The sequence below is a fragment of the Microcoleus sp. CAWBG27 genome (assembly GCF_020883145.1).
In the GTDB taxonomy this organism is placed as follows: domain Bacteria; phylum Cyanobacteriota; class Cyanobacteriia; order Cyanobacteriales; family Microcoleaceae; genus Microcoleus.
The window spans coordinates 1-57,671 of the sequence record NZ_JAHREU010000022.1 but is presented as its reverse complement, the minus strand read 5'-3'; the positions used below and the strand labels follow the sequence as shown (position 1 = coordinate 57,671).

The following is a 57,671-nucleotide window of genomic DNA, read 5'->3' as shown; positions in this document are numbered from 1 at the left end:
TCTTGGGAAATTCGGTAGACTGTGGCGTTGTCTCCGGTGAAGATTAGGGTGCGCTGCGGAGAGTGTTCGGCTAGGATTTGAGCTAAGATTCGCAGTTTTCCTTCGGTACAAAGGGCGATTTCTTTGGCTTGGCGGTGGGCAATCATGGCGCGCCTTCCTAGGGGCGATCGCGCGCTGGCCATGATAAACTGTTTCCATCCTTCAAGGCTGGATATTTTGATGTTGGACTGTTTGAGGAAGTCGTTGCGAATGTTCATGGCTTCGCTGTAGCGATCGGTTTCTTCTTTTGACAGTTTGACCATGATTTGCACTATTTTATGATCGGCTAAGGCGTCGCCTGCTAAATCTTCGGGTTTTTTGCTATATACTGTCGGGCCAATCAGGAAATGTAAGTCGCTGTGGCGTCCGTCGGTGCGATCGGGTGTTGCTGTCAGTCCGAGTCGAAAAGGCGCGATCGCATATTCGGATATTACTCGATAAAAGTCCGTTGGTAAATGGTGGCATTCGTCAAACACCAGCAATCCGTATTTGTTTCCCAAGGTTTCGGCGTGAATGCTGGCGCTGTCGTAGGTTGCTACTAAAATTGGCGTTTTGTCCCGCGAACCTCCGCCCAACAATCCAATTTCGATGTCGGGAAAAGCTGCTTTCAAATTAGCGTACCACTGGTGCATTAAATCGAGAGTTGGTACTACGACTAATGTACTGCGGCCTGTGACTTGCATGGCTAATTGGGCCACATAAGTTTTGCCCGAAGCGGTGGGGAGGACGACTACTCCTTTGCTTCCTGCTTCTTGCCAAGCTGCTAGGGCTTCTTGTTGGTGCGGGTAAGGCTGCATTGCCACGCTGGATACGAGTTCGAGTAGTTCGTATCCGCGGGCGTCGTCGGTGAAGTTAGTGCAGTCGGCCTGAAGCGATTCTACCAGCGGGCGGTAGTGAATTGCTCGAATCCGAAATTTTTCCACGCGATCGTCCCACGTGGCAAAGTCCGCCCAGTCTCGGCCTCTGGGCGGTGGGTGCAGTAGGAGCGTTCCGCGATCGAATGTTAATGTAGGTATGCGTGGCATTTTTTGAGATAAGGGGGGAGTTATGCCTGTTAAATTATAGGCGATCGATAAAATCGATTGACAGCAGACTCTCTATAAGTTATGTTTTTAAGCAAATTTATAAAACCACAATCTACTTTATACCCTTCCAGGCGGTTTGTTGAGATTTTTACGCTTTTGTTTAGCAAATAAGTTTGCCAAAGTGTCAAAAGTTTCTAGCAGGGACTTTAGTCATTGTCGCTGACTGGGAAAGAAACGAGTGCAGTCCTGACTGCAAGCTGCTTGTGAAAGAAAGGAGTGAACTCCAGACTGGAAACCAATACGGTTCACTTAAAAAGCTAGTTGCCCGCGCGCGCATCAGTTAATTGAGAACTGTCACAGTCTTCACTATTGCAACGTGAGTTCGCAATGAGATTAGCCTTGACTGAACGGTATTGGGCTAAAAACGGATTTTTATAGATTTTCGTAATGCTTCGAGTTCACTTACCCTCTGAATCAGATGTTAGACTTTCTCAAATACAAAGAAAATTTCTTAGAATCGACTAAAGACTGGGATAACCAGAAATGGAGTAATTATAGTGACAATCCATTGGTGCTTGTTGCCCCAACGCTTGACAATTGTCATGTCAAAAATTGTCGCGTGCTTAAAAACCGCTTCAGAATGTTGGAATGTTTACCTAAAAATTCTGTGGTTGCTGAGGTTGGAACTCAATACGGTCACTTTGCCGAGGCAATACTCTCTATTACCAAGCCCAAGAAGCTGCATTTGATAGATTATAATTTTGATTTATTCAAAGCAGAACTGAGTAAAAATGAAAAAATACTATTACAACAAGGGATAGAAAACGGATCTGTCGAACTTCACGAAGGCGATTCTTCGACAATTTTAAGCAGCTTTCCTCACGAGTATTTTGACTGGATCTATATCGATGCCGACCACGCCTATGAAGGTGTATGCAAAGATATTCAGCAAGGTTATACTAAAGTGAAGCCCGACGGCATGATTGTTTTTAACGATTATACGAATTGGTCTGTATGCGAGATTATGCCTTACGGTGTGGCGAAAGCAGTCAATGAGTTTTGTATTGCGAATAACTGGGAAATAGTATTTCTGGCGCTTCATCCTCTAGGCTATCACGATATTGCGATTAAGAAAAATACTGGGGAAAAGGAGGTGCGAATTCAGTTGCAGGAGGTTAAGTCGGAATTGCAGAGTTCGCAAGCTCGGATGCAACAACTACAGTTAGAGTTGGAGCAGGCTAAAAGATCGATCGACTTTATGGAAAATGACAAATTTTGGAAATTGCGATCGCAATGGCTGAAAATCAAACAAATATTCTCCTAGCCCAGCCCGATTCCCAAATCTAAAATCTCCAATGGTATTGTCCCGCTAGGGCTGATTTTTGCGTTAAATTCGATCGACATAAGCCTGAAATTTGAGGTTATAGATGGAAATAGGCGTCCCCAAGGAAATCAAGGATTTGGAGTTTCGAGTCGGGCTCAGTCCCACAAGTGTCCGGGCTTGTTCGGACAAAGGCCACACAGTTTTCGTCGAAACGAATGCTGGGGCTGGGGCTGGTTTCGCCGATGAGGACTACATTGAAGCCGGGGCTAAAATTGTCTCAAAGCCCGCTGATGTCTGGAACCGGCAACTAATTGTTAAAGTTAAGGAACCATTACCTGCTGAGTATCCGCTGATTGAAAAAGAGCAGTTGCTATTTACATATTTGCACTTGGCAGCCGATCGCACATTAACCGAGCACTTAATCAACAGCGGAGTCCAGGCTATCGCCTACGAAACCGTCGAACTCCCCGACAGGAAATTGCCCCTGCTAACCCCGATGAGCATTATTGCAGGGCGTTTGGCCGTGCAGTTCGGTGCTCGGTTTCTGGAACGACAGCAAGGCGGCAGAGGCGTACTTTTGGGGGGCGTACCGGGGGTAAGACCGGGCAAAGTTGTAATTTTGGGCGGCGGAATCGTCGGCACAGAAGCAGCCCGCATTGCTGTCGGAATGGGTGCTAGGGTGCAGATTTTAGATGTAAATGTCGATCGGCTAGCTTACTTGGAAACTTTATTCGGTTCCAGAGTAGAATACCTCTACAGCAGTCCTTTGCAAATAGAAGCAGTTGTTCCCGATGCTGACTTATTAATCGGTGCAGTTTTAGTCTTAGGAAAAAGAGCTCCGGTGCTACTTTCGCGCAAATTTGTCGCCAAAATGCAGCCCGGTTCTGTAATTGTTGACGTAGCCGTCGATCAAGGTGGCTGTGTCGAAACTTTGCGAGTAACTTCTCACACAAATCCTACTTATGTAGAGGAAGGAGTTGTGCATTACGGCGTACCAAATATGCCCGGTGCCGTACCTTGGACTGCAACTCAAGCTTTGAATAACAGCACTTTGCCTTATGTTTTGCAGTTGGCAAATAACGGAATTAAAGCTTTGGAAATGAATCCGAGTTTGGCGAAGGGATTAAACGTGCAGAATCACCGACTGGTACATCCGGCAGTACGAGAAGTTTTCCCAGATTTGGCTGATTAAATTGCGCGTTTTTTTCAGTAAGTTTTCCCGCATCTAAATTGTATTTTGGCGCGGGCAGGATGCCCACCCCACAAGAAACTTAATGTGTTGTGGAACGGGCATCTTGCCCGTTTCCAAACAAAAAAGGTAATCGATATATCTGCTTTGCTGCTCCACCAACGACGGGAGAAGATGCACGATATTAAGCTGAAGTGATACCGACAAGATTTACCAGAAAAAGTTGGTTGAAAGCCGGAACCCCGGGAAAAATTAAAATCAGACGATTCATTACTGCAATTATCTTCCTTCTTTTGTCAACAGTCAACTGTTAACTGTCAATTAAGAGGGCAGGCACGGGGCACTGCCCCTACCACTGATTAAGTGTCAACTGTGAATTGTCAATGGTATATAGCGATCGCAAATGAATCGTAAATTTTTAACCCCACCCCAGCCCTCCCCTTGCTAAGGGGAGGGAGCAAGAAATTTACAAATGATTTGCGATCGCTATAACTTCACGGAAAACTTTGTGTGCGACTCCGGACGGCTGCTGTGATGGTTGCTCCGGAAAAGTTGGGGCTGCTGTCCGATTAATTTGTTGCAATTTCTTCACAATCCTATACGCAGATCGTCGTATTGTTCCCACAGTTTATTTAGAAGACTATGAGATTAAACGCTGCGCTCTAGCTTCACAACAACTACATAAAACTATTTCTGAGTGTGAATTAAATTTTATGTCTAAGTAGCGATGAAGCAATAGTTAGTCGATTTGAAGTTTTAGATTTTAGATTGACTCTCGCATTGAGCCTGGGAGCTTGAACTAGGGTCGAAATTTTCGATCTTGTATCGATTTTTGGCTGGTTATAAACAGGCGTATCAATCAATCAAATTCAAGATGGAGAAATCAAAATGTCACAGCAAGATCCGACTGCTATGGAAGTAACAGATGGTGAATTATCGTTAGGAGAAATGTCAGTAGATGACATAGCTGCCTCACAAGCAATAGAGGCGGGAACTGGCGACCCCACACAGCCTGTGGAGACGCCAATAGCTGACACTGTACCGGAGAACTCAGCCGTCCCTAACATACCGATTATCCCGTTCCCGATCGCCAAACGGCCGGTCAGCGGGCGCTATCGCGGCACTGTGGGCGGGTTTCAACTCGAAGTTCGGGTGGATGTCGATCGCACGCGGCCGATGAAACGCTTAAGTGGCGACTTCTACCAAATCAGCGGCCAAACGGTAACATATTTCGGATCGTTTATCGTTGAGGCGCCGACGGTAACAGTGACAGCCTCACAAGTCACCGTCAAGGGGCTGGGTAGTTTTACCTTTGCAGCGGGGGCTCCAGTAGTTCAGGTGACGATCGAACGACGGCTGATTTTTCAGCCGCAAGCACCCGCCACAGTACAATTTTTCACCACCGGCGGAGCGCCCGGAGCGACGTATACTTGCGCCTTCGAGTCGATCTATTTCCGCACCGCACGCATCGAGACCGATCGAGTTTCCGATATCAGCACACCCGTATTCAGCAGCTACAACACAGGTTCGCTACCCTCAGGAGGCGCAGCGCGCAACCTCAGCGTCGTCGGCGCCTATAAAGAAGCAGGAATTGAAATGATTCCAAGCGCAGCAAGCGATGTCATCAACATCTCCGAAGCCGGCGCCGATGCTCAGTGGAGCAACGCCGAACTGCACGCTTCCATGCAAAATCACTTCAGCTTGTGGCAAGATCAGCCGCAGTGGGCGATTTGGCAAGTAGCAGCGCAACTTCACGAAATGGGCGCCGGCTTGTACGGAATCATGTTCGACCAACAAGGGAAACAGCGGCAAGGCTGTGCTGTTTTCCACAATGGGATCGGCGGGGAAACAGCAGATCAACTGCGATTGCAAGTCTACACCTACGTTCACGAGCTCGGACACGGTTTCAACCTGCTGCACTCTTGGCAAAAACAGTACGCCTCGCCACCGGTGCCAAATCGGCCCAATTCACTGTCTTGGATGAATTACCCGTGGAACTATCCAGGTGGTGGCGCACCCGCATTCTGGAACAGCTTCGCATTCCAGTTTGACAATGAGGAAGTCATCCATATGCGGCACGGATTCCGCAACAACGTCATCATGGGCGGAAGCAACTTCGGCGTCGGATCGGCTCTGGGTCGCGAAATCATGGCCGATCCAGTGCGCGACGAGTCGGGGCTAAAGCTAACCATATCAACCCACCAAAAGAACTTTGGGCTCGGCGAACCTGTGGTGCTACAGTTGATGCTCAACACGACAGATGCCAGAGGGCGCCGCGCCCACACCTGGCTGCATCCCAACTTCAGCATGGTGAAGATTGTGATTCGCAAACCCAGCGGTGAAGTGGTGGCTTACGAACCGTTAATCGAGCACTTGGTAGGGCCTCGGGAGACCATCATCGGTCTCAATGATACGATCGCCGAAAGCGCCTATATCGGCTACGGCAAAGATGGGCTTTACTTTGAAGAACCCGGTAACTATCGCATCCGCGCCTGCTACGCTGCTTTGGACGGATCGCAGGTAATGTCAGATATCATCACAGTTCGCGTGCGCTATCCCGTCACGGCCGCCGAATCAGAACTGGCCGACCTTTTCATCGGCGACGAACAAGGTACATTGCTTTATCTGTTGGGTTCCGATCACGAATCCTTGCGGCGCGGTAACGATGCCTTTGATGAAATTCTGGCGAAGTATCCCGACAACGCGATGACCAACTACGTTCGTTTGGTGAAAGGTATCAACGCCAGCCGCAACTTCAAGACAATCACTGACAAGCAGGAAAACCGCGTGGTTGTGCGCCCTGCGAAATTAGATGAAAGCTCCAAGCTGCTGTCTGCCGTTGCAGATTCGGGTGTTCTCGACCCGGTTTCGGCAAAGATGACTTTGACAAATCTAGCTGAGGTTCAGACTAAAGCTGGCGATGATGAAGCGGTTAAACACACCTTAAGCAAACTCTCGGCAATTGCGATCGGAAAATGGTAATATGCCGTTCCCCAAGGTAAAAAGCTTGATGTTTCGCCGTCAACTGCTAATCGCCTTTGTAACTCTGTTAATGGGGTCGGCCTGCGCCACAAATAGCGGCCGACTCCATGCTTCGATTCCGCAACACAATAAGAGGTTTATCATGCCTTTAACTGTCAAACTTCGCGACGGTTTCAGCAATGACACCGTGACAATTAGAGTCAATGGAAAGGAAGTTTATCAGAAGTCAGGAGTCACTACAGACTTGACAATTTCTTTCGCCGATAGGGTGGAAGTTCCTGTCGAGGAATCCACAATTCAGTTAGAGGTAGCGGTGCAGGGAGGTCTGAGAAAGACCGAGGAAATCCGCGTGTCAGAGACTGCCTTTGTTGATGTGTGGATTGTTGGGGGTAAAATGGATTTTCGATCCTCAAAGCAAGAGTTACCGATGCTTTAGCAAGTCTCAAATATCCAGTTTTGCCAAACCCAAATACCGCACCCCTTCGGGAGTTACGTCAAACCGGCAAGGCAAAACTTCGACACCTTCACTGATGGCCTGTCTGAACAATTGTCCGTAAATGCGATCGGCACTATCCCCAGGCGCAAAATCCGTACAATCGCCGCGATTAATAAAATACAGCATTACAGCCCTCGATCCCTGCCGCACCACCTCGATCAATTCTCTTAAATGTTTCTGTCCCCTTTCAGTTACTGTATCGGGAAATAAAGCTAATGTATCTTTAACCCAAGTTGTATTTTTGACTTCCACAAAAATTGGTTTTTCCCCACCAGTCAGCCAAAAATCCACTCGACTTTTTTTATCTTTACCGTAAGCAACCTCCGGCTGAATTAAACTGTAATTTCCCAACTCAGGAAACAAGCGCAATTCCAAAGCTAATTTAACTACTCGATTTGGCAGCCCAGTATTAACTCCCACCCAAGTTGGGACTGTATCGAAAACTTTAATTAATTCCCAAGTATAAGCTAACTTGCGTTTGGGATTGTCGCTGGGAGATACTAGCACTGGATTTCCGGGAATTAAAACACCAGTCATCGGGCCGGTATTCGGACAGTGCGCGGTGATGATTTCTCCCGTATCTAGTTCGATTTCTGCGAAAAATCGTTTGTAGCGTTTGATTAAAGTGCCGGGTAATAAAGGCGGATATTTGTAAATTAAGTCAGTCATGGGGATGGGGGCATTGGGCATTGGGCATTGGGCATTGGTAAATAGAAATAATTGCTGTAGGGGCGGGTTTACCAACAATATGTGGCAATAATTGACAATCTCAAAAACCAGCCCCCACCCAACCGTAAATCACTTATTTATCTTCTCTTCTAAGCTCATTGATTTCATCATTCAAAGACTGCTGTTGTTTACCTTTTATCAACTGTTTCATCTGCGCTTTAAAAGCTTCCACCAATTCGGGACTGGCTTGTGTTTCTTTCCAAGAAGCGCGGGAATTTAAGCGATCGCACCAATCCTCCAATTTGGGGTATTCCTCCAAAGACAGGCCTAGCTCGGGCAGCCAAGGCACGGAAACACCAGCCACAACATCCGCGAGGGTAATCGTGTTGCTGCCAAAAAAAGGTCGATCGCCCAACAACTCCTCAAAAAAGCTCAGTACCGCCGCCACTTGCTGCCCAGATTTTTCCAGCTTCTCGGGTTCGGCTGCGCCGCCGAAAGTCTGGCGGACAAAGGGACTCAGCGCTGGTGTCAATTCGTTGACTGTGACCATTTGTACCATGCGTGCGATCGCCAAATCCCGAGCATTCTGTGGCAATAGTGCGATCGCCGGATACTTAGCTTCCAGATAATCAAGAATAGCCAGAGTTTCTATTACATGAAAATCTCCATCAGCCAAAACCGGGACGTGGTGAAAAGGGCTAATAGCTAAAAAATCAGGTTGAAACTGATCGCCGTTTAATTTCAGCGCCACCAATTCAAACTCAATCTCTTTTTCCAGCAAAGCAATCCAAACGCGGCGAGCATTAGTAGACAGCGGATTATAATAAAGTTTCAGCAAGGTCAAATCTCCTAAAGTCAAATCACTATAATTTTGGTACTTACTAGAGCCAATTAACGCCAAAAGATCGTAGCACGAAACCCAGATACATAGAAAAATTCTGAATTCATGTTACGATCGTCCAGATTTGCTATTAAACTTAGCAAAGCCTTTTAGCACTAGCGTTTGTAACCATTTGTGTCTGAAACCCAGAAGCCCTCTCGTTCCCTAGCAGGGATTGCCGGCATTGTCGCAGTCGCCACTCTGATTAGCAAAGTCTTCGGATTGGTGCGCCAAATTGCGATCGCAGCAGCCTTTGGAGTCGGTGTCGCCGTCGATGCCTACAACTACGCCTACGTCATCCCCGGTTTCCTATTTATTTTACTGGGAGGGATTAACGGGCCATTTCACAGCGCCATAGTCAGCGTTTTAGCCCGCCGCGACAAAAAAGAAGCAGCACCCTTAGTCGAGACAATCACCACCTTAGTTGGCGGCATATTGCTGTTGGTAACAATCGCTTTAATTATTTTTGCCGATCAGGCGATCGATTTAGTAGCACCCGGGTTAAATAGAACAGCAGAAGGTTTAGAAATCAAAGCAATAGCCGTCCAACAATTTCGGATTATGGCGCCGATGGCATTGCTTTCAGGCTTAATCGGCATTGGTTTCGGCACACTCAACGCCGCCGATATGTACTGGCTTCCTTCCATCAGCCCTTTATTTTCCAGCGTTGCACTTGTCGGCGGTTTAGGAATTCTCGCGCTACAACTCGGAGACAAAATAACTCAGCCAGAATACGCATTAATGGGCGGCTTAGTATTAGCTTGGGGAACTTTAGCAGGAGCAGTTTTGCAGTGGTTAGTGCAACTGACGGCGCAGTGGCGCGCGGGATTGGGAAAATTGCGTTTGCGGTTTAATTTTAAACGCCCCGGAGTGCAAGAAGTAGTTAAGGTGATGGTTCCTGCTACCCTATCCTCGGGAATGCTGCAAATTAACGTTTATACAGACCTATTTTTCGCATCCTACATCCCTCAAGCTGCATCTGCCATGGGCTACAGTGGCCTATTGGTTATGACTCCTTTAGGCATTATTTCTAATGTAATTTTAGTACCATTTTTGCCAATATTTTCTCGCCTTGCCGAACCCAAAGACTGGCCGGAATTAAAAGATAAAATTCGTCAAGCTTTAATTTTGACTGCGCTGACAATGATGCCCTTGAGCGCTTTAATGGTAACACTTGCCAGCCCGATCGTCCGCATTGTTTACGAACGCGGTGCTTTTAATCTGTCAGCCTCGCAGTTTGTCATACCGATATTAATGGCTTACGCTATTGGAATGTTTGTGTATTTGGGCCGCGACGTTTTGGTACGGGTATTTTACGCTTTGGGAGACGGGGAAACGCCTTTTCGCGTCAGTATTATCAATATCTTTTTAAATGGGCTGCTGGATTATTTGTTAGTAGGAGCTTTCGGCGCGCCCGGATTAGTTTTGGCGACGGTGGGAGTGAATATAGTTTCGATGATTATGTTTTTGTACTTGTTAGATAAAAAGCTGGGTGGCTTGCCTTGGGGCGAGTGGAGTTTACCTTTTTTAGGGTTAGCTTGTGGTAGTTCTCTAACTGCTTTCGTGTCCTTGGCTACTCTGCAAGCCTGTCAAAGAGTTTTGGGTACTGAAGGTTTGCTAATTCAAATAGTGCAGTTGAGTGTGGCGAGTTTGGCAGGATTGGGAGTTTTTGCCATTTTTGTTAATCAGATGAAGTTGCCGGAAGTTGAGATGTTTGTCGATCGCATTCGCGGCCGTTTTGTGAAGTAATATAGTTTCTGTTGGCATCTCAATCATGTTTTAATGTCTGCTGCCCCAGAGAATAATCTAAAAAGTCTCGACAGACAGACAAGACTTCCTGATTGGCGAGGTTGACTTGCTAGCAACCGAAAGCCTCGTGAATGTTGCCGTAGTCGTTAATGGTATACTCTATTTGCAGCATCAAGCGCGGTTTCTCAGTTGGCTGCGTTCCTCTGTGAAAGCAAAAAGGATTTTCTACAAACCCAAAACCAGCTTTGCCACAGACATTCACCACATTTTGAGCGCCGTAATATTCAACAATCTTTTCGTCATCGATGTCTGCACATCGCGTACTTATAAGTTGGTGCATCAACTTTTTGCCTTTGTGAGTTCCAGAAACATAAGTGTGCGGCCCGCTGAACATATCGACATCGGTAAGGTAGAAAAAAAACTTAATGAACCGATAGTCGTCTAAATCGTAGTGAAATACTTGGGCTGCCTTGCGTTGCTGGACGTGGTTTTCTGCTGGAACTGGGAAACTCCACGATATTTCGCTGCCCATGTGTACTGGTTCGGCACCCAGAAATTTAGCTGCAATAGCCAGTATGCCGGGGTCTTTTTCCAGTTCTTTCAGGGTTGAAGACTGGTTTCCGTTACTCATATAGCTGCAAACGCGGGCATTTTTGGGTAAGTCCGCACCTACTTTTTCTGTTCCTTTGTAGTGGTAGGGACGGTTGGCATCTCTGTTAATGTAGCCAACTGTAGAACTGGCAAATTTCAAAAGTTCTTGAACTGTATCTTCAGGTAGCTGAAGACCTTGATAACAACTATCGGTTTCGATCGTAGCAGCGATCGCATCTACATCCAACTTTCCCAGAACAGAAGCATTTTCTTGACTGATAACATGAGATTTAGCTGGACGCTTCAATAACATCGTTGCCCAGTCGCGTACAATCTCGAAACGAGCAAATTTACGCATCAAAAACAGTCGAGGGTCTTGAATCAGGCATTGATAGTTTTTGACGAAATAATTGGCAAGCTTGTACCCGAAGCTTTCCGATTTCTGAATCACGCTTGTTGTTGTGTTCATAGTTTGCGGTAGTTTTGTACAAAATTTGTTATTGTAGCTTGCACCTGTCATCTTTTTGTTTGTGATTGTAAGCTGTCTTTGTTTGCAAAAAAAAGAGATATAAAAGTTTTAGAGTTTGCCAATACTTTAGCAAACAAACTTTTAGGTCTCAAGACTTACGCATGAACCACAAAAAACATAGAGTTGAGATTGCGATGCACAGCAAAGAATGACAGATATGCGTTTTCTTGCGTAAGTCCTATATTTGTCACTTGCATTGTTCTAACCTGATTGTTTTAGGTTGTCAAGTAAAACAGATTTTTTAATTATTGTTGCTCTCGATCGAGTCCATGCTTGAATTCGACTGTCTTGAATGTATTTACGGCTGGTTATTTCGGGATATCTGCTCTTGAGACAATCTGAACTTATGTGTTGCTTTGTTTTAAGAAATGTCATCAGAGCGGTTTCAGTGTAGTGCCGTAAAGATATTCAGTGGAGACAAGTCAATGCCTTGTTTTTAAAGGATTTCAGGGATCGCAAACCTCTATAATTGCGCGAGCAAATTCTGGCAAACCGCATATCTTAAAAAAATGTAAAAATATCGGGTGGCATTCCCGACAAGCCTCCCCATAGCATTTTTGATTACAAAAATTACGCTGGATGTGACAATTAAATCTCTGGTGTCCGGGGCTATAAGGTGTATTTTTAAACTTCTCCTTCAAATTTAGATCCGCCTTGCATCCCCCTTAAAAAGAGGGACAAAAGAGGATCTTGCTTCCCTCTTTTTTAGCTATCAATTAAGTAAGTGAGTATGAAAATATACAAGTATTCAAATAGCGATCGAGACGAAGTGAAGTGAGGTCAAGCAATTGCTCCCTGACACTCATACACATTCTGCTACACCGCACCGATTTATTGGCGCCTACCTACTTAGTCCCATTTTGTTTAATATTTACGATCGCGCCACCGCCCCACCATTCCCTAATTCACCCTGATATAGCGGTTATCAGAAAGATGAGGTATGTAGTTGGGCTTAAGCCCTCTTAATTTAGTGGTTATATAAGCTGTCAGTCATACCTCATCTTTTTGAGAAAGGCTATAAATAATCAGAAAAATATAAATAATTGTAAATAAACGACCTCAATCACAGACAGTACGATCGCACTTTGCTAATTTCCTAGTATCTAAAAGCCTAGGGTGCCATCAGCTACGAGATAGAAATTGCAATTCGATCGCTCGAATCGATTTTTGCTGCTTAAAAAACACTCAATCTACCGGAAGCACAAACAGATGAACACCCTAACTCAACTTAATAAAAAAAATACCTTTGTGGGTTCCACTAGCGATCGACTAAGCTCGATCGTCATCCTTGACCCCACAGTACCAGAGAGCGATCGAATCCTCGCCGGCATCAAACCAGATACAGCCACCTACATCCTCGAAAATCAGGTAAATGCGATCGAGCAAATCACCACATTCCTCGCTCAGCATACAGGCATCGAATCGCTACACATCATCACCCACGGTAGCCCCGGCAAGATTTACTTAGGCACAACAGAACTCAACAGCAGCAACATCGAAAACTACAGCCAACAGTTGCAACAGTGGCGAAGGGCGCTGAGTGCCAACGCCAGCATCATCTTGTATGGCTGTAACGTAGCAGTCGGGAAATCCGGGCATCAATTCCTGACTCAACTGAACCAACTCACAGGCGCAAACATCGCCGCCAACTCCCAACCTACAGGTAATTGCGATCGAGGTGGCACCTGGGACATCCTGCAACTCATCCCCCGATCAGGCGAAAGGGCGAAATTGGCGATCGTAGAAACCACCCTCAAAACCTACAGCGGCGTACTAGGCTTCGCCCCCAAAGTTGACTTCCCTATTGGCACTCGCCCCGCTTCCGTCAGCATCGGTGACTTCAACGGCGACGGCAAACCAGACTTAGCAACGGCGAACGATTTCAGCAGCAGCGTCTCCCTCCTGCTCAACGCCACCGCCACCGGAGCCGCTACTCCCACTTTCGCCACCCAAGTTGACTTCCCAACGGGCAATGGCTCCCAATCCGTGAGCATCCGCGACATCAACGGCGACGGCAAACCTGACTTAACTGTGGCGAACAAAAACAACAACAACGCCTCCATCCTGCTCAACACTGCCCCCACTAACGCCACCATACCCACCTTCGCCACCAAAGTTGACTTCCCAACGGGCAATTCCCCCCAATCCGTCAGCATCGGCGACTTCAACGGCGACGGCAAACCAGACTTAGCAACGGCGAACTCGGGCAAAAGCGCCTCCATCCTGCTCAACACGACCCCCACTGGAACCGCCACCCCCACTTTCGCCCCCAAAGTTGACTTCACAATTAACTATCAACTCACATCCGTCAGCATTGGCGACATCAACGGCGATGGCAAACCTGACTTAGCTTTGGCGGCCCTCGATAATAGCATCGCCTACATCCTGCTCAACACCACCGCCACAGGAGCCACCACCCCCACTTTCGCCACCCAAGTTGGATTCCCAACTGCTGGTGGCGCAAAATCCGTCAGCATCGGCGACATCAACGGCGATGGCAAACCTGACTTAGCTTGGACGAACTCTATCAACAGCAACACCGTCTCCATCCTGCTCAACACCACCGCCACAGGAGCCGCCACTCCCACTTTCGCTCCCCAAGTTACGTTCGCAACTGGCACTAACCCCGAATCCGTCAGCATTGGCGACTTCAACAGCGATGGCAAACCTGACTTAGCTTTGGCGAACAGAGACAGCAACACCGCCTCCATCCTGCTCAACACCACCGCCACAGGAGCCACCACCCCCACTTTCGCCCCCAAAGTTGACTTCCCTACTGGCAGTTACCCCCAATCCGTCAGCATCGGCGACTTCAACGGCGACGGCAAGCCTGACTTAGCTTTCGCGAACTTCGGTGGCAACAACCTCTCCATCCTGCTCAACAACACCCCCAAAGTTACTGCTGTCACCGCTACCACCCCTGACGGCAGCTACGGCGTGGGTGCCACCATCGCCATCACCATTACCTTCGATGCCGCTGTCACCGTCACCGGCACACCCCGACTCCAACTAGAAACTGGTACAACCGACCAATTTGCCAATTACGCCTCTGGTAGTGGCACTACAGCCCTCACTTTCAACTATGTAGTGCAAGCAGGAGACACCTCTGCTGACTTAGAATATCTCGCCACCAACGCCCTCACCCTCAACGGTGGCACGATTAAAGAAACCGCTGCCACAGCCTGGGATGCCATCTTAACCCTCCCGGCCCTAGCCTCAGCTAACTCCCTCGGCGGCAGCAAAGCCATAGCTATTAATCAAGCCATAGTTGTTGATAACATTGCACCCACAGTTGCCTTAACATCAACTTCAGCAACCACAGTCAACGCACCATTTAGCGTCACCGCTACCTTTAGTGAAAATGTCACTGGGTTTGATAATACCGATCTCACCGTAGCCAATGCTATTGTCGGTAATTTTGTCACAGTTGATGCGAAAACCTACACCTTTGATGTGACTCCCAGTGCTAGTGGTAATGTCACAGTTGATGTCCTGGCGGCTAAAGCTACGGATACTGCGGGTAATAATAATACCGCTGCAATTCAACTAATTCGTACCGCTAATATTACGTTACCAATTCCAACTCCAATTCCGATTCCAACTCCAATTCCAACTCCAATTCCAACTCCAATTCCAACTCCGATTCCAACTCCAATTCCAACTCCAATTCCAACTCCGATTCCAATTTCGATCCCAACGCCACCTCCAATTCCAACTCCGATTCCAATTTCGATCCCAACGCCACCTCCAATTCCAACACCCACGCCACCTCCAATTCCAACTCCGATTCCAATTCCGATTCCAACTCCAACTCCGATTCCAATTCCAACTCCAATTCCAACACCAATTCCGATTCCAACGCCAATTCCAAATCCAACACCCACGCCACCTCTTGACAACCAACTGCCCATTGTCAATAAACCAATATGGGATCAAAGTCGCGCTACTGGATTTTCTAGCAATACCGCTTTTGTCTTTGCTGCTGACACATTTATCGCTGCAAATCCGGGCGAAACTATTACCTATACAGTCACCGCCCTAGATAATAATTCTGTCGCCGAGGGACAAGATTATATTTGGACGCAAGGCAAAAACGGAGGTCAGTACAAGCGGAAAACCGAAAATGCTTCCGTAACTACGATTCCGACAATATTTGACGGGCCGAATGCTGTGCTAAAATTTGACCCGACTACCCGCACTCTCAGTCAAGTAGCAGGAAATAATTTATTTTTACCACAATGGGTAGAAGTTAAAGCTACTAGCAGTAACGGTAAGAGTGTCAGTGAGTTATTGCATCTTCAAGGCTGGAACTCCACGGGTTTTGTGATTGACGACTATATTGCCGGTGCGAATGTCTTCTTTGATGCTAACAAAAATGGCATCGCCGATCCGAACGAACCCAAAGGGACAACTGACAGTCAAGGTGCATTTGGTTTTGATATTCCTTTCAGCACTTTTGACACGAATAATAACGGTAAACTCGATCCCAATGAAGGTAATTTAGTTGCTTTTGGCGGTACTGACATCGGTACGAATTTACCCCTAGAAACTCCGCTCAAAGCCACACCAGATGCAACAGTAATTAATTTACTGACTAGCATTTTAGCTGAATTAGCCGATCGCGGTTTAAGCGTCAACGAAGCCAATGCCAAAGTCACTAGCGCTTTCGGTATTCCTAGCGATATCGCGATTAATTATGTCGATCCGATCGCAGCTACCAAAGGGCAACAACCAGGTGCTAAAGCCGAATTAACCGCCATGCTGGCACTCCAAAACTCGATTACTCAAACGGCGGGATTGATAGAAGGTGCCAGCAATCTGAGTATGGGTGATGCTGTCAAGCAAATAGTTAGTGCGATCGCCGATCGCATCCTCACCGGAGAAACGTTAGATTTAACCAAACCCGAACAAGTGGCCGCTTTAATCGGCAAGGTGGGCGATCGGGTAAAGGCGATCGATCCTAATTTTAACGCCCAAGAGATATCAGTCGCGGCACCAGCACTAGCCCAGGTAATCGCAGCATCCAATCAACGGATCGTAAGTGCGATCGCCACTAATACCGATACCACAGAACTGCAAAAACAAATAGCAGCAGTCCAAAAAATTGCTTTAGGTGAAACAACTCAAGACTTTAAGGCATTTGGTGCCGGTCAAAAAACCCTCGATTCTCTAGTTGCAGAAAACACGGGTGCGGCGTTAGATGAACAAATTTTGACTGGTGGTAATACACCAACACCAACAACTCCAACACCGACAACTCCAACACCAACAACTCCAACACCGACGACACCAACACCGACAACTCCAACACCAACAACTCCGACAACTCCAACACCAACAACTCCAACACCAACAACTCCAACACCAACAACTCCAACACCAACAACTCCAACGCCTATACGAATAATAACAACTCCAACTCCAACGCCCGCCGCACTACCGACAGCGGAAGTACAAATAGCAATTTCTACGCCAAAACCATCAGTATCAAGTAATACGCGATCGGGCTTACCAGAAAACACCCAATTAGGTGATGTGTACCTGCTAACAGATAGCAACGATACCAGCATCCCAGCAGAAGCATTAGGTTTAACCGTATTTGCTCTTTCTGGTAACGACTCCTTAACAGGCTTGCGATCGGCAGATACCTATTTTGGCAATCAAGGAGAAGATACACTGCTAGGTGAAGGTGGTGACGATCGACTATTTGGCGGTAAAGGTTCCGACTCGATCGATGGCGGTATTGGTAACGATTTTGTTAGCGGGAATAATGACAACGATATCCTGCTAGGTGGTGATGGCAATGATACACTGCGCGGAGGCAAGCAAGATGATATCCTATCAGGCGGTGCGGGTGATGATGTTTTGAATGGCGATCCGGGTTTCGATATCCTCACGGGTGGCGCAGGGGGCGATCGCTTTGTATTGCAAGATCCGGTTACTCAACTATCTCAAGCCGATCTGATTGCTGACTTCACTGCGGATGATAAAATCCAGTTAATTGATGTGACTTTCAGTCAACTAACTTTTGAATTAGTTAATGTCATCTTCGATGGTGCAACTGCTGTAACCTCAACGGCGATTAAATCTGGGAATGACTACTTGGGAGTGGTTTATAATGTGAAACCAACGGCTCTTAATAGTAGCTCATTCTTGTAAGATTGAAACGATCGAGGTTCGTAGTGAGGACTTCAGTCCTCATGAATCCGGACTAAAGTCCTCATTACAAATTAAACTTAAGGTTCGTAGTGAGGACTTTAGTCCTCTCCAAATGCGGACTAAAGTCCTCATTACAAATTAAACTTAAGGTTCGTAGTGAGGACTTTAGTCCTCTCCAAATGCGGACTAAAGTCCTCATTACAAACTAAACTTAAGGTTCGTAGTGAGGACTTTAGTCCTCTCCAAATGCGGACTAAAGTCCTCATTACAAACTAAACTTAAGGTTCGTAGTGAGGACTTTAGTCCTCTCCAAATGCGGACTGAAGTCCTCACTACAAACTAAACTTGGGTGCATATGGTTTTTGAAGCCTGAAGAAGCATGACCGCATATAAGTTATTAGTTATAATCCCATATTGACGGAGGTCATGCTTTGCCCCTACGGATATATTTGCCTTGCGCCAGATGCACCCCTAAACTTAAGGTTCGTAGTGAGGACTTTAGTCCTCTCCAAATGCGGACTGAAGTCCTCACTACAAACAAAACTTATTGAGAATGCGCCAAGATGAGATTACATATTCCGCCCAAATTCCTCCAGCACATCCATCAACTGCACTTGACACTGCATCGGAATCAAATCTGCCAGCGGCACTTCCCGCTTGCCGCCGCCCAACTTAACTGAAATACCTTGCAAAACTCGTCCAACTTTGTCATCATCTAAACTGCCATCTTCCAGCATCGGATAAAGTTGTTGGGCAACAACGGTATGCAGGTGGGCATCACGGAGATATAAATGCCACTTGGCAATGTCAATGTAGACATTTTCGCCGATTTCAGCGGCTAAGGATTCGATCGCCAGCGTAGTATTAGCCATATAAAAAAAGCAGAATGTTATTTGTTATCAATCAGCACAGTTAACAAATCGCCGACAACTGCCATCAGCCAGAATCTTTGGTTAGAGGCGAATAATCGGCGATCGCAAAAATGAAAATTGCGTGGGCCAAAACTACTAGAGCCCATACACCCGTCACTGTAACTGCCCAAGGCCAATCAGCCTTTTGCAAATTTTGAACAAACCACAAACCAGAATTGGAAGCAGAAAAAAGACCGACGTGGATCGCAAAATTCATGCGATCGTCTAATTGACGGTACTCTGGGTCTTTGCGATCGGGTTTGCGGGGCCAACGAGGAGGCATAGTTTTTCACTTGATGTTAGTAGTTCTGTGCCTATTTTAAGCATAAGTGCTACTTTTTGAATTCTGCCTCCCCCCAAGGCCGGAACTTTATGCCTCTAAATTTTGATAGTCTCCGGATTTGCCGCCGCTTTTGCTTACCAGTCGAATCGATTCAATGGCGATCGACTTTTCCAACGCCTTAGCCATATCGTACAGAGTCAGCGCTGCGATCGAAACCGCCGTCATCGCCTCCATTTCCACACCAGTTTCCCCCTTAATTTTCACCGTCGCCCGAATTTGATACCCCGGCAACTCAGCATCCGGTATCAACTGCACTTCCACGCTGCTAATCGGCAGAGGGTGACACAGAGGAATCAGATTAGCCGTTTGCTTTGCCGCCATAATTCCAGCCAGCCTTGCAGTGCCCAATACATCCCCTTTCGGCGCATTCCCCGCTTCAATTGCCGCAAACGTCTCCGGCAACATCCGCACCCTCGCAGCCGCCACAGCCTGCCGCACAGTTGCCACTTTCGCCGAAACGTCCACCATTTGGGCTTCCCCGCTGTTGTCGAGGTGAGTTAGCTGCGCGCGATCGGGCAATTTAGAAAAACTTTCAGAAAGGTCTTGCATTATTTTGAGAATGGTGTTAGTATTAGATTCTGTGCGGGACAGAGATTGTTCAATTTTAAATTAAATCTCAAATTTAATCTGAAATTTCAACTCTCAAACCAACAGTAAAAACAATAAGGGCTTGTAGCTTAGTTGGATAGAGTGCATGGCTACGAACCATGAGGTCGGGGGTTCGAATCCCTCCAAGCCCATTATCAAAAGCAACGCATCCTACAGTATTTTGTAGGGTGCGTTGTTGTTTAAAGTTGCTAATCTTCTTGTGGGATGGGCCGGAGAGCCCGTCCCGATACAGTAATACCCATTTTAAAAAATAATCTAATAGTATTCTTGTCCCCCCCCTTTGCAAGGGGGGGTTAGGGGGGGTAAAAGGGACTCAAAGAGTGTTGCATGATTTTAGAGAAATGGTATCACCTATTCAAAGCATAAACATCTTTGCCGCGCCCGATCGCAAATTTCAGCGAATGAGACAAATCCTTGCTAGACAAAGTAATAAAAATCAACAAAGCCAAAGCAGCGAGTGAAGCCGCCAAACCAAACATATTTCTGTAGCCAACTTGTTCAGCAACAAAGCCCAAAGTCGGGCCAGCAAGCGCAATCCCCAAATCAAACCCGCCAATACAAATCGAAAATAAACGACCTCTTTCTTGAGGTTCGCACCTATCCGACATCAGCGTCACCATCATTGGCATAACAGTACCGCCAGCCGTACCTTCAACCAAAGCCGCGATTAAAAAAGCACCGCTGCTGTTAGCAAAATACAACAATAACATAGACACGGCATAACAGATTAAGCCGCCAGAAATAAACAAGCCGCGGCCGTATTTGTCCGAAGCCCGCCCCGTCACCAACCGCAAACTGAAACTGGCGATAGCCGCCGTAGAATAAAATAATCCCGGATTCAAATTAACCTTGGTTTCTTGGATAAACAAAGGCATAAAAGTGCTCAAAGTTCCGAATACCAAACCAACCAGCAATAGCACCAAAGCCGGAATCCGCACCCGGGGATTCCACAGCATTTGCCAGTATTTTTGGCTGTTTTTGTCCTCAGATAGCGAGTCAGACTTTGTTAACTCAGCGAAATTCGGTTCCACAACTTTGGTAGTAATAAATAAAGCTGTTGTGGCGAAAGCCGCAGACATCGCAAACAAAGCAGGATAACCAACCGCAGCTTGGACAAATCCGCCCATCGCCGGGCCAAATGCCAAACCGATAGGGGCGGCCAAACTCATATAACCGATTAATTCGCCCCGTTTTCCTGGCGGCGATAAATCTGTCACCAAAGCACTGTAAGCTGTAGTAAAAGCAGCGATGCTAATGCCGTGAAAAGCCCGGAGAAACAACAGTAATGGGACAGATTGAGCTAACAGGTAGCCGATAGGGGCAAGTGCGGCCACTGACACGCCTAGCAGCAAAACTTGTTTGCGCCCCCGGCTGTCGGCTATTTTACCCAACTGCGGCCTCGATAGCAAAAGCCCGATCGCAAATGCACCCATCACAAAGCCAATTTGCTGCTTGCTACCGCCCACAGATTGAACGTACAGCGGCAAAGTTGGCAGCAGCGAAGCCAAGCTACACCAGAATAGCAAGCCTGCTGTGAATAAAGTTATCAAGCTGCGTTTTGGTTGGGGTTCGATGTCCCTAAAAATATTCAAGATGCAACTTCCCTTTAAATTTTCTGATTCCCAATTCCCAATTCCCAATTCTCATTACCAATTCACTAATTTGAGAATTGCCACATTTATTTCTGCAAACGATCAACCCTTCGACAAACTCACTGTCAACTGTCAACTCGCAACTGTCAACTGTCAACTGCCAACTCCCAACTGTCAACTGATTAACGCTGTCAACTCCCAACTCCCAACTGTCAACTGTCAACTGTCAACTGTCAACTGTTTATTTTACCAATCAACCTCGGCCCTTTCCTCCACAACGCGCTGATAAACCCACTCGGTTTCCATTGCCAACTTCGGCCAACTAAATCGACGTTCCAAATCCTCATAAGCATTGTCAACCAGCCATCGCCCATAACCAGGATTTCTCAGTACCTCCAAAATCCCCCAGGCCAAAGAATCGCGATTGTTAGCCTCAGTAACAACACCAGTTTTTGTATGCTGCACTACCTCCGGCAAGCCGCCCGCATTCGACACCACCACAGGTACTCTTGCAGCAAAGCTTTCTAATGCTACAATCCCAAAAGGTTCGTAAAGACTGGGGAAAACGGCGCAGTCAGCCACCGTCTGGAATTTGTCGAGATGTTCCTCAAACATAAAACCCGTAAAATAACACTTATTCCAAATTCCTAAATTCCAAGCCATAACTTTGAGATGGTCTGTATTGCCGCCACCAACAATAACAATTTTTGCGTTACCCCCCATTTCCCTAATTACTTGAGGTGCCGCATTGAGAAATACAGCAATGCCTTTTTCGTAGCTAATTCTGCCTACATAATAAACTATTTTTTCGTGGTCTGCTGCAAACTTGCGGCGGAAATCCATCGCATCAAATTCGTCCCTGCGCGGCTTTTTTTCCGGTCTAATTCCGTTATAAATTACCTCTATTTTGTTCCACGGAGTCGATAGTACCAGTTCAGCTTCCCGCCGCATATAGTCGCTGCAAACAATGACGCGCCAAGCGTTATAAGCGAGGTCGTTTTCCTTGGCGTTAATGTAGCGCTGCCCGTCATTGTGGAGGCCGCTGAAGCGCCCGTATTCGGTGGCGTGGATGGTGGCAATTAGCGGTACTTTAAAGGTATGCTTGAGGGCGATCGCCGCATCTCCCACCAGCCAATCGTGAGCGTGAATCAAATCAAAGGGGCCTTCTTCTAGCATTAGTTTGCCGCCTTGGTGCCCCATGCTTTGGTTGAGGTTCGCCACCCAGTGAAAAAAGTCCTTGGCGTGCCCGACTACTACACGATGCACCTCTATTCCTTCAACCACTTCGTACATCGGCGCGTGGCCGAACTCTACTGTAATTAAATGAATCGAGTGGCCTAGCTTCACCAATTCTGGATACAGTTCCGATACGTGGCGGGCGATACCGCCGACTATTCTGGGAGGAAACTCCCATGCCAATACCAAAATTTTCATCTTTCTTCCCTCCTAAGAATTTATATATCTTAATGTTTATTGTTTACTACTTTATTGTATAATGCACAGCCTTAAATGTTGATCGATCGCAAATCTATGCCCGAGGGCTGACTTTTGGCAGCAACAAGGACGGAAAATTATGCAGAAACCGGGTGTTTGTAGCAATTGCTCTCTGGCCCGGTTTCTGGAATATTTGGCCTAAACCGACAGTTTCGGGCGATCGCGCATACCCGATTACCCTTGCTTCAAAATCGGTGCCAACTCCTGGCGAAAACGAGTCCAAGCAGCCACCGATGCAGAATTAGAAGCAGCGCCCTGACGCATTAAAATCGCGCCGTCTTCAAAGCCAACAATTCCGTAGTCTCCAGATTTGGACATTCGATCGATCGCCGGTACGATTTGCTGCAACTGTCCGCGTTCCCGGCGAAACGCAGCTTGATACCGCTGCAACTGCCACATATCGGCAATTACATATTCCATCTTCACTGCCTCTCCCGCATCATTCCGCAGTTCAAACATTGGAAACCGGAGAATTTCCCGGCGGCTTGACAAAATCGGCACAATAGTATTCGTTGCAGCCACGCTAGCATTAGCAGGAATTTTAGCCAACAGCGGGCGCACTTGAGACACGTGCTGCCACTGTCTGATGAGAGGAACCTGCACCCAAGGATCGATCGCATCGGGCAAAATAAACGAAAAAGTCCGATTAGGATTAGACGTGAAGGTAAAAAATAGCGACAAGCAGATGCAAAACCCCCAAAAGCGGCGAAACTGCGAAGACGAAGGGAAAGGAAACACCGCATTCGGAAAACGTAAGATTGTTTGTTCTCCCCTCCTAATTCTATCTTCTTCCTGTTGACGGCCAGCCCACCACAGGATTGCCCCGTAAAACAGCCCCGGAACCACAGTCATCGCATAGCGAATATTAATCGCCAGCACCGATTCTCCTTTAGCTAAAAATAGCTTCAGCAGCGGGAAGCCTGCGATCGTCCAAGATGCGGGCGCTACTGCAGGAACCAAGGCTAACGGCAACCACTGACCCAGTAGGTATCTAATCTTACCAAAAAGTGGCGTAAATAGCTCAGTCACCAACCGCCCGGGATTGCTAACCATTCCCCAAAGAATTTCCAGCGTCGAAGCTTCATCTCCATCGGCATATTGACCGAAGCGTTCCATCATAAACCGCTGGGAGATATCCGCAGAAAACAAAGGCATAATCAGATTGGTTAGGGCGATCGTGTAACCAAAACTGAGAATGCAGACAGCCAAACCAGTCCGAGGGTAGCGCCGGCTCAAAATCATGTAAGCCCCCACCCCAAACAAAACAATTCCCGAATCTTCTCGCACGGCCAAAATTAGAGTGGCGAGCATCCCAAACATCGGCCACCAGCGCTTCTCCATCGCCAGCAGCAAGCCGAAGACATAAAGCGGAATTTGACAAACATCGTGAAAATTGCCCAAAGTCGGGCCGATAACGGCGTTAGCTGCGTAATAGCTCACGACAATTGTCGCCGACAGTCGCGGTTCTAGATAGTGTCTGGCGAGAGCGTACAAAACTAAACCAGCCGCCGTAATTAAAGTCACCTGCAACACCGTCAAAGTAACAGGAGAGGGGAACAGCGAGTAAATTGGCAGCCACAGCATCAGCGCTGGGGTGAAATGCTGCCCCAACCGATAGTAAGATACAGACGGGAGCTGATTTTGGTGAACCACGTTAGTGGACAAAGCCGAAGACAGGGAACTTTCAAACAAGTGACCCCGAGTGCCGTTCCAAAAAAGTTGATTGAAAATGCCTTGGTCGTATGTAGCGTAAAAGCTGTAGTAGCGGTGCAGCGTCAGCAGCAGGCACAGCACAAAAAAGGCGGCCGCCACTTGAACCACTACCCGCAGCGACTCATTTTTCTTCCATCTCAAAAATGTCATTGGCCCGCCGTAATGAAATCATCGGACAATAGCATAAATCTAAAGTAAGTATTAAATTAAAGTAGATAGTGAAATAACTCGGCTCCGTAATGGTCAATTATTTTCACCCGATCGAAAAAGTCAACAGCGTCAATCCAACATCCGGCACCGACGACACCGACTGTTCTCCCGAACAGCCGACCAATCCTGCACCGCTTTTACAGCTTTTGCTGTTCGTAGACAAGCGTCCCTCTTCCAGGGAACAGACCAGACACATCCGCAAGTCCCTACAGGATTTGAAGGCAGAGTGCGACTTTGAGCTTCAAGTCATCGACGTAGGAGAACAGCCGGATTTAGCCGAACACTTTAAACTCGTAGCCACTCCCTCGCTGCTCAAAATTCATCCTGAGCCCCGACAAACTCTCGCCGGCAGCAATTTGATCGCCCAACTCGAACACTGGTGGCCCCGCTGGAAGCGTTCTGTAGAAGAATGTGCAGCTCAGCAGCAGTCTGCCTCGGCTCTGGCTGCCAATCTGGTAGATCCAAAACCCATCTATTCCGTTGCTTGCGCCACCGAACTCGTACAGCTTGCGGATGAAGTTTTTCGGCTCAAACAGGAAAAAGAACACCTGCAAGAGCAGTTGCAGTTGAAAGACAGGATTATTGCGATGCTGGCTCACGACTTGCGAAATCCCTTGACAGCAGCATCTTTGGCTTTGGAGACTTTGGAGTCAAATCAGAAGGTGAAGGAAGGGCAAAAGTCCCGTTTGACACCGACTCTGGCGGCTCATTTGATGAAACAAGCCCGCCGCCAAATCCGAATTGTCGATCGCATGATTACAGATATCCTGGAAGCAGCACGGGGTACTAACGCTCAACTCCACATTGAACCCAAAAAAATCGAACTGAGGGCGATTTGTCAAGATGTAATCCTGCAATTTCAAGACAAATTTCAGGCTAAAAGTCTGAATTTAGAAACAGACATTCCCGCAGATTTGCCCTTGGTTTATGCCGATCCCGATCGCATCAAACAAGTCATAGTCAACCTGCTGGACAACGCCAGCAAGTACACCCCAGAACAAGGAACTGTTAATCTTTCTATTCTTCACCGCACCGCTTACAAAGTTCAAGTCAGCATTTGCAACAGCGGCCCGGGAATTCCCGAAAAAGATTGTGCGAGCATTTTTGAAGACAGCTATCGCTTGCAGCGAGATAAATCAACAGACGGTTACGGCATTGGGCTGTCTTTGTGTCAAGGCATCATCCGCGCCCACTACGGTCAAATTTGGGTAGACTCAGTACCCGATCGAGGCAGTTGTTTTCACTTTACCTTGCCCATTCAAAAGTAATAATTAGTTGTTAGGAATGAAAAATATATAACTTGCACAATTAAAGCCCAGAAGCCTTGATGCGAGATAGAGTATTCCTCAATTAGTCACCTTATTTATTTTTCATTCCTTAGTTGTTAGTTGTGATTCATGCCCTATGCCCTATGCCCTATGCCCTATGCCCTATGCCCCATGCCCTATGCCCTATGCCCCATTCCCTAAAGTTTAACTCGATCGCAGTGCAGCGATAATCTGTTCGTTTGCCTTGGGAAAAGTAAACTGGTCAATTTCGTCGAGTGTCACCCAGCGAATTTCATCGCATTCGATCGTTTGCGGTTCCCCGCTGATGTAGCGGCAGTGGTGGACGTAGAGCCTCACTGTAAATTTAGTATAGTCGTGGTCAATTGTAATCAAGCGATCGCCCACTTCCACGACAATCCCCAACTCCTCCATAATTTCCCTTTGTATGCAAGCTTCGATCGTTTCTCCCGGCTCTATTTTACCGCCCGGAAACTCCCAAAAACCGCCATGCAGTCCGTGTTGTCGGCGCTTGTCAATCAAAATTTGTTGTCGGTCATTCCAGATCGCAGCAACGCCGATAACTTTGTGGGCCAAAGGAGTAAGAGACATATTAATTAGGAATGGGAATGGGGAATTGGGAATTGGGAATTGGGAATTGGAAAATAATATCAATAATTATTTTATTATTTCATCTAAAGTCAACAATTCCATAATCTAAAATCTAAAATCTAAAATTTTAAGCCCCCATCTTCCGAAGGGGGCTTGACACTTGTACAACTTAAATGTTAATAATCAACTAATCATCCGAACCGTGTCTTTCGCTAGCTTGAATCGACTTTTCAAAAGTCATTCGCTGTTCGGCATTTTTGAGAAAATAGCCGCTAATCATAGCCGAGGCGAGCAATCTACCCAAATGTTCGCGACTGGTAGTCACTGTCACCCCGAAATGTTCCGAAGGTAAATTCCCCAAAAGCCCGACAATATTTCGCTCCATTACTTGAAACACTTCGTGAGAAGTCGGCTTGGACAACTGAGAAACAGTGTCGGGGGCCATTGACTGCACGTATTGCCATAATAAATTAGCATTTTCTCCGTCTTCTTCAAAGAATTCAGGGGATTTATTAGATGAGTTGCTCACGAGTACCTCCGTTTCAGAGACAGCTTGTTATTTTAGATGCGGGCGGTTAAATTAAATAACCGTTATTCGATCGCTGCTGCTATTTATTACCAAGTAATTACTAATGTAGCAGGACAGTCGCAGCAACCAAGTGGGTACAACCGAATTAAAGGCGGCGGTTTTTACGATTTTAGATTGGAAAATGGCGATCGGGCATTTGGGACCGATCGCCATTCCCCGAATACCAGGGGTTTCAAGCCCTTACTCAGGTCGGCAGATTGTGATAAGAACCGAGTTTAAATCTCTGTTCTTATCACTTCGCCCTCAACTGTCAACTGTCAACTGTCAACTGTCAACTGTTGACCTAGCTGGCAAGATAATCGTTGATATCTTGCTTGCGCTTGCGGAGTTTGGTTAAAGCTTCCCGTTCAATTTGACGCACCCGTTCCCGACTGATATTCAGACGATCGCCTATTTTTGCCAAAGTTAAAGTTTGCCCGTCTTCTAAACCGAACCGCAAAGCAAGGACTTCTCGCTGTTGCTGAGTCAGTTCCGCCATTAGGTGGTCTAAGTCAGTCCGCAGGGAAGCTTGCAGGGCAAAATCTTCTGGAGTAGTACCCGTATCTTCCAACAAATCGCCCAACTCAGTATCTTGATTGTCTCCCACGCGCAAGTCCAGTGAAAGTGGCAGGCGCGCGCGATCGAGATATTCGCGAATTTGCTTGGGAGTCAAATCTAACTCTGACGCCAATTCAGCAGCAGTAGCCGCGCGGCCGAGCTGTTGAGCTAGCAGGCGCTGAGCCTTTTTTATTTTGTTGAGCTTTTCGGTAATGTGGATCGGCAAGCGGATGGTGCGACCTTTTTCGGCGATCGCCCGAGTAATTGCTTGACGAATCCACCAATAAGCATAAGTTGAAAATCTGTAGCCCTTAGTCGGGTCAAATTTTTCTACTCCCCGCTGCATCCCGATCGTACCTTCCTGAATGAGATCGAGCAAATCTACGTTGCGCTTGATGTATTTCTTGGCAACAGACACTACCAGGCGGAGATTGGCTTCCACCATTTGGCGCTTGGCCCTTTCCCCGTTCTCGATCGTCCGCTGCAACTGTGCCTCAGACAGCCCGACTGTCTGTGCCCATTCAGCCGCCGTCGGGTCGCGGCCTAACTCTTCGGCTAAAATATTTTTTTCCTGATGCAGTGCGGCTGAGCGCTGTACCTGTTTCCCGTAGAGTATTTCTTGCTCATGGGTCAACAGCGGAACGCGACCGATTTCCCGCAAGTAAGCGCGAACAGAATCTGTATCTGAGGACTTAAGAGTTTTCATGAGCTTTTCCCGCTGAGGATCTGTGCCTCTAAAGGTTTGCGGCGTAGCAAACCCCTAGCTTTAGCTGGGAAGGAAAGCGGGCGGGGACTTGCGCTTTCCTTCCATTTAAAGAGGCTTAATTTTATGGTAGCTAGCTGTTACTCCCAGTCAGAACCGTCTCAGGTTAGGTTTTGGTTGGAGGTACACAATGCTACTTATGTTAAGAATCTTAACATTTCTGAGAGCAGTTGACTACATTTCTTTACATTTATTTCAGGGAAGCCTGCACTCTTGCTACGAGAGTACCCGCAAACAAGCTTTGTAGTTGCATCATGGTAAACAAAATCGGGCAAATCTCAGAGAGGGAGAGTTGACAGTTGACAGTTGACAGTTGACAGTTGACAGTTGACAGTTGACAGCCAACAGGTGGCAAAAGACAAGGGTTGACTGATGGGCGTTGCTTAATTGGGGTATGAAAATGGATCGCTTGAAAATTCAGAACATTGACTGACTGTCTGATTTCATTTTTTACATTGAGTCGTTCATACCGTTGCAGCAGCAACACCGACCAATAACCAATGATTAATGACCAATGACTAATGACCAATGACTAATCACTAATGACTTCTTTGCCGTTGAGCTTCGTACAAGATGAGGGCTCCGGCGATCGACACATTTAGAGATTCTACGCCACGGCTCAGGGGGATTTGGATTTGTCGATCGGCTAAACTTCTCAATTCTGGGGACAATCCAGAACCTTCGTTGCCCAAAACGATCAGAGTCGGCACTCGCAAATCAACTTCCCAATAAGTCAAACTGGCGCCGGCAACGGTTGCTAAAATTTGCATTCCCCGATTTTTATACCCGGATACTTCCGTGGTTAGATCGGGAGTGACTGCTACTGGCAGCTTAAACCAAGCTCCTGCTGAGGCGCGCAGCACCTTGGGATGGTCTAAATCAGCGCTGTCTGAACTCAGCAGCAAGCCGTCGGCATTAGCAGCAGCGGCGGTGCGGACGATCGCCCCCAAGTTGCCAGGATCTTGGATTGTTTCTAAGGCTATTCCTAAAGTTGAGATTTCTGCGGGTTGTGTTGCGGTACGGGGTGCGGTGGCGATAATACCGTCGGGTTGGACTGTAGTGGCGATCGACTCTAAGACTTTTGCACTGACTAATTCTGTGCGATCGGCTAAACTAACAATTTGCTCCCACACTTCGGCGTGGCGATCGAGCCATTCGGGAGTGCAGCAAACCGTTGCTAACGGATATTTGGCAGCACAAGCTTCTTCTAGCAAATGCGTACCTTCGAGTAGAAATAATTGTTGTTCCCTGCGTCCCTTAGAGCTGTGCAGCTTGCGGATTTCTTTGACTAAGGGGTTTTGAATACTTGTCAGCATTGTTTAATTCAGCAGAGCGAATGGGGTTATTACCTGTATCGGGATTAACCCCAAACTTTTTTCTGCCTTGGGAATGCGGAACCCGGGACTTGAACCCGGAAGGCTTGCACCACATGAACCTGAATCATGCGCGTCTACCAATTCCGCCAGTTCCGCATTGGTCACGAATTACTACTGTGCACTATGTTTGTGCGTCTGTCAAGTGTTTTTTGCAATTAAATTTTAATTCAGGGCCCGCCACCTCAACCACCGCCAAAAACTCAGAATTGCCACAAAAATTCAAAATCTCAAACCCAAAACTGCCTAACCCCAGTACGATCGATCTAGTTAGCAAAAAATAAGTAAAAACACTACCGGAGTAAATTATATGGATCTGGTCGTACTCCAGAACTGGCTGGACAACATCTCCTTTGCCATCTTGTTCGCAACAATGCTCATTTACTGGGTGGGAACAGCATTCCCCGGCATTCCCTACCTCTGGGCCTTGGGCACCGCAGGGATGGCTGTCGCCAACCTCTCCATCGCCGCTTTACTCGGTTCTAGGTGGATAGAAGCCGGCTACTTCCCACTCAGCAACCTTTACGAATCCCTATTTTTCTTAGTTTGGGGAATCACCGCCATCCACCTAGTCGCGGAAAACATGAGCCGTTCCCGCCTAGTTGGAGCAGCCACATCCCCCGTAGCAATGGCAATATCCGCCTTTGCAGCCCTGACTCTGCCCGACACCATGCAATCGGCAGAGCCCCTAGTACCCGCCCTCAAATCCAACTGGCTGATGATGCACGTTAGCGTCATGATGATCAGTTACTCAACTTTAATGGTAGGAGCATTGCTGGCGATCGCATTTTTAATCGTCACCCGCGGCCAAAAAATCGAACTCACAGGTAGTTCCTTCGGCACCAACGGCAACCGCAACGGCAACTACCGCCTGCAACGCCCACAAAATCCCGAACCTCAAACCCTCGAAACCGTAGGCGACAGCGCCTTAGCTTTCAGCGAACCCTCTTTCAACTCCAACAATAACGGTTTTGGCGCCACCGCAGTCCTAGAATCAGCAACAGTTCAAACCGCATCAACCGCCGCAACTCAAACCTCAGAACTTCTCTCGCCCCAGCGCTTGAATCTAGCAGAAACTCTTGATAATATTAGCTATCGCATCATCGGTTTAGGATTTCCCTTACTGACAGTTGGGATTATTGCCGGTGCCGTTTGGGCTAACGAAGCTTGGGGATCTTACTGGAGTTGGGATCCGAAAGAAACTTGGGCGCTGATTACTTGGTTAGTATTTGCAGCCTACCTGCACGCCCGCATCACTCGCGGCTGGCAGGGAAGACGCCCAGCAATTTTAGCCGCCACAGGTTTTGTAGTAGTTTGGATTTGCTATCTAGGCGTCAATCTGTTAGGTAAAGGTTTACATTCCTACGGTTGGTTTTTCTAATTTCTGAACGACAAATCAGTCCCAGAGAAACGGAATAAATTACCGAATAGGGATTAATATAATCTCCAGTTGTAGGCAGCTATTTTCACCAAAGTGTGTCAACTTAAGCCTAAAATCCTTTGTATCTATTCCTCTCCCTCCTTCTTAATGGCTAGGCAAGGTTACAGATAGGTACGTAGTTGGGCTTTAGCCCTCTTTATTCGTATAAAGAAAGAGGGCTAAAGCCCAACTACGTACCTTAGACCGTTACTACGTTTGATATTAAGTTGACACAAAGGCAATGCCCACTTTGTTAAACTACTAAGACTGTAAAAGTTTACTCCCTCTTCCTTCTTCCTTCATTAAAATGACAATTGATATGGACGATTCACAAATATTTCTCAAAGAAGACGATGTTTTGTCGGCTCCTACCAGCGCTTTGATGTATCAATGTACGTTCAAAGTCAACGAATATATGACCATTCTGAATTCAAGATTGCTAGAAGAAAGATTATTGTCAGACGGCATGGATTGCGAGCTGTTAAGTTCAGGAAAAGGCTGGACACAAGGAAAAGTTAGATTGCGCCTGGAGTTCATTCCCATCGAACCTGAGGTGAAAGAACAAAAAGCCCTTCCCGCCGCCCCGGAAGAATCTAACATCGCCCAAAATAACGCCGAAGATAGCTCAGACTCAGAGCAAATTGATACAAATGAGCCATTAGATGTCACCGACTCAACAGAAATAAGTAATGATTTTCCTATTTCTAGGTATCCAGACAGCAACCCCCAGAGTCGAGGAATGTGGAGCTAAGCTGCTACTTACGCGAGAGGGAAAGGAGGAAGATTTTTAAATTTCAAGTTCAGAGTTTTGAGTTGAGGAGCTTCTGATTGCATCTTTCATACTGACAGATGACAACTAATACCAAGTTAAAAAATCCTTGGTACAACACTCTTAGTTGAGTTTGTCTACTCAAATATTGTCGGTGGTGCGTCGCTCGATCTATTTTCTGTATTTTGTTGGGTACGATTGATCGATCCACACCCTACGACTACTGTCAACTGTCAACCATTCGACAACGCTGACTGACAAGCTGTCAACTGTCAACTGTCAACTGTCAACTGTAATGCCTGAATCTTCCAATTGGACGCACCTCCACGCTCAACTGCACCGGACACTGCTGAAACGACAAATCTTGCCCTCAAATCAGGGATTGTTAGTAGCAGTATCCGGCGGGCAAGATTCTCTGTGTACGCTCAAATTACTGCTGGATTTACAGCCCAAATGGGGGTGGAATCTAGCCATTGCTCACTGCGATCATTGCTGGCGTTCTGATTCCCAATCTAATGCAAATCATGTAGAAAATTTAGCTAAAAATTTCGGAATATCCTACTATTTGCAAACGGCATCGGACATTCCTAAAACCGAAGCAGCCGCCAGACAGTGGCGGTATCAAGCTTTAACCGAAGTTGCGATCGCCCACAACTACCCCTACATTGTCACAGGCCACACAGCCAGCGATCGCGCGGAAACACTCCTCTACAACCTAATTCGCGGCAGCGGCGCCGACGGACTTTCTGCCCTGACTTGGACGCGCCCCCTTGCCGATTTTCGATTGGGGGATTCTGAGGAAAATCATAACTCCCAAATATCTGCCGATTTGCGATCGCACAATCTAGATACAACTCCCAAGTCTAAAATCTACTTGGTTCGTCCTTTGCTGGAAATAACTCGATCGCAAACCGGTCAATTTTGTCAAGAGCAAAAACTACCAATTTGGGAAGATTCCACCAATCAAGATTTGCAATATGCGCGCAACCGAATTCGATCGCAATTATTGCCTTATTTAGAAACTCATTTCAACCCAAAAGCCCAACAAGCCCTCGCCCAAACAGCCGAGCTGCTGCGCGCCGATGTCGAATATCTCGAAATAGCAGCCAGTGAATTACTACAGCGAGCCATCTCTCCAATTACAGATAACCCGCAGTTGCAAATTCAACTCCCCGTCAAGTTAAATCGCCCAATTTTACAAACAGCACCACTGTCATTGCAGCGGCGAGCAATGCGACAGGTATTGCTACAAATATTGCCCTGTGCACCCAGTTTTGACAGCGTAGAAAAACTCACCAGCTTAATCGCAGCGCCCAACCGATCGCAAACCGATCCATTTCCTGGAGGAGCAATCGCCAGAGTTGAAAATTCTTGGATCGCGATCGATATTTAATTTTAGGCGCTTGGCAGAAAACTCGAAACAGCTTGCCGCAGATCCGAAACAACCCGATCTTGCTGCTCTCCAGTTTGCTGTACGCGATCGAGTTCTCCCCCCACCGCTTCCAGCTTTTGGCGCAGCCCGCTCAAATTGTCCTGCACCGGTTGCAACATTTCTTGATAAACATTCACCCGGCCCCAGAGTTCCGCCATAGCACCTTTCTGGTTGAACAAATTCTGCTCTAACTGCTTAAGTTCATTGCGTTTCGCTTCACTTTCCCCCTGAAGGCGGTTGAAATTTCCCTCAATTTGAGATATTCCTTCCCGTACCTGCTGAATTTCGGTTTCCAGCCGTTGCAATTCTTGGCTTTGCTGCTGGCGTTGAGTATTGAGCTGTGTGACGATCGGCCCCAAATCAATCTCACCGGGTGCTGTTTTTTGAGGATTAGCAGTACCCAAGCGACGCCAAAGCACTGCCTGATGCTGCTTCAAAACATTTTCCCGTTCCTGCAAGCGGAGGCGCTGTCCCACCAAAGTTTCATTCAACATCTGATAACTTTCGAGTTCATCGGCCATTTCATTTTCCAAAGCCATGCGATCGTACTCGGAAGCCGCTTGAATTTTGGCTTGCAGCTCCTCGATTGTCTCCCGCTGGAGAGTCAACTCCTCCTCTTGATCGTTAACAAACCGGAACACCTTTTCCAAATCCTCTTGCAGGTGTTGCACCAGCCCCTGTAATTCCTCAACCGGCATCTGCTCCAGAGCAGACACATCTACTACCTGCTCCACAGCCCCAGCACCCGAACCAGACGCCAACCCGGAGATTTGCTGGTACATAGCCTCAACAGCCTTCACCTGCACAGACATAGACTGAGCCTGCTCTTGCTTAGCGCTGAGGGTACACTGCTGCCCTTTGAGTTGGGCCCGAGCTTGCGCCAAAGCATCTTGGGATTGATACCACTCCTGCCAGCGGCTTTGGAGGCTCTGATTTTGTCGATCGACCTCTTCCTGCTGTTGCTGAGCGTTTGCCCGTTTTTGCTCCAACTGCTGCCAGTGCAAATCCAGAATTGCCTGCTGAGCGCCCACAACACCAAAAGACTGATTCAGTTGCTCCCGAACTCCTTGGGTCGCAGAAATTGCTCCTCCCAGCTTGTTCATCAACTCCTGAATCCTCCGTGCCTGTTGCTCGTCAACAACTGCCCCCTGAGGAGCCTGAGACTGCTGCTGGGTAACCTGCTGCTGTTCGCCCCGCAACTGTTCCCAAGCCGTCTCCATCTCCGTGCGGCTGCGATCGACCTCTTCTCGCAGTCGGTTAGCTTCATCTCGAGTATTTTCAATTTCCGAGCGTTGAGCCTCCAGACGCTCCAACTCCTCCTCCATTTGAGCCAACTGCTCTTCGCGGGCTTGCATTTCCATTTCCCGGCGATTGAGTTCCTGACTCGAAAACGTCAGAGAAGCCTTCCACTGCTCAATTTCCTCTTCCTTATCCTTAAACTTGTCCTGCAAGCGGGAGAAATTTTGCAGAATGCTCACCAACTGGCGGGCAGCCTCCTGAATCCGCTGCACTTGCTTGTTAGCGCTCAACTCCACCAGCACCAGCGTGCCGTCGTTAAACTTATTAGCTTCCTCAACTGGGATCGCGTCATCGCCCGGTACGGCGCTCCAGTTGTGTTCGCCCCGCTGACAAGCTAGCAGTTTCAGTTCAGCCTTACCGCCACCGAGACCAAAGCCGCTTCTCTGTTTTTGTACTTCTGCTAGATACAGCACACTAATAGTCCTCTCTTTGGTGTCGTTTGCCCGATCGGGAATAGCATCGTTTTCCAACTGTCTTCAGCACTCGCCGACAGCACTGCTTCTCTGGCACTGCGTCTAGAAAGCACTGCCGCCGCCTGCTTTCTGAACCAATGGGAGAGCAGTATCAATGCCGCTTGATTCAAGACTAGCAAAACTGGGGGGACTGCCATAGCCCAAAGCCGAAAAAGATCAGTCAGTCAAAAACTTTCATTGATTGTATCAGGCTTTCGGTGCGGGTCGATCGCCATCTCGTCCTTTAATTACCCAAAGCGGGTCTCCTCCGCAGGCAGACTAGGGATTTGAACCGCACTGCCTTAGAATAGTGGAATCACGCGAGCCGGTGACTGAGCCACAGGCGAGCAAAAAGGTCAATGGTTTAAAACAGAACTCAACCGCCAAGAGTAGCAGCGCACGATAAACGTCAAAATTTTGGCGATCGAAGACTTGAACCAGTCGTCCCTGCCAGCGTTGCAGTACGTCAAAAACAGAAAATCGCCCTTTCGTCAATTCCTAATTGTGCCAGTGGCATCAAGCCCGTCAATTATTGGCAGAAACTAAAGTCAATGTCAGTAACTCAGCTCTCTCATAGACTGAGCTTGTAAGAAATTGCAAGCTGTGCTGACCAGACCCCTGTTACAAGGAGACGTTATTTAGGTCACGATACCGGAGAATGCGACGCTAGTTTTCCGCTCTATCGTTTGCAGTCAAACAAACTTAAAGTCACTCTCGTTAGTGCTGCAAACTTAACAAGCCTTTATAACCAGGTCGAAGCGAACATTACACGCAAGTGGAGGGACACAACAATGTCCAATTTTATTTTCGTAGTTGACACCAACAAAAAACCACTCACACCTTGCAAGTCGTCAATGGCTCGTAAGTTGCTGACGGCTGGTAAAGCGGCTATCTTCAGAAGATTCCCGTGTACCATTATCCTCAAAAAGGCAGTAACAGCAACCATTGAATCAATTACTCTCAAATTAGATCCAGGTTCCAAAACTACTGGCATTGCATTATTGCAAGGTGAAAAAGTAATTTTTGGTGCTGAATTAACTCATCGCGGTCAAACTATCAAAGCAAGTCTTGAGTCCCGTCGTTCACTGCGTCGAGGAAGGCGAAACCCTAATACTCGTTACCGCCAAGCAAGGTTTTTAAACCGTACCCGCAAAAAAGGTTGGTTGGCACCATCCTTGCAGCACCGGGTAGAAACCACCCTGACTTGGGTTGAAAAATTACGCAGGCTTGCACCTATCGGTTTAATTGTTCAAGAGCTGGTCAGATTTGACTTGCAACAATTAGAAAATCCTGAAATTTCAGCCATTGAATACCACCAAGGCGAACTACAGGGTTACGAAGTTAGGCAATATTTGCTTAACAAATGGAACCGAAAATGTGCTTACTGCGACGCCGAAAATGTACCATTGCAAGTTGAGCATATTCATCCCAAATCTCAAGGCGGAAGCAATCGAATTTCTAATCTTTGCCTTGCTTGTCAGAAATGCAACCAGAAGAAAGGTACTCAGAAGATTGAACAATTCTTAGCAAAGAAACCTGACATTCTGAGTCGAATTCTTACACAATCCAAGCGCCCCCTAAAGGATGCTGCTGCGGTAAATTCGACTCGATGGACGTTATTTGGTCACTTAAAAGAAACGGGGTTGCCTGTTTTAACTGGCTCAGGTGGACTGACCAAGTTCAATCGTAGTCGGCTGCAACTACCTAAAACTCATTGGCTTGATGCTGCTTGTGTCGGTCAAGTTGAAGCGCTAGAATTATTAACAAATAAGCCACTGCTAATCAAGGCAACTGGACACGGAACCCGTCAAATGTGTCGCACAGACAAATTTGGCTTTCCATCTCGGTACATTCCTCGAAACAAGTTTGTTAAAGGCTTTCAAACTGGTGACATCGTAAAAGCAATCGTCATCAGTGGCAATAAAATAGGTGAATATGTTGGTCTGGTTGCAGTTAGAACGACAGGTTCGTTCAACATCTCAGCATCAGAATTGGTGCAAGGAATTAGCCATAAATACTGCAAAATAGTTCACAGAAAAGATGGCTACAGTTACGCATATTAGGATTGACGGGGACTGAAGTCCCCCTTATAGCTTCCCTCTCAAGGCTAAAGCCATTGAGTTTCCCGCATCCCGTATTAATTTTTATGAGCGCGATCGCACAGTCTTTCCGATTTCAAACGCCAACGGTTTTAAGGAGGATACTTTAGCTGCATGCAGGGAAATTTGAGTGAAATTGACATCCGCAGCATCCTGCAATTAATTGAGTTAGGTCAGCGCACCGGAGAACTGTTCGTAGAGGCCTACAGCTTCATCGGCAACTCGGGTAATCTACCTACCCAGCGCTCCCCTGCGGGACAATCCTGGTATGTTTTCTGCTTCAACGGTCAGATTATTTATGCTACCCAGAGTGCGGGCAGTTTGTTTCGCTTGCGCGACTACCTGCGCCGCTACAAAGCAGACACCGCCCTCGACAAAATCCAAGTTCCCTATATGGCATCTACCAATGCCCCAGAATACGCGTACCTGTGGGCTTTGCTAGAAAACCACATTCTCACCCCAGCTCAAGGGCGCAACATCATCCACAGCATGATCCACGAAACCCTGTTTGACTTGCTCAGCCTCCACCAGGGTTCCTTCACTTTTGAAATGGGAGCGGCATTGGCTCCTCAACTCACCAGCTTAGACATTAGCTCGCTGCTGGCGAAGATTGTCCAACAGGTGCAGCAGTGGAAGCAGTTTCACCCTCACATTCAGTCGCCCAACCAATGCCCGATAATTTCAGATCCCGCCCAGCTCCGAGTCGCGCTGCCTGCCAATACCTTTAATACTCTCAGACGCTGGGCTGACGGTCACACTTCGATCCGCCAAATGGCGCGCTACCTCAACCGAGACGTGCTGACTGTGGCTAAGGCGATTTACCCTTTCGTGCAGCAGGGATTGGTGCAAGTATTTTTCCAGCCTTCTGTTGCCCCGGTCAACAACAAAATAGAATGGTCTTCTCCGGAAACCAAGGTCAAGAGAGTTGTCTGTATAGACGATGACAATGTGATTCGCAAAACAGTTGAGTCAATTTTAAACGAACAGGGTTACGAAGCTACTGGTATCAGCAATCCCCTCGAAGCCCTGAGTTTGGTTTTTAAACTCAAACCCGATTTAATTTTGTGCGACATCGCCATGCCCGAACTCGACGGCTACGAAATTTGCGCGATGCTGCGAAGTTCTAGTGCTTTCCGGCACACGCCCATTGTCATGTTGACAGGGATCGACGGATTTATCGATCGCGTTCAAGCCCGCATGGCGGGGGCGACTGACTACTTCACCAAACCTTTTGGCGAAAGCGAGTTATTAATGCTGGTAGAAAAATATGTAGGCCCGGGCTATCCTCCGGCCAATCTCTCGGAAAAATTATTAAGCCGATCGCTAGAACAGGAATTTTGACATTCCCCTGGCTAAAGCCGAGGGGATTCTTGATTCATAGACTCAACTTGCCGATGCAGAATTACTTCAACATCAGTAGCGGTCAATTCTCCACAAGCGTTCGGATCTAAGATCCAAGTTCCGACGTGCCCCGTCGTACTTAATCCCCGACTCAGGATGTTTCTAGCTGCGTTATAGTCACGGTCTAGCACGCATCCACACTGACAAACGTGCGTTCGCGTTGATAGACTCTTCTTAACAATTGTCCCACAGCTAGAGCATTCTTGACTTGTTCCATTGGCTGGCACGGCAACTGTAATTCTTCCGAATACTTTACCGAAATACTCTATCCATGTTCGGAACATATACCAAGATGCGTCGTTAATGGATTTAGCTAGACAGTGATTCTTCACCATATTTTTAATCCTCAAATCTTCGTAGGCTACACAGTCGTTAGACTGGATAACGCATCTTGCCAATTTCACAGCAAAATCTTTGCGCTGTCTACTTATTTTGAGGTGGCGCTTGGATAGAGTCACTCTAGCTTTTTTTCTGTTCTGTGAATCCTTGACTCGTTTTGAAACTCGTCTTTGGGCTTTTTTTAGTCTGCGCTCTCCCTTGTGGAGAAAACGCGGATTTTCGACTGTAACACCATTAGAGTCTGTATAGAACTCTTTTAGTCCTACGTCTAATCCAATGGAATTGCCTGTGACTTCAATCCTTTCATTTCGGTCAATTTGAATGCAAAACTGGACGTAATGCCCGTCTGCTCGCCTCATTAAGCGTACTCGCTTGATTTGAGTAACCTGATATAAATGTAAGTCGCGCGTTCCTTTTAATTTGAGTTTCCCGATTCCCTTCTTGTCGGTAAAAGTGATGGATTTTCGGTCTGTTGTCAGACGCCACCCGGTCGTTTTGTATTCGACTGAGCGGTTGTCTTTCTGGAATTGCGGAAATCCCTTTTTCCCAGGAGTTTTCTTTTTACAGTTGTCGTAGAATCGGGCGATTGCCGACCACGCTCTTTCTGCGCTAGATTGCCGAGCCATGCTGTTCAACTCATCGCAAAACGGAAATTCTTTTGCTAAAACAGCACTGTACTTATTCAAGTCATATTTATTAACTTTTGAGTTATCCATCCAAAAGCGCAATGCTTTGTTACGGATGAACTGCGCTGTTCTAATTGCTTCGTCTACAGCGTCAAACTGCTGCTTTTTACCGTATGCTTTGAATTCAAAAACTAGCATGACTTCGAGGTCATCACGATATTCTTATGCTAGCAGCGCCAGCTTAATACGATCGACTTTGTTCACAAAACTTGACAAGTATGTGCTGTGGCCTAAATTAGGAGAAAGCCGTCCTAGAAGGACGGGGTTTAAAGCCCAAGTTCGGGATAAGCCAATAAATTCCGCACTGATGGCACGATTGGAGCTTTTTTGTACCGAAGCAACCCGCTCGCTGTCGGGACAGTCACAGAGAGAAAGCTTTCTGTCTGCGGGCGATCGCGCCATAAACTAGAATATATAAATTCGCGCGCTGGCCGTCCGGCGTCTGTAAAACTCAGTTCAATTTCTCGATCTCTGTCGGGCCGAAGTCGCTCAAAGTGCAAATATAATAGACTTGTTCTCCACTTGCAGCCGATCGCCAAAACAGATGGGCAGTTAGACCGCCGAACTTCAAGAAGGTTCTCAAGTACAAATCATGGGAGCATCTCAGTTTTGCATTTTTTGATGTGCTTTGTTTTGAGACGTTAAATCTTAAAGGAATGCAACGCCTTTGGGAACGCAAAATCTCTGATTTAGCTTGTGGGGAGTTTCTGAAAATTGTGAAATAGGCTGCTCAGAAAAAAGATAAGCAGGTGATTTTTATTGATCGATGGTATAGCGGTTCTCAGAAAGATGAGGTACGTTGTTGGGCTTGGGCCCTCTAGTCTGGATGGTTATGTAAGTTCTCAGTCATACCTCATCTTTTTGAAAAAGGCTATATCCATCCAGTAAGACTTGTTCAAATTGTGGTCATGTCCTAACAGAATTAGATTTGTCGATAAGAGAATGGCGTTGTCCATCTTGTCAGTCAGTAAATGGACGAGATGAAAACGCAGCTAAAAATAACTAACTTGCTGGTTTTTCTTGGCATCGACCGCTAAGCTAGGCGATGTGAGACAGGCCAAAACCTGCAATTGCTGTTCGATCTTAGAATCGCCGCGCGTTTACGCCCCCGGAGCATCTTAAAAAAAGGACGGTTATAGTTATGTTTCATAGACCGAGCTCCAATATTCCTCCCAACACCGACTTGAGTACGGGTACGATGTGGGTTTCCCAGAGAGAAGAATTATGATTAGTGGCAGCCCAGACTTTATATTACCAGGACAAGGTATAGATCAGGCTCCGGAATTCCAAGAACTAGAAACTCCCGAAGGCGAGCTGCACCTGCGGTTCTACGTTCCTTCGGGGAACGAGTTCGCACTGCCGGCGACAGGGATTAGAGAGGTGCTATCCCCCTCCCCAGACCGAATGACACCCATTCCCAACGTTTCCTCATTGCTTTTAGGTACGCTAAACATGAGAGGACGAGTGATTTGGGTGGCAGATCTGGGCCAATTTCTGGGGGACCAAACACCTCTGAACACCGATCGACCCGAAATCCCGATCGTGGCTGTGGAAGACCAAGATACGATTTTGGGGCTGGCAGTCGATCGAATTGTGGGGATGGACTGGCTCGACGTAGACCAACTGCACTCTCAGAACAATGCACCAGACGGCATGATTCCATTTCTGAGGGGAGAATGGATGTTAGGTGCACCAGCTCAGAAAGTGCTCCGACTGCTAGATCAAGTGAAAATTCTGCGCTCTGCGCGGTGGGCAGCGTGAAATCGATTTTAGATTTGCGATTTGCGATTTTCGATTGGGGTCTAATATCAACAGTCACAGGACTTGAGGCACGCATCTAAACATTCAAGCAAGATAAAAATCTAAAATCTCAAATCTAAAATCTAAAATCAAAAGAGGGCGGCAAATGGCAACAAGTACCAACTTTCAGCAGGACTACCAACGGGCAGAAGCGGCCTACATGGATGGCAACTATTCAGAAGCTGCGGCCCTAGTTTATCAATTAGTAGAAGATTTTCCCGAAGACCCCAGCGCTCGCTTGCTATGCGGGCACATCTACTGCTACGGACTGCAACAGTATGAGGTGGCACGGGAACAGTACATGGTGGTGCTGAGCCTGAGTGACGACCCGAGTTTGGTCGAACACGCTCACGGCGGTATTAGCCACACAGACCAATTTTTATCCGGAGAACTGCACACGGAAAGTTTCGAGGCTTTGTCTGCGGAAACTGAATTGGAATTCTACCCAGACTTGTCTATGGAGGAAGGGTTGGAAGACCCGGATTTAGCACTTTTCCAAGGGAATTCTCCATCCATGTCCTATGGGAGTCAATCGCCACAGGACATGGAAAACGAGGACTTGGCAGATTTGGGCATGAGCGGGTTGGAGTGGGAACCACAAGACAGCAGTGCTGCAACTTCTATCGAAGATTCAACGAACCCCTTTGCTGGCGACAGCGGCGGAATGGCAGCTTATGCTGATGCGTCCGAGCCGCTAGACATGGACGAATTCGGCTCGGACTTGGGAGATCCTTTTGGCTTAGATGACCCAGGGTTTGATGCTGGTGACTTGTCTGATAGCAAAGTTTCTGGTTCGAGGGCGCCTTATTCAGGAGAGTTGTTTTCAGAAGCTCCTACTCAGGTACTCAACGGTCAAAGTTTTGCTGGCTCCGAAAGCGGGAATTCCTTCGATTCGGAGCAGTTAGACTCCCCCACTGGGCCGTCTGACAATTTTGGCGAACCTTTTGCACCGCTCGATTTGCCAGACGAACTTGACTTGAATGATGACGACTACGACTATCAATCCCCGCCCGTGACCGGGCAAAATCAAGGTCAGAAGCCACCCCTGTCAGAAGAGGCAGACCCTTTTGCTCAGCCGATGTCCTCGGGTTTTGGGTCTTCTCGATCGCAAAGCAAGCAGCCCAATAATGACTCGGAATACTCGTCAAATTATTCGCTGGCGGAAGACGAAACGCTGTTGATGGGAGGTGCTGTCCCCAATTCTCAGAGTCAAAGGTCGAGCCGGGGACAATTTAATTCTGCCGATCGCTCAAACTCTAACAGCAACGGTTACGGCGACTCGGAACCACCGGCCTTTGGCTCCATGGACAGCTTTGAGCTAGATGCTTTTGATGACGACGCTTTCAGCGATTCTTTTTCTCTCGACGAAAACGAGCAAGCGACTGCTTTCGGGGCTGCCACCAAGAACAGCAGCGACTGGTCGTCAAGAACAGGGAGCACTCAAGAACACAGCGGCTTTTTAGACGAATTTGACGATTTTGACGATTTGGGCAATTTGCCGGATTTTGATATCTCAGAAGATGCCAACAGTTCGATCCTGACTAGAGGTAATACCAATTTCGGCAACTCGACCAGCGGCATGATGGGTACGAGCGGCAGCGGTCTGGACTTTGACAACAGCGACGGCTCGGCAATTCGAGACGACGAGATTTTTAGCATTTCCGGCCCTGCTGATGCGTCGGTGCCGACTTTTGCTCCGACAGAAAATGAAGCGATCGATGCTTCGGTGACTGTAGAACAGGGCGGGCTGGCTTTCTTGGAAAATGCCCCTCTGTTTACCAAACAGTTGTACACGGCGATCGGGGCTGGATTGGTTTCTCTGGTAGCTGTGGCTTTCGTGACTAATATTGCTTCCTATCAAGCTCTGAAGCAAGACAAGCCGGAGGCGATCGTTTACCTGCGCCAAACAGGCTGGGTAATGACGGCTGCCGCAGGCTTTACGAGCTTTTTGACTTCTTGGGGCATCGGCCAGTTGATCGCCAAGCAGGTACGCAAGTCCTCGGACAATTTGCAAGCTCAGTTCGATGCTGTATCTCAAGGAACTTTGGACGCTCGGGCTACAATTTACTCGGAAGATGAATTTGGCAAAATGGCTGCTAAATTCAACCACATGGCGAAGGTGATCCAAACTACGATTAGCGATACCAGACGCAAGTCTGACGAGCAGGAACAGGCAAAAGAAGACTTGCAGCGCCAAGTGATTCGCTTGCTAGATGACGTGGAAGGAGCGGCTCGGGGTGACTTGACGGTGACGGCGGAAGTGACGGCAGACGTTTTGGGTGCTGTTGCTGACTCGTTTAACTTGACAATTCAAAACCTGCGCGAAATCGTCCATCAGGTGAAGCAGGCGGCTCGGGAAGTTAGCAAAGGCGCTACGGATAGTGCGAAGTTTGCGGGCGATTTGTCTTCTGATGCGCTGCGGCAGGCTGAGGAACTGGCGGCGACGCTGAATTCGGTGCAAGTCCTCACCGATGCGATTCAGCGGGTCGCAGAGAGTGCTAGAGAGGCGGAAGAAGTGGCCCGGGGCGCGGCGGCAACGGCTCTGAAAGGCGGTGAGGCTGTGGAGCGGACGGTGGCCGGGATTTTGGAAATTCGAGAAACGGTAGCAGAAACCACGAGAAAAGTCAAGCGGTTGGCGGAAGCTTCTCAAGAAATTTCTAAGATTGTGGGTTTGATTGCGGCGATCGCCTCTCGGACGAATTTGTTGGCTCTCAACGCTAGTATTGAGGCGGCGAGGGCTGGGGAATCGGGTAGGGGTTTTGCGATCGTGGCGGATGAGGTGCGGCAGTTGGCAGATCGATCGGCGAAATCTTTGAAAGAAATCGAGCAGATCGTGATGCAAATTCAAAGTGAAACCGGCGCGGTAATGACGGCGATGGAAGAAGGTACGCAGCAGGTTATTGAGGGTACAAGATTGGCAGAACAAGCGAAGCGATCGCTTGAAGATATCATTCAAGTTACTAATCGAATTGACGTGCTGGTGCGATCGATTACAGCGGACACTGTGGAGCAGAACGAAACAGCTCGCTCGGTCGCCAGTGTGATGCAAGCTGTCGAATTAACTGCTCAGGAAACGTCCCAAGAAGCGCAGCGAGTTTCGGGTGCTTTGCAAAATTTGGTAGGTGTTGCTCGCGACCTTTTGACATCAGTAGAAAGGTTCCGAGTAGAAACAGCAGAAAGACAATAATTGATTGTTTAATGCTTTTTTTACTTCCTGATTTACAAGCACATTAGTGTGGCAATGATGGCAAATAAAAAGCAACCTCGCAGTCTTGAACCGACTGCGGGGATGCCAATCCAGCACCTAAACAAACTAGGAGTTGTACGGATGAACGATAACATAGTAGAGGTAATTTCTGGCATCTTTGGCGAAATTCAGCCGACGGGGTGTATTATCTGTACTCTCTCAAAAAACAGCAGGGGCTATGCCAACAAAAGACTTAAGATTGACGGTGAATGGAAGACGCTTACAGTTCACCGTTTAGTATTGGAAAATAGCTTGGGTCGTCCGATTAGACCAGAATACTTTTGTTGCCATAGTTGCGATGTTCGTAACTGCATTAATCCTAATCATTTATGGGAAGGTTCTCGACTAGATAATTCTCAAGATAGGTTTAGAAAAGGACGGATTAAAGATGTAGGAAGCACATCGGCGCCTCAACCTCAAAAACTACTGCGAGGCGTAGAAATAATTCCTGGAATTCGGGCTGAAATACAGCCAAACGGCTGCATGATTTGCACCTTGGCAAAAAGAAGTGATGGTTACGCAATTAAGGGTACTAAAGTTAAGGGCAAAACTCAAAGTTTCTACGCTCACAGATTGGTACTCGAACACAAACTGGGACGGCCTGTCAAACCCGGTTATTTTGCGTGTCACAGTTGCGACGATCGCGGTTGTGTCAATCCAGACCATTTGTGGGAAGGAACTCCCGCCGATAACTCCCGCGATGCCATAGAAAAAAACCGCTTTCCTTTCGTGCCCGGCAATATATGCCCTACCCGGAAACTAAAAGCCGAACAGGTACAGCAGATTCGCTATCTTTTAAGTGAAGGGATGTCGAAAGCAGAAATAGCCAGGACATTTGCCATATCTCGCAGTCAGATCATTCTGTTGTCAAGGGGCGAGATATACAGAGACATTCTCTAAAACTACTAACATAGACCCAATACAAGAACGCTTAAAATCAGGAATAAAACTATGCTGCCGGAGCAACAACAGAGGATCATGGGCTACTTTATTGAGGAGGCAAAAGACCACCTCAATACGATCGAACAAGGCTTGCTCAACCTACAAGCGACGATCGAAGACCCAGAACTGGTTAACGAAGTATTTAGGGCGGCTCACTCTGTCAAAGGAGGAGCCGCAATGCTAGGTCTGACTAGCATTCAGCAAACCTCTCACCGACTAGAAGATAGTTTTAAAATTTTAAAAGAGTGCAGCGTTAAAGTAGACCAACAGCTAGAGTCGCTGTTTTTGCGAATTTTTGACACGTTACAAGGGCTGTTAGAGCAACTGTCGGGGCCTTTTGGGCTGACAGAGGAATTGGGAGAGCAGATGGTTCGAGAATTAGAACCTGTATTTGAAGAACTCAACGGGCACTTGGGGGGACTCGTCGGACACTGCGCTAACGATTCAGACGAAAGCAGCCCGCTGCCAATACCACAAACAGTTATGGCCCGAATGGGAGCCGGGACGTTTAACTCATCGATGAGTTTTGCGGACTCGGATTCAGCTTACGCATCCGATCTCACAGAAACGGAAGAAACCGCGCTGCATCTGGTATTTGACTCGGATGTGCCGGCGAGGATGCGGGAAATGCTGCAAGAGTTCAAACAGCCTGAGGGCTCTGACAGCAGGCGACAACTTAGGAATATTTGTCGGAACTTGAAACTGGCGGGGGAGGAATTTGAACTGCCCCAGTGGATAGAATTGATCGCTGTGGTAGAAAAGGCGATCGCCAACTCAGAAAATACCTACCGCACCTTAGCCCCAACGGTCATCAAAGACATCAAACAAGCGCAAGAACAGGTACTTTTGGGTCAATCTGGGTCGATCGCACCCAGTGCCAAACTTCTGGCGCTGGTGCCGACGGTTGTGGTTCCGGAAACAGATTTTGAAGACTTGCTGGCATTCGCTCAACCGGGTAGGTTGGGATCAAATGCGGTCTCTGTTGAAGATGCGGCCTGGGATCTGGCTTTGGGCGGCGATTCCTCGGATGGATCGAACAAGTTGCTGCCAACAATTTCTGGGCTCAGCATAGACGAGCTGTTCGAGCAACTCGACGGCGACGAAAGTGACGATTACGCCGGAGGTCTATCGCCGTTGGACAATTCCCCAGGGTTCGGAGAATCAGATGTAGAGACAGGTTCTTTTAGAATCTCGACGCGCACGGGCCCGGAAGTGGGCGCGGCCGAACTCAACACCTTAGCAGACTTGTTTGAAGGCGAATCTCCGGATCTCGACGGCGCTTGGGAAGAAGAAGAAGATCTGGACTACGTACAATCTGCTTCTAGGATGCCGACGGGGGGAATCATGGAATTAGATGATGATGACAATTCCGGCGATTTTACTGATTTGTTGTTTGACGAATACGGTGAGGAAAATTCGGAAACGAATGCGAGGACTCCTTTAGAGGATCTCACGAGTTTGTTTGGGGACGATTTGCTGTTTGGAGGTGAGGCTGATGGTTCGGCGGTGGCAGCCGATCGCGAAAATGCGGGTTTAAAGCAGCCGCCAACTCGCAAACAGCTTGAAACAAACAGGCAGGGTTTGGATCGGGGAGAGGGCAGGGTCGGCATTACCAGGAGGCAAGCTGATGAAGATGCTCTCGGTACGCTTTTGGACGAAGTGGCGGCCCAAACTTCTGTTGTGACGGCAGATGCTGATTTGGATAACTTGTTCGGCAATTTAGGCTCATCTGAGGAAGCGACTGTACCGGCAGTTTCCGAGGAGTATGCTCTCAACCCGGATGCTTTCGACGCAGAATTCTCGAATCTACTAGCAGGTGGTGGCAATGATTCAGGGGATGTAGAAAAACCGACTGTAGCCGAAATAGATGATTTCGAGTTGCTCTCTGGGGTGGAGGAAGACTCGGATTTCAGCGAGCTGTTGAGCATTACTTCTGATTTCCTTTCTTCTGAAGGTGAAGGTGGGGAGAGCAGGGGCGATCGATCTTTAGCTACTGGCAGCACACCAAATGAGGAAAGTGGCAGCGTTTTTAATATGACATCAAATTCTGATTCTGATTCTGATTTAGATATTTCTGCGGATGGAGATTGGCTAGAAGATGCTTTTGGCCTGGAAGACGAGTCTGCACAATCGACCAACCTGGATCTGGAGGATACCGATTTAGATGCGCTGTTTGGGGAGATTACGTCGGACTCGATTTCTGAGGATGAGGAGACTGGGCGCGATCGGCAGGCGGTTCATTCCCAAGAAGCGGCGAATTTGGCAGATCTGTTCGGTTCTGTACCTACGGGTACTGAGTATGACGGGGAAGCTTCGGAAGAAGTCGATGGGGATTGGTTGAATTTAAATGGGGATTCTCAATTGCCCAGTGCTGGTACGGCAGCGGATGAGGGGGACTTGGCGAGTTTGTTCTCGGACTCGGAGGCTACTGTTTCGGAGGCAGGCTTGACAGATTTGGCAGCGGCTGAATTGGGGCTATTGTCCGATCGTCCTGATGCGGAAATTGCCAGTGTCGAGTCTGATGAGGGCACTTTCGATTTGTTGGAGGATATGTTTGGCGAAGCGCCTCCACCGTCGGTGGATGCCGAAGCTGGTTTTGATTTGCAGGAGTTGTCGGCTGAACTTCCTGAGAGTTTGTTCGACTCTGAAGGTGCGGATTTGTTCGATCGAGCTCAAACAGATGCGCGTAGTGAATCCGACGGGGAGGAAGATGATTTGTTTGGCGCGCTGGAAACGGATTTTGCGGCTGGCGATTTAGAGGTGATGTCGTCAGAATCTCTCGATGGGATGTTTGAGGGCGATGCTGATTTGCTGGCAGCTCTCGAAACCGGGGCGACTCTCAACACCGAAGAGTTGGATGCTTTTGATGATTTGTTGGATTCGCTCGATGCTGGGCCTCTGGTGACTTCGGAACTGACGGGCTTTGGCGACGATGAAGAAGAATTGAGCGCAGCCGGTGCAGCAGAGTTGGAAGATGAGTCGCTGGCGGACTTTTTTAGCGACATTCAATCAGGCACTGAGGATTCCGAAGGCAATTTTGACGATTTAGAAGCACTGTTACTCGCAGGCGGTGCAGGGGTGGCAATGGCAGCCTCTGGGGGAGCAAATCCAAGTCCAGTAACGACGGAAGTTTTCTCCGATCTCGAAGATCTGCTGAGCGAGAGCGCAACTATGCCGGAAATTCCAGCACCGGGGAAAACTGCCCGCAAAGCACCACCCGCTCCTGCTGCGGAGAGCGACGACGAATTTGGTGACTTAGAAAAACTGCTGGAAGATCCCAAGGACAGCGGCCGTCAAGGCGAAACCAATATCGGACAGTCGTCGGTCAACAACAGACCCAGGCGGAATGCCCGGGCGGGCGGGTTCGGCGACCAAACCATGCGCGTACCGGTCAAGCAACTGGACAACCTCAGCAACTTGATGGGGGAACTGGTAGTCAACCGCAACAGTTTGGAGCAAGACCAAGAACGGATGCGGCAGTTTTTGGACAATTTGCTGCACCAAGTGACGCTGCTGAGCGATGTCAGCCAACGGACTCAGGATTTCTACGAGCGGAGTCTTTTGGAGATTGCTTTGCTGGCAAACCGCCAGGGACATCGATCGGCATGGCGCTCAGAGGAGTCGTCCCACCAACGCGAAAGCGCTTGGAGACCAGAGGAAATGGACAGGTTTACTCCTTTCCACAGTTTGGCTCAGGAGATTATCGAGCTGATCGTGCGGGTGCGGGAGTCGGCGGCGGACATTGAGTTTTTGGTGGATGAGGCGGATCAGGTGACTCGCCAACTGCGCCAAGTCACGACTCAACTGCAAGAAGGTTTGACTCGCGCCCGGATGAAGCCGTTTGCGGAGACAACGGACAGGCTGTTCCGGGCGGTGCGGGAAATTGGGATTAAGTGCGGGAAGCAGGCTCAGTTGCAGGTTGAGGGTAAGGATATTTTGATCGACAAGATGATTGTGGATCAACTTTATGACCCGATGACTCACTTGGTGAACAATGCGATTACCCACGGGATCGAAGCGCCGGAGGTGCGTTTGGCGGCCGGGAAGCCTGCGATGGGCAGGATTACGATTCGGGCTTTCCACCAAGGGAATCAAACGGTGGTTTCGGTTTCTGACGATGGGGCTGGAATTGACCCGCAAAAGGTGAAGGCGAAGGCGATCAAGCAGAATTTGTTGACGGCGGCTCAGGCTCAGAGGATGTCTCGCTCGGAAGTTTACAATTTGCTGTTTATGCCTGGTTTCAGCACTCAGGAACAGGCGACGGAGTACGCCGGCCGGGGGGTCGGCATGAACGTCGTGGAGACCTCCTTGCACGAAATTCGGGGGACTGTGGGGATTGATTCGACGATCGGCAAAGGCACGGTATTTACCATCCGTTTGCCTCTGGTGCTGAGTATTTCTAAGGCTCTGACTTGCATTAGCGATCGAGCTCGGATTGCTTTCCCGATGGACGGAGTCGAGGACATGATCGATGTACCTCGCGATCAGGTGACGACGGGGGCAGACGGTTTGCCTTGCATTGAGTGGCGCGGTTCGATTTTGCCGTTCCGCCCGCTGCGGGATTTGCTGGGTTACAACCGCCATTTGGGCCGGGGCAGTGTTTACGGGTTTAATACTGACGATGACATGATTTCGGTGATCGTGCTGCGGTCTGCTGGGAATTTCTTGGCGGTGCAGGTGGATCAGGTTTCGACGGAACAGGAAATTGTGATCAAGCAGTTGGAGGGGCCTGTGCCGAAGCCGATCGGGATTGCGGGTGCTACGGTGCTCGGGGACGGCAAAATTGTGGCGATTGCCGACGTTCTGGAATTGATTGATTTGGCTACTGGCAGGCTGCGGAAGGAAGCTGGCGGTACGCTTTGGGATGAAAGTGGCGATCGGGCTGCTGCGGAGGCTGCTGAGGAGAAGACTGAGCCTACTGTGCTGATTGTGGACGATTCGATTACAGTGCGATCGCTCTTGTCGATTACTTTTGAGAAAGCTGGCTACCGAGTTGAGGAAGCTCGCGACGGTAAGGAAGCTTGGGAAAAGATGAAATCTGGCCTGCCTTGCGATATCGTGTTCTGCGATATTGAGATGCCGAGAATGGATGGTTTAGAACTGCTTTCTCGGATGCAGAAGGATGCGGTTTTGTGCGAATTGCCGATCGCGATGCTAACTTCTCGCGGTGCTGACAGACACCGCCAAATGGCTTACAGTTTGGGCGCGAAGGGTTATTTCACTAAGCCTTATTTGGAGGAACAGTTGATGGATGCTGCTGCTCGGATGCTGAAGGGTGAAGTTGTTGGTGCTCCGGCTGTTGTCTAGGTTGGGTAACGTGTGAATGGGTATGAGTTCTGTGAGGGCTAAAGTCCTCGCAGGACTTTTGTGCGATCGGGTTAATTAACTGTCATACTTGTAGAGTAATATCGGATTTTTTTAACCACAGAGAGCGCAGAGGGCACAGAGAGAGAAGATAAAGATGAATAATTTATGATGCAATAAGTAAGGTTCGTAGTGTGGACTTTAGTCCGCAGTATTTTGCGGACTAAAGTCCACACTACGAACGATTTTTGTTATGGTAATCAGTCGGACGTGGTATGATATCATGTCCAAAAACAGGCGATTGAAAAAGGTACAAATCAAGCAAAAAGTTTTGAACTTGACTGCTGGTGGTTTAGATTAATTAGCAACTGGATGGATTATGAAGAAACGATTATTTTTGAAAGCTGGTGTAGCAACAGTCAGCATGGCATGGTTATCGTCTTGTTTGCCTGGAAAGTTAGATGTTATGGCTGCTAGCAATGGTGTTTTTGAAATTACTAAAACTGAGGAAGAGTGGCGGAAAGTTTTGACTCCGGCACAGTTTGATGTGTTGCGAAAACACGCTACTGAACGCTCTCATACTAGCATTCTCGACAAGCAATACGGCAAGGGAATTTATGCGTGTGCTGGGTGTGATTTGCCACTTTTTACATCCAAAACTAAATTTGATAGCGGTACTGGTTGGCCAAGTTTTTACGATCCGATCAAAGGGGCGATCGCCACATCGATCGATAATTCGCTGTTTGGGACTAGAATTGAGGTGCATTGCCGTCGCTGCGGCGGGCATTTGGGTCACGTATTTGATGACGGCCCTGCACCTACTGGCAAACGTTACTGCATGAATGGTGTTGCGATGAAGTTTATTGCTGGGTGAAATCATTGACGGGTACTCCTGTGGTGTGAAATCTCATAATCATGCACGCGCCTGACGGCTCGTGCACGCGGATTCGCCCGGATGGTATATTGATTTTTGGGACGTGAGGGCGATCGATTATTTATGAATGCTAAAGAACTTTTAGAAAGATACGCCAAAGGCGAACGAAAATTTCATTCAGTCAATCTCAGCGAAGAAAATCTCAAAGGTGCTGACTTGAGTGGAATAAATTTAGACAATGCAAATCTTTCAGGTGCAGACTTGAGTGAGGCTATTTTAACTGGGGCTTACCTTCAGAGTACAAACCTCACGAAGGCATCGCTGACGGGTGCTAATTTAAGTAAGGTAGTAGCTGGTTCAGCAAATCTGAGTTGGGCTGATTTAAGTGGTGCAGATTTGAGTTGGTCTAATTTTAATAGTGCTATTTTAAATTATGCTGACTTAGAGCGGGCAACTCTAATAGGAGCAAACTTGAATAACGCTAAATTAGTTAGTACCAATTTAGACGAAGCAAATCTGAGCGGTGTAAGTCTAGATAGTGCTGACCTAAGTTTAGCTTCTTTGCATAAAGCGAACCTAAGTAAAGCGAATCTGAATAAGGCTGATTTGACTGAGGCATACTTAGTGGAAGCGGACTTAACTCGGGCAAATTTGACCGAGGCAATATTGACTGAGGCAAAACTTCAAAAAGCTAAATTCCAGAAAGCTAATTTGCACCAAGTTGCTCTGTCACGAATGAATTTAACTAATGCGAATCTAGAACAAGCAAAACTTGACAGTGCCGATCTACAATATGCTTGTCTTCGAGGTGCCAATTTAGAAAGAGCAAATCTGCGATTTTCTAATTTGATCGGAGCTAATCTGATAGAAGCAAACTTAAAAAGGGCCGACTTTACTCGGTGTGATTGTTATGGCTGGAATATAAAAAATGCAGACTTAACTGATACAATAATGCCCGATGGAGAAATCTACCAGCCAGAAACCTCTAAAATAGAAATCGACAGCAAACAAACTTCTGAACAAGAATCCCAAACAGTAACATCTATGACGCGCAAAATTATTCGTACTGACAAAGCACCCGCACCCGTGGGCCCTTACAATCAAGCGATCGCCGCTACGGGCACTATGCTGTTTGTAGCTGGTCAAATTGCGATCGACACTAGACTCAACGATATCGTCTACACCGACGACGTGGCCAAGCAAACCGAACAAGTGATGGCCAATCTCGAAGCGATTCTCACAGAAGCCGGCGCTACTTGGTTGGATGTGGTAAAAACTACGGTTTTTCTCAAAAACATGAATGATTTTGCCGCTGTGAATGCGGTTTATGGGAAATATTTTGATGAGAAAACTGCACCGGCGCGCGCTTGTGTGGAAGTTGCTCGTTTGCCGAAAGATGTTTTGGTAGAGATTGATTGTATTGCTGTGATTTGATTCGAGCTTCGTTTGAGATCCCCGACAACTTCTGCAAAGTCGGGGATTTCAATATTTTGTTTGTTTAATGTTTTTGCAGTTCAGAAACTTGAATTTTAGGCAGTTCTTTCCATTCGGGTTCAATGGGTGAATAGCAACAGTAGCATACCGCTAAACAGTCATATTCAGCATTCGGAATTTCAGGCGTGTACTCCTCTAAACGGGAAACTTCCCAATCTCCCCAACGAACGTGAGTGCTGGTAGAAGGGAATTTGGGATCTGCACTCTCCTTAAATTGGGCAAAGTTTCGCAGGCGATCGCCCGTTTTAGGCAGAGGTTTGTCTGAGTAGTCATAGTGTTCTGCTAGGATACTCGTGAGAGCACCTGTATGGGAAAGCAATCTATCCTCCCATCCAGGGGAAGAAAGCGATTCTGTTTTGAAAATTATCAACCGTTTTGGCATTGATTTATTCCTCTCTCTCGTGTTGGGGTTCATATGGACTCGGTGGAAACTCTGTCAACCCTTCAAAGACACAATCAACCTTCAGTATCGAATCACTTGTTTTTTCCCATCGAATTAATTCCCATCCCTGACGCTTTGCCATTTGCTGGCATTTCTCTGGATCGGTTGCACTATGACGGCTAATATTCTCGTCGGGATCGTAGCGAGGTTTTGATGTCATCTCGATAGTCATTGGTCATTGGTCATTGGTCATTAGTATTTATACCAATTATCGCCTCATCTTGCAACAATCCTGAGTGTTAAGCTTGTTTCCAGAAAGACTGTTTGCAAGGTGCGTCGATCGCTCGATTGTCGATTTTTTTGAGGGATTTTTAATGGCGACACACCCTACAGCTAAGCATACTTTATATTTTATTCAGTCCGCGGAGGCGGACTTCGTTTGTATAGTAGCGGTTTCAACCGCCGAATGATACTGAGGGGAAAGTGCGCGACTTTATGAACTTCCACAGCCGATCGCACTTTTGTCGATCTGTCGCTGTCGCGCACCTACTCCCAAATCAATCTGAAACAATCAGATTTAATCTCAATTAGCAATTACTAATTACTAATTACCAGTTACCAATCAGCAATTAGCAATTACTCCAAAAGCAATTACCAATTACCAACTGTCAACTATTTATTCAACGCTTCGCGGGCGGCTACCGCTTCGTCGGGATGAATGTTCAAACGGGTCAAATTAATTCGACCTTTATTGTCAATTTCTCGCACTTTGACAATCACTTCATCATTCACAGCTAACTCGTCTTCCACTTTCCCAACGCGGTAGTCCGCTAACTGGGAAATGTGAATCATTCCTTCTTTGCCGGGGAGAATCTCGACAAAAGCGCCGATCGGAATAATTCGAGTTACGCGGCCGACATACACGTCTCCAGCATTCAACTTCCGCGTCATGCCTTGGACAATGTTGTAAGCCCGCTGAGCTTTTTCGCTGTCGTTACCAGCAATTGTCACGGTTCCGTCATCTTCAATGTCAATCTTGACACCAGTTTCTTCGGTGATGGCTTTGATTGTTTTGCCACCTGGCCCAATTACCAAACCGATAAATTCGGGATCGATTTTCAGCGTTAGCAAACGCGGTGCAAACGGCGACATTTCCTTGCGGGGAGTGTCGATGGTTGCTAGCATTCTTTCTAAAATGTGCAGTCTCGCAGGTTTGGCTTGACGGATGGCATTTGCGATTACATCTAAGGGCAAACCTTTGATTTTCATGTCCATTTGCAAAGCAGTAATTCCGGTGTCGGTACCGGCTACTTTGAAGTCCATGTCGCCTAAGAAGTCTTCAATTGCTTGAATGTCAGTCAAGATTCGGACTTCATCGCCTTCTTTGATTAATCCCATTGCCGCGCCGCTGACGGGTTGCGAAAGGGGAACGCCTGCATCCATTAACGCTAGCGTTGAGGCGCAAACTGAACCCATTGAGGTTGAACCGTCGGAGGAGAGGATTTCGGAAACTACGCGAATGACGTAGGGGAAATCTTCTTTGGATGGCAAAACTGGCAGCAAAGCGCGTTCTGCAAGGGCTCCATGACCGATTTCTCGGCGTCCGGGCGATCGCATCGGCTTGGTTTCTCCCACGGAAAATGGGGGGAAATTGTAGTGATGCAGGTAGCGTTTGTCTTGCTGCGGGTGCAAGTCATCGGCTAAATCTTGGGCGTCTCCTGGGGTTCCCAGAGTTGCTGCGGACAAGACTTGGGTTAAGCCGCGATTGAACAGCGCACAGCCGTGTACTCGCGACGGCAGCACCCCTACACGACAAGAAACGTGTCGCACCTCGTCTAGCTTGCGGCCGTCTACACGGACGCCATCTTCGATGATTTGCTTCCGCATCATTTTCTTGGTAACGTCTTTGAAAACGTTGCCAATTGTCTTGCTGTTGGCGGTGGCGGCTAGTTTTACCGGATCGTCTTCGGCCAATTCGGCGATCGCAGCTTCGACTTCATTTGCCTTAACTTCGTCCAAAGCTGCATTCCGTATTGTTTTGTCTTTTTCAAATCTTGACAAAATGATGCGGATGGGTTCTTGGGCGCGATCGCGAATAAAGTTTTCGAGGATGGAATCTTGGGATGGCCGTTCCTCTACCACTAAATCAATGCCCAATTCGGCCATGATTTCGCGCTGGGCTTGAATCAAGTCACAGGTTGCTTCGTAGCCGAAGTCGATCGCCTCGATGATATCCTGTTCCGGCAATTGGTTGGCGCTGGCTTCCACCATGATTACTCCGTCTGGAGAACCGGCTACCACGAGATCCAATTCACCTTCTTTGATTTCGCTGTAGGTGGGATTGATGATGAAATCGTCCCCTACCAAACCGACTCGCACAGCCGCCATCGGCCCGTAAAATGGCATTTTCGCCAGCAGAATCGCCACGGAAGCGCCCGTCACCGCCAAAACGTCCGGCGGCACTTGTTCGTCCATCGACAGCGTTGTGGCTACAACTTGGATGTCGTCTCGCAGCCAGCTAGGGAATAGCGGACGCAGGGGTCGATCGATCAAACGCCCAGTCAAAGTCACTTTTTCTGGGGGACGCCCTTCCCGGCGCAAAAATCCACCGGGAATTTTACCGCCAGCGTAGAGTCTCTCTTCGTAATCCACCAACAGGGGCAGGAAATCAATTCCCTCTCTCCCCTGCGATCGAGTCGCTGTCACTAAAACCGCCGTGTCACCTGACTGAATCAAAACTGCACCGCCTGCTTGAGGCGCCAGTAAACCAATCTTCAGTCTAATATCCCGTCCATCAAAAGATATTGACTTGTCTATCTCTACCATGTAGCACTGCTTCCTTATCTACCACATTCTTTCTCTGTCGGGATCGTAACATTACCACAGGATGTTTGAGAGGAACCAGCCAAAAGAGAGAGATAATCGGCGGGCGATCGACTGTCAGTGTCTTGATTGTAAGCATTTATACTCTTTAATTTTTTTCATGTTCTCCAGTCGATTCTCCGGTCGATCGCCCGCCAAACACATTCCATAGATGGTACTATGAATTTTCGATTGGGAAATTTGGATCGATTAGGTCAACCGCAAATGTCAGGCAGATAAACACAGATTAACGCAGATAATTTCAAGATATTTCGGATTTTTTGCAAGAGTTATATTATTCACAAATCAAACAGGACTTCTGTAGCAAGTCTCGCAATTAAATAAAAATATTAGGATTTAAAAATGGCAATTTTACACGGCAGTTGGCTACTGGAAAACGAAAAAAGTGGCTTATTTATTTGGGGAGAAACTTGGCGTAAAATTGGGGCGATAGATACCGTTAAATCGGGGATGAGTCTACAGCATCCTTTGGCAATGACGGAATCTGAACTGAAGACTTTTCTAACTTCCTTGCAGCAGTCGGGCAAACTCAACTGGCAATTACCCGAAAACGCAGATATTCAGGAGAAAAGCAAGAAAACTAGACGATCGCCCAAAACGACCACCGCAGCCCCTCCCACCGGGGATTTATCGATTCAGAGGCAAGTTCGGGCGATCGCACTTCCCACCCAAATTTCGGCAGACAATGCAGCCCTAATCCCGCAGCACTCAGCAGCGGCAGCACTGGATGAACCAGCTAAAACTGAGGAAATTTATCTTTATCCCTGGCAAGTCGAAGGTTATTTTCTCAACCCTCAAGCAGCTTTTGTTTTTTTGCAATCACTGCCACTCAATAGCACAGAACCAGACTCTTTTGTCGGATCGGATTTGCGTTTTTGGTCTCATATTGCTAGGTGGAGTTTGGATTTGTTGGCGAGGTGCAAATTTTTGCCAGCATTGGAAACACAATCCGACGGTTCTGCTATTGCTAAATGGCAACCTTTGTTAGATAGTTCTACAGATACACTCCGCCTCGCTACTTTTGCCAAGCAAATGCCGGCAGGTTGTCGAATGTATCAGAAGAAGGAAGAAGGAAGAGGGGGCTCTTCTGGAGTCAAGGTGATAAGCAAACCTAATCAGAAAAGCAAGCTAATAGCCTTGCTCGAAAGTTATCAAAGTTCATAAAGCCATAGGCTTGTCGCTTAATCAACTTAATTCGATTGTTA

Annotated in this window: 43 protein-coding genes, 2 tRNA genes and 1 pseudogene (1 of these 46 running past the window's edge); 23 read left to right on the top strand and 23 right to left on the bottom strand. The window is 47.7% G+C overall.

The annotated features are described in order from the left end of the window. Positions 1-1,064, bottom strand: the 5' portion of a protein-coding gene (locus QZ938_RS14755) for a DEAD/DEAH box helicase family protein (RefSeq protein ID WP_293350436.1). 532 nt of this gene lie to the left of the window's left edge; the window shows 1,064 of its 1,596 coding nt (coding positions 1-1,064); it begins with the start codon at positions 1,062-1,064; the stop codon falls past the left edge of the window. Between the two features lie 478 nt (positions 1,065-1,542). On the opposite strand from QZ938_RS14755, the gene QZ938_RS14750 reads away from it, so the two are divergent. From QZ938_RS14750 to QZ938_RS14735, 4 genes are all read left to right on the top strand, one after another. After that, the gene (locus QZ938_RS14750; protein WP_293157055.1) at positions 1,543-2,388 is read left to right on the top strand and encodes a class I SAM-dependent methyltransferase; all 846 of its coding nucleotides are present in this window, start codon (positions 1,543-1,545) and stop codon (positions 2,386-2,388) included. A 103-nt stretch (positions 2,389-2,491) separates the two neighbouring features. Beyond that, positions 2,492-3,580 carry an alanine dehydrogenase gene (gene ald / locus QZ938_RS14745; protein WP_293157052.1) on the top strand — a complete coding sequence of 363 codons (1,089 nt, stop codon included), beginning with the start codon at positions 2,492-2,494 and terminating at the stop codon, positions 3,578-3,580. An 885-nt stretch (positions 3,581-4,465) separates the two neighbouring features. Beyond that, the gene (locus tag QZ938_RS14740) at positions 4,466-6,559 is read left to right on the top strand and encodes a hypothetical protein (protein WP_293350439.1); all 2,094 of its coding nucleotides are present in this window, start codon (positions 4,466-4,468) and stop codon (positions 6,557-6,559) included. A 1-nt stretch (position 6,560) separates the two neighbouring features. After that, positions 6,561-6,995, top strand: a complete 435-nt coding sequence (locus tag QZ938_RS14735; RefSeq protein WP_293350442.1) for a hypothetical protein — start codon at positions 6,561-6,563, stop codon at positions 6,993-6,995. Between the two features lie 6 nt (positions 6,996-7,001). On the opposite strand, the gene sfsA is transcribed toward QZ938_RS14735, so the two are convergent. After that, positions 7,002-7,724, bottom strand: a complete 723-nt coding sequence (sfsA, locus tag QZ938_RS14730; RefSeq protein WP_293350614.1) for a DNA/RNA nuclease SfsA — start codon at positions 7,722-7,724, stop codon at positions 7,002-7,004. Between the two features lie 133 nt (positions 7,725-7,857). Further along, positions 7,858-8,562, bottom strand: coding sequence for a glutathione S-transferase family protein (locus QZ938_RS14725; RefSeq protein ID WP_293363095.1), 705 nt, complete (start codon positions 8,560-8,562; stop codon positions 7,858-7,860). Between the two features lie 177 nt (positions 8,563-8,739). Between QZ938_RS14725 and murJ the strand changes: the two genes are divergently transcribed. After that, positions 8,740-10,353, top strand: a complete 1,614-nt coding sequence (gene murJ, locus QZ938_RS14720; protein ID WP_293350448.1) for a murein biosynthesis integral membrane protein MurJ — start codon at positions 8,740-8,742, stop codon at positions 10,351-10,353. Positions 10,354-10,462: 109 nt separating this feature from the next. On the opposite strand, the gene QZ938_RS14715 is transcribed toward murJ, so the two are convergent. Further along, complete coding sequence (locus tag QZ938_RS14715; protein WP_293331851.1) at positions 10,463-11,413, bottom strand: phytanoyl-CoA dioxygenase family protein; 951 nt, start codon at positions 11,411-11,413, stop codon at positions 10,463-10,465. A gap of 1,269 nt (positions 11,414-12,682) precedes the next feature. Between QZ938_RS14715 and QZ938_RS14710 the strand changes: the two genes are divergently transcribed. Beyond that, positions 12,683-17,632 carry an FG-GAP-like repeat-containing protein gene (locus QZ938_RS14710; protein ID WP_293350451.1) on the top strand — a complete coding sequence of 1,650 codons (4,950 nt, stop codon included), beginning with the start codon at positions 12,683-12,685 and terminating at the stop codon, positions 17,630-17,632. Positions 17,633-18,201: 569 nt separating this feature from the next. On the opposite strand, the gene QZ938_RS14705 is transcribed toward QZ938_RS14710, so the two are convergent. The 3 genes from QZ938_RS14705 to moaC form a co-directional block, all read right to left on the bottom strand. After that, positions 18,202-18,504 (bottom strand): DUF3181 family protein, encoded by a 303-nt coding sequence (locus QZ938_RS14705; RefSeq protein WP_293350454.1) that lies wholly within the window; start codon positions 18,502-18,504, stop codon positions 18,202-18,204. A 64-nt stretch (positions 18,505-18,568) separates the two neighbouring features. Beyond that, positions 18,569-18,826: a 2TM domain-containing protein gene (locus QZ938_RS14700; RefSeq protein ID WP_293157023.1), complete on the bottom strand. Its 258-nt coding sequence runs from the start codon at positions 18,824-18,826 to the stop codon at positions 18,569-18,571. Between the two features lie 87 nt (positions 18,827-18,913). After that, the gene (gene moaC, locus QZ938_RS14695; protein ID WP_293350457.1) at positions 18,914-19,435 is read right to left on the bottom strand and encodes a cyclic pyranopterin monophosphate synthase MoaC; all 522 of its coding nucleotides are present in this window, start codon (positions 19,433-19,435) and stop codon (positions 18,914-18,916) included. Between the two features lie 117 nt (positions 19,436-19,552). On the opposite strand from moaC, the gene QZ938_RS14690 reads away from it, so the two are divergent. Further along, positions 19,553-19,626: transfer RNA gene (locus QZ938_RS14690), tRNA-Arg, on the top strand. 216 nt (positions 19,627-19,842) lie between these two features. Here the strand turns inward: QZ938_RS14690 and QZ938_RS14685 are convergent. The 4 genes from QZ938_RS14685 to QZ938_RS14670 form a co-directional block, all read right to left on the bottom strand. Beyond that, positions 19,843-21,087: an MFS transporter gene (locus QZ938_RS14685; RefSeq protein WP_293350460.1), complete on the bottom strand. Its 1,245-nt coding sequence runs from the start codon at positions 21,085-21,087 to the stop codon at positions 19,843-19,845. After that, positions 21,074-21,310: a hypothetical protein gene (locus QZ938_RS14680; protein ID WP_293350463.1), complete on the bottom strand. Its 237-nt coding sequence runs from the start codon at positions 21,308-21,310 to the stop codon at positions 21,074-21,076. The genes QZ938_RS14685 and QZ938_RS14680 overlap by 14 nt, the downstream gene beginning before the upstream one ends. Before the next feature lie 23 nt (positions 21,311-21,333). Then, entirely contained in the window at positions 21,334-22,521 is a 1,188-nt protein-coding gene (locus QZ938_RS14675; protein WP_293331868.1) for a glycosyltransferase family 4 protein, read from the bottom strand. Positions 22,522-22,755: 234 nt separating this feature from the next. Then, positions 22,756-24,444 carry a DUF2079 domain-containing protein gene (locus QZ938_RS14670; protein WP_293331871.1) on the bottom strand — a complete coding sequence of 563 codons (1,689 nt, stop codon included), beginning with the start codon at positions 24,442-24,444 and terminating at the stop codon, positions 22,756-22,758. An 89-nt stretch (positions 24,445-24,533) separates the two neighbouring features. Between QZ938_RS14670 and QZ938_RS14665 the strand changes: the two genes are divergently transcribed. Then, complete coding sequence (locus tag QZ938_RS14665; RefSeq protein ID WP_293331874.1) at positions 24,534-25,772, top strand: histidine kinase; 1,239 nt, start codon at positions 24,534-24,536, stop codon at positions 25,770-25,772. A 204-nt stretch (positions 25,773-25,976) separates the two neighbouring features. Here the strand turns inward: QZ938_RS14665 and mutT are convergent, their stop codons facing one another. Beyond that, positions 25,977-26,381, bottom strand: coding sequence for an 8-oxo-dGTP diphosphatase MutT (gene mutT / locus QZ938_RS14660; RefSeq protein WP_293150390.1), 405 nt, complete (start codon positions 26,379-26,381; stop codon positions 25,977-25,979). A gap of 187 nt (positions 26,382-26,568) precedes the next feature. Beyond that, positions 26,569-26,910: a DUF760 domain-containing protein gene (locus QZ938_RS14655; RefSeq protein WP_172187001.1), complete on the bottom strand. Its 342-nt coding sequence runs from the start codon at positions 26,908-26,910 to the stop codon at positions 26,569-26,571. Positions 26,911-26,946: 36 nt separating this feature from the next. Between QZ938_RS14655 and QZ938_RS14650 the strand changes: the two genes are divergently transcribed. Further along, positions 26,947-27,189, top strand: a complete 243-nt coding sequence (locus QZ938_RS14650; protein WP_293350466.1) for a hypothetical protein — start codon at positions 26,947-26,949, stop codon at positions 27,187-27,189. 64 nt (positions 27,190-27,253) lie between these two features. Here QZ938_RS14650 and QZ938_RS14645 read toward each other — a convergent pair whose 3' ends face one another. From QZ938_RS14645 to QZ938_RS14630, 4 genes are all read right to left on the bottom strand, one after another. Further along, positions 27,254-28,213 carry an RNA polymerase sigma factor, RpoD/SigA family gene (locus QZ938_RS14645; protein WP_293150394.1) on the bottom strand — a complete coding sequence of 320 codons (960 nt, stop codon included), beginning with the start codon at positions 28,211-28,213 and terminating at the stop codon, positions 27,254-27,256. Between the two features lie 247 nt (positions 28,214-28,460). Then, positions 28,461-28,799, bottom strand: a complete 339-nt coding sequence (locus QZ938_RS14640; RefSeq protein WP_293365558.1) for a hypothetical protein — start codon at positions 28,797-28,799, stop codon at positions 28,461-28,463. 10 nt (positions 28,800-28,809) lie between these two features. After that, positions 28,810-29,586, bottom strand: coding sequence for an RNA methyltransferase (locus tag QZ938_RS14635; RefSeq protein ID WP_293150398.1), 777 nt, complete (start codon positions 29,584-29,586; stop codon positions 28,810-28,812). 74 nt (positions 29,587-29,660) lie between these two features. Then, positions 29,661-29,742 (bottom strand) — tRNA-Leu (locus tag QZ938_RS14630). A 211-nt stretch (positions 29,743-29,953) separates the two neighbouring features. Between QZ938_RS14630 and ccsB the strand changes: the two genes are divergently transcribed. From ccsB to tilS, 3 genes are all read left to right on the top strand, one after another. Further along, positions 29,954-31,024 carry a c-type cytochrome biogenesis protein CcsB gene (ccsB, locus tag QZ938_RS14625; protein WP_293150400.1) on the top strand — a complete coding sequence of 357 codons (1,071 nt, stop codon included), beginning with the start codon at positions 29,954-29,956 and terminating at the stop codon, positions 31,022-31,024. Between the two features lie 358 nt (positions 31,025-31,382). Beyond that, entirely contained in the window at positions 31,383-31,814 is a 432-nt protein-coding gene (locus QZ938_RS14620) for a KGK domain-containing protein (RefSeq protein ID WP_293150402.1), read from the top strand. Between the two features lie 313 nt (positions 31,815-32,127). Beyond that, positions 32,128-33,225: a tRNA lysidine(34) synthetase TilS gene (tilS, locus tag QZ938_RS14615; protein WP_293350469.1), complete on the top strand. Its 1,098-nt coding sequence runs from the start codon at positions 32,128-32,130 to the stop codon at positions 33,223-33,225. A gap of 2 nt (positions 33,226-33,227) precedes the next feature. Here tilS and hmpF read toward each other — a convergent pair whose 3' ends face one another. Next, complete coding sequence (hmpF, locus tag QZ938_RS14610; protein ID WP_363318800.1) at positions 33,228-35,033, bottom strand: pilus motility taxis protein HmpF; 1,806 nt, start codon at positions 35,031-35,033, stop codon at positions 33,228-33,230. A 773-nt stretch (positions 35,034-35,806) separates the two neighbouring features. On the opposite strand from hmpF, the gene iscB reads away from it, so the two are divergent. After that, a complete protein-coding gene (gene iscB / locus QZ938_RS14605) occupies positions 35,807-37,078 on the top strand; it encodes an RNA-guided endonuclease IscB (RefSeq protein ID WP_293350472.1) in 1,272 nt (423 codons plus the stop codon). A gap of 150 nt (positions 37,079-37,228) precedes the next feature. Further along, on the top strand, positions 37,229-38,455 hold the full coding sequence (locus QZ938_RS14600; protein ID WP_293350475.1) for a response regulator: 1,227 nt from the start codon (positions 37,229-37,231) through the stop codon (positions 38,453-38,455). Between the two features lie 11 nt (positions 38,456-38,466). Here the strand turns inward: QZ938_RS14600 and QZ938_RS14595 are convergent, their stop codons facing one another. Continuing rightward, complete coding sequence (locus QZ938_RS14595; RefSeq protein WP_293350478.1) at positions 38,467-39,678, bottom strand: transposase; 1,212 nt, start codon at positions 39,676-39,678, stop codon at positions 38,467-38,469. Between QZ938_RS14595 and QZ938_RS14590 the strand changes: the two genes are divergently transcribed. The 8 genes and pseudogenes from QZ938_RS14590 (at position 39,677) to QZ938_RS14555 (ending at position 53,141) form a co-directional block, all read left to right on the top strand. After that, a complete protein-coding gene (locus QZ938_RS14590) occupies positions 39,677-39,949 on the top strand; it encodes a hypothetical protein (RefSeq protein ID WP_293150413.1) in 273 nt (90 codons plus the stop codon). The two genes, QZ938_RS14595 and QZ938_RS14590, sit on opposite strands and share 2 nt — an antisense overlap. Before the next feature lie 477 nt (positions 39,950-40,426). Continuing rightward, positions 40,427-40,546 (top strand): annotated as a pseudogene (locus QZ938_RS14585) (zinc ribbon domain-containing protein); the annotation flags it as partial. 221 nt (positions 40,547-40,767) lie between these two features. Then, positions 40,768-41,301, top strand: a complete 534-nt coding sequence (locus tag QZ938_RS14580; protein WP_293150599.1) for a chemotaxis protein CheW — start codon at positions 40,768-40,770, stop codon at positions 41,299-41,301. A 145-nt stretch (positions 41,302-41,446) separates the two neighbouring features. Continuing rightward, a complete protein-coding gene (locus tag QZ938_RS14575; RefSeq protein WP_293350481.1) occupies positions 41,447-44,527 on the top strand; it encodes a methyl-accepting chemotaxis protein in 3,081 nt (1,026 codons plus the stop codon). 141 nt (positions 44,528-44,668) lie between these two features. Beyond that, positions 44,669-45,487 carry an HNH endonuclease gene (locus QZ938_RS14570; RefSeq protein ID WP_293150422.1) on the top strand — a complete coding sequence of 273 codons (819 nt, stop codon included), beginning with the start codon at positions 44,669-44,671 and terminating at the stop codon, positions 45,485-45,487. Between the two features lie 51 nt (positions 45,488-45,538). Further along, positions 45,539-50,836: a response regulator gene (locus tag QZ938_RS14565; protein ID WP_293350484.1), complete on the top strand. Its 5,298-nt coding sequence runs from the start codon at positions 45,539-45,541 to the stop codon at positions 50,834-50,836. A 376-nt stretch (positions 50,837-51,212) separates the two neighbouring features. Next, positions 51,213-51,707: a peptide-methionine (R)-S-oxide reductase MsrB gene (msrB, locus tag QZ938_RS14560; RefSeq protein WP_363318801.1), complete on the top strand. Its 495-nt coding sequence runs from the start codon at positions 51,213-51,215 to the stop codon at positions 51,705-51,707. Between the two features lie 123 nt (positions 51,708-51,830). After that, a complete protein-coding gene (locus QZ938_RS14555; RefSeq protein WP_293350487.1) occupies positions 51,831-53,141 on the top strand; it encodes a Rid family detoxifying hydrolase in 1,311 nt (436 codons plus the stop codon). A 64-nt stretch (positions 53,142-53,205) separates the two neighbouring features. Here the strand turns inward: QZ938_RS14555 and QZ938_RS14550 are convergent, their stop codons facing one another. The 4 genes from QZ938_RS14550 to QZ938_RS14535 all read right to left on the bottom strand — a co-directional run bounded on the left by QZ938_RS14550 (position 53,206) and on the right by QZ938_RS14535 (position 56,545). After that, on the bottom strand, positions 53,206-53,583 hold the full coding sequence (locus QZ938_RS14550) for a hypothetical protein (protein WP_293150431.1): 378 nt from the start codon (positions 53,581-53,583) through the stop codon (positions 53,206-53,208). Positions 53,584-53,587: 4 nt separating this feature from the next. Further along, positions 53,588-53,803 (bottom strand): hypothetical protein, encoded by a 216-nt coding sequence (locus QZ938_RS14545; RefSeq protein ID WP_293150434.1) that lies wholly within the window; start codon positions 53,801-53,803, stop codon positions 53,588-53,590. 452 nt (positions 53,804-54,255) lie between these two features. After that, complete coding sequence (locus QZ938_RS14540; protein WP_293350490.1) at positions 54,256-56,409, bottom strand: polyribonucleotide nucleotidyltransferase; 2,154 nt, start codon at positions 56,407-56,409, stop codon at positions 54,256-54,258. Further along, complete coding sequence (locus QZ938_RS14535) at positions 56,378-56,545, bottom strand: hypothetical protein (protein ID WP_293150440.1); 168 nt, start codon at positions 56,543-56,545, stop codon at positions 56,378-56,380. The genes QZ938_RS14540 and QZ938_RS14535 overlap by 32 nt, the downstream gene beginning before the upstream one ends. 263 nt (positions 56,546-56,808) lie before the next feature. Here QZ938_RS14535 and QZ938_RS14530 point away from each other — a divergent pair, with 263 nt between their 5' ends. After that, positions 56,809-57,630 carry a hypothetical protein gene (locus QZ938_RS14530; protein WP_293365555.1) on the top strand — a complete coding sequence of 274 codons (822 nt, stop codon included), beginning with the start codon at positions 56,809-56,811 and terminating at the stop codon, positions 57,628-57,630. Positions 57,631-57,671: the final 41 nt, after the last annotated feature.

Coding starts and splice junctions, on each gene's coding strand:
- QZ938_RS14540 (WP_293350490.1), bottom strand. CDS start 56,409: ATGGTAGAGATAGACAAGTCAATATCTTTTGATGGACGGGATATTAGA.
- QZ938_RS14675 (WP_293331868.1), bottom strand. CDS start 22,521: ATGAAAATTTTGGTATTGGCATGGGAGTTTCCTCCCAGAATAGTCGGC.
- QZ938_RS14620 (WP_293150402.1), top strand. CDS start 31,383: ATGGACGATTCACAAATATTTCTCAAAGAAGACGATGTTTTGTCGGCT.
- QZ938_RS14555 (WP_293350487.1), top strand. CDS start 51,831: ATGAATGCTAAAGAACTTTTAGAAAGATACGCCAAAGGCGAACGAAAA.
- ccsB (WP_293150400.1), top strand. CDS start 29,954: ATGGATCTGGTCGTACTCCAGAACTGGCTGGACAACATCTCCTTTGCC.
- QZ938_RS14570 (WP_293150422.1), top strand. CDS start 44,669: ATGAACGATAACATAGTAGAGGTAATTTCTGGCATCTTTGGCGAAATT.
- QZ938_RS14735 (WP_293350442.1), top strand. CDS start 6,561: ATGCCGTTCCCCAAGGTAAAAAGCTTGATGTTTCGCCGTCAACTGCTA.
- moaC (WP_293350457.1), bottom strand. CDS start 19,435: ATGCAAGACCTTTCTGAAAGTTTTTCTAAATTGCCCGATCGCGCGCAG.
- QZ938_RS14705 (WP_293350454.1), bottom strand. CDS start 18,504: ATGGCTAATACTACGCTGGCGATCGAATCCTTAGCCGCTGAAATCGGC.
- QZ938_RS14670 (WP_293331871.1), bottom strand. CDS start 24,444: ATGACATTTTTGAGATGGAAGAAAAATGAGTCGCTGCGGGTAGTGGTT.
- QZ938_RS14590 (WP_293150413.1), top strand. CDS start 39,677: ATGACTTCGAGGTCATCACGATATTCTTATGCTAGCAGCGCCAGCTTA.
- QZ938_RS14750 (WP_293157055.1), top strand. CDS start 1,543: ATGTTAGACTTTCTCAAATACAAAGAAAATTTCTTAGAATCGACTAAA.
- QZ938_RS14665 (WP_293331874.1), top strand. CDS start 24,534: ATGGTCAATTATTTTCACCCGATCGAAAAAGTCAACAGCGTCAATCCA.
- QZ938_RS14530 (WP_293365555.1), top strand. CDS start 56,809: ATGGCAATTTTACACGGCAGTTGGCTACTGGAAAACGAAAAAAGTGGC.
- QZ938_RS14710 (WP_293350451.1), top strand. CDS start 12,683: ATGAACACCCTAACTCAACTTAATAAAAAAAATACCTTTGTGGGTTCC.
- QZ938_RS14650 (WP_293350466.1), top strand. CDS start 26,947: ATGCGGGCGGTTAAATTAAATAACCGTTATTCGATCGCTGCTGCTATT.
- msrB (WP_363318801.1), top strand. CDS start 51,213: ATGAAGAAACGATTATTTTTGAAAGCTGGTGTAGCAACAGTCAGCATG.
- QZ938_RS14645 (WP_293150394.1), bottom strand. CDS start 28,213: ATGAAAACTCTTAAGTCCTCAGATACAGATTCTGTTCGCGCTTACTTG.
- iscB (WP_293350472.1), top strand. CDS start 35,807: ATGTCCAATTTTATTTTCGTAGTTGACACCAACAAAAAACCACTCACA.
- QZ938_RS14595 (WP_293350478.1), bottom strand. CDS start 39,678: ATGCTAGTTTTTGAATTCAAAGCATACGGTAAAAAGCAGCAGTTTGAC.
- QZ938_RS14550 (WP_293150431.1), bottom strand. CDS start 53,583: ATGCCAAAACGGTTGATAATTTTCAAAACAGAATCGCTTTCTTCCCCT.
- QZ938_RS14700 (WP_293157023.1), bottom strand. CDS start 18,826: ATGCCTCCTCGTTGGCCCCGCAAACCCGATCGCAAAGACCCAGAGTAC.
- QZ938_RS14600 (WP_293350475.1), top strand. CDS start 37,229: ATGCAGGGAAATTTGAGTGAAATTGACATCCGCAGCATCCTGCAATTA.
- sfsA (WP_293350614.1), bottom strand. CDS start 7,724: ATGACTGACTTAATTTACAAATATCCGCCTTTATTACCCGGCACTTTA.
- QZ938_RS14535 (WP_293150440.1), bottom strand. CDS start 56,545: ATGCTTACAATCAAGACACTGACAGTCGATCGCCCGCCGATTATCTCT.
- QZ938_RS14635 (WP_293150398.1), bottom strand. CDS start 29,586: ATGCTGACAAGTATTCAAAACCCCTTAGTCAAAGAAATCCGCAAGCTG.
- QZ938_RS14545 (WP_293150434.1), bottom strand. CDS start 53,803: ATGACATCAAAACCTCGCTACGATCCCGACGAGAATATTAGCCGTCAT.
- mutT (WP_293150390.1), bottom strand. CDS start 26,381: ATGTCTCTTACTCCTTTGGCCCACAAAGTTATCGGCGTTGCTGCGATC.
- QZ938_RS14715 (WP_293331851.1), bottom strand. CDS start 11,413: ATGAACACAACAACAAGCGTGATTCAGAAATCGGAAAGCTTCGGGTAC.
- QZ938_RS14740 (WP_293350439.1), top strand. CDS start 4,466: ATGTCACAGCAAGATCCGACTGCTATGGAAGTAACAGATGGTGAATTA.
- ald (WP_293157052.1), top strand. CDS start 2,492: ATGGAAATAGGCGTCCCCAAGGAAATCAAGGATTTGGAGTTTCGAGTC.
- QZ938_RS14565 (WP_293350484.1), top strand. CDS start 45,539: ATGCTGCCGGAGCAACAACAGAGGATCATGGGCTACTTTATTGAGGAG.
- QZ938_RS14575 (WP_293350481.1), top strand. CDS start 41,447: ATGGCAACAAGTACCAACTTTCAGCAGGACTACCAACGGGCAGAAGCG.
- tilS (WP_293350469.1), top strand. CDS start 32,128: ATGCCTGAATCTTCCAATTGGACGCACCTCCACGCTCAACTGCACCGG.